Origin of the sequence: Candidatus Amarolinea aalborgensis (genome assembly GCF_900491745.1) — a bacterium.
Lineage (GTDB): Bacteria > Chloroflexota > Anaerolineae > SSC4 > Amarolineaceae > Amarolinea > Amarolinea aalborgensis.
Window position 1 is genome coordinate 1 of the sequence record NZ_UETR01000019.1, and the last position, 57,671, is coordinate 57,671.

Consider the following 57,671-nt stretch of genomic DNA (forward strand, 5'->3'; position numbering starts at 1 on the left):
TGATTGTGCCCGGAGATTACTTCGACGCGTTCAACACCTTGCGCGCCATCGAGCAGGAACGGTGCACCGCCCTCTATGGCGTGCCGGCTATGTTCATCGCCGAGTTGAGCGACGCGCGCCTGTCATCGTTTGACCTGACGTCCCTGCGCACCGGCATCATGGCCGGCAGTCCTTGCCCCATCGCGCTGACCCGACGGGTGGTGGCAGAGATGGGCGTGCGTGAGCTGACCATCGCGTACGGCTTGACCGAAGCCAGCCCGATTGTGACGCAGACGCGTGTGACCGATCCTCCGGTGCGGCGCATCACCACCGTGGGCAAACCCCTGCCCGGGGTCGAAGTCCGCCTGGTTGACCCGGTGAGCCGCCAGGATGTGGCGGTCGGCGGCTACGGTGAATTATGGACGCGCAGCCCGATGGTGATGCCGGGCTACTTTGCCATGCCAGACGCGACGGCCGACGCCATTGATGCCGACGGCTGGCTGCACACCGGCGACCTGGCGATGATAGATCGTGACGGGTACTATCACATCACCGGACGCATGCGCGACATGATCATTCGCGGCGGCGAGAACATCTACCCGCGCGAGATCGAAGACTTCCTCGACACCCATCCAAAAATCGCGCAGGTGCAGGTCATCGGCGTGCCAGATCTGAAATACGGAGAGGAAGTCATGGCGTGGATTCAACTGCGCGCGGGTGAATCGGCCACGGTCGAGGAGATTCGCAGCTTCTGCCGCGGCCAGATTGCCAACTACAAGATTCCGCGCTACATTCGTTTCGTGAGCGACTTCCCGTCCACGGCCACGGGTAAGGTTCGCAAGAACGTCATGCGCGAGATGGCCATCGCTGAGTTGGGGCTGCAGGCGCTGGAGGCCATCGAAACGGCCTGAGGAGGCGGCATCCCCTTGCGAAGGCTGGCTGCACGGCGCATCGCCGGGCAAGCCGAAATCTCCCACTGCGACGCAACAGCCTTACACGGCCGGCCTTCGCAAGGTTGGTTGGTTCTGTGGTGACCAACCCTCGCAGGGATGCGTGGACATCACGGCGCCAGCCGGAGCCGACGCTGCGTGACTTTGAGTGCGCTGACCGGTCGCAGCCCTGCGAGGGGGCGACGTCCCCTTGCGAAGGCTGGCTGCACGGCGCATCGCCGGGCAAGCCGAAATCTCGCCCCGCGGCGCAGCCGCGTTACCGGGCGCGCCTTCGCAAGGTTGGCCCCGCACGACCAACCCTCGCAGGGATACGTGGACATCACGACGCCAGCCGGAGACGGCGCTGCGTGACTTTGAGTGCGCTGACCGGTCGCAGCCCTGCGAGGGGGCGGCGTCCCCTTGCGAAGGCTGGCTGCACGGCGCATCGCCGGGCAAGCCGAAATCTCGCCTCGCGGCGCAGCCGCGTTACCGGGCGAGCCTTCGCAAGGTTGGCCCCGCGCGACCAACCCTCGCAGGGCTGCGTGGACATCACGACGCCAGCCGGAGACGGCGCTGCGTGACTTTGAGTGCGCTGACCGGTCGCAGCCCTGCGAGGGGGCGACGTCCCCTTGCGAAGGCTGGCTGCGCCGCACATCCCCGGGCAAGCCGAAATCTCGCCCCGCGGCGCAGCCGCGTTACCGGGCGAGCCTTCGCAAGGTTGGCCCCGCGCGACCAACCCTCGCAGGGCTGCGTGGACATCACGACGCCAGCCGGAGCCGACGCTGCGTGACTTTGAGTGCGCTGACCGGTCGCAGCCCTGCGAGGGGGCGGCGCCCCCTTGCGAAGGTTGGCTGCGCCGCACATCCCCGGGCAAGCCGAAATCTCGCCTCGCGGCGCAGCCGCGTTACCGGGCGAGCCTTCGCAAGGTTGGCCCCGCGCGACCAACCCTCGCAGGGATACGTGGACATCACGGCGCCAGCCGGAGACGGCGCTGCGTGACTTTGAGTGCGCTGACCGGTCGCAGCCGCGAGGCAACGGCTATGCTTGGAAGCACACTGGAATTTTCACCACATCTTGATGCGCTAACCGTTGCTACTGTATCCTTAGGTACTCGTTCGCCATCTCTGTTCCCCGTAACTATCCTATTCCTATCTTGGTTTTGGTAGGCCGCCCTTTTATCCAGGGCGTTTCCCAGCGAGAACCCTTGATTTAGACAAACATACGCATGTACGCGCCACGTGTCTTTCGTATGTTAGCGACTGGGGCCGCTCCTGTCAGCCGCGATTGCCGGCAGCTTGACGCTGGCTCAGACCGGCGGCGCGTCTCGGCTTGGAAACACGGTCAACCAAACGGAGAGGAGGTGACACTGCACATCGTTTTTCTCTGTCAAACCAATCAGCAGCCGTCGTAAGGTGATGGATAGGCAGCATCGAATCGCGTTTTCAGTAGACGGTCTCCGCCTGCGTCCACCACCGCCGCTCCTCGATAGATAGTCTGTCGTCCCATTACAATGTATGCGCAAGGAGTATCCGATCATGCAACGCAACAGATTCCCTGTGGTGCTCATCTTTCTGGTCATGCTCACTCTGCTGGCCGCGACCGTGGTTGCCCAGGCCCAGACCGCACAGAACAACTCGCCCTCGCGGTCTAGTCAACCTGCAGCTCCGGCGGGGCCTGAATCAGTCGCTTCGGCCATTCAACGGCTGACCCAGGGCGCCGACGGCGACGTCATCGTCAGCTATCGTGCAGCCACGGGCATGGCCAGCTTCATCCGCGTCTCCAAAGGCGGCGATTTGATGCCCACTGGCAGCGGCCAGGCGCCGGAGGCCAAGTCCATGGCTTTCCTCACCGATTTCGGCGCGGCCTTTGGCCTGACTGACATCTACGCTCAGTTGCTGCCCACGGGCCGCCAGACCGATGGGTATGGCGCCACGCACTTCTCCTACAATCAAGTGCAGAACGGCGTGCCAGTCTTCGGCAGCTTCCTCAAGACGCACCTGGACGCCAATGGCAAGCTGACCGCGGCCAACGGCGCCATCGTCCCCGGCATCAAGATCAGCACGACGCCAACGATCTCTGCCAGCAGCGCCGATGCGACCGCTGTCGCGGCCGTGACCGGAGACGTGCGGGTGCTGAACTCCCGTCTCCTGGTTTACCGCGAAGGGCTGCTGCAAGACACGCCTAACGGCGCCGACCACCTGGTTTACGAAGTCGAAGTCGGCAATGGCAGCACGATTCGCGAGTTCGTCTACGTTGACGCCCACACCGGCGCCATCGTAGATCGAATCAACGGCATCGAGAATGGCGACACATCTCCCACGGCTCTTTCCCGTCAGCTTTCCGAGACCAGCCTGGCCAACGTGGTGTGGACCAACCCGCCCGATCCGGATCCGATCCCGGGCGGATGGGCCGGCGGCACCGCGCAGCAGATCATTGACTGGAACAATGAGGCATCGGGCTCCAAGGAGAGCTACAACCTGTTCGGCAGCATGGCAGGCCGGGATTCCTACAACAACGCCGGCGCGATGATGCGCACGGTCAACAACGACCCCGGCATTTCCTGCCCCAACGCCAACTGGAACGGCACCAGCACCAACTACTGCACCGGCGTCACCTCCGACGACGTTGTCTCGCACGAGTGGGGCCACGCCTACACTGAATACACCAGCAACCTCATCTACGCCTGGCAGCCCGGCGCCATGAACGAGTCCTACTCCGACATCTGGGGTGAGACGGTGGACCTGATCAACGGCCGCGGCAGCGACACCCCCGGCGGCCCGCGCGCCTCTGACGGCAGCGCCTGTTCAACCTTGGGCGCCGGCACCCCCAGCACGGACGTGACCTATCGCTGGCTGATGGGCGAGGATTCGACAGCCTTCGGCGGCGCGATTCGCGACCTATGGCGGCCTGAGTGCTATGGCGACCCCGGCCGGGTATCTTCAGCCAGTTACACCTGCAGCACCGCCGACGGCGGCGGCGTGCATACCAACTCCGGTGTGCCCAACCATACGTATGCGTTGCTGGTTGACGGCGGCACCTATAACGCCCAGACCGTCACCGGCCTGGGCCTGACCAAGGCGGCGCATATCTTCTGGCGCGCGCAGTCCACCTACCTGGGGCCGGCCTCAGGCTTCCCTGACCTGGCGAGCGCGCTGGCGCAGTCGTGCACCGACCTGTTGGGCGTGAACCTGAACGCGCTCAGCACCAGCAATGCCACTCCGACGCCCTCCGGCCAGATCATCACGGCGGCCGACTGCATCGAGGTGGCTGATGCCACGGCGGCGACACAGCTCACTACGCCGCCTACTCAGTGCAACTTCCAGCCGTTGCTCAACCCCAACGCGCCCGCGCTGTGCAGCGGCGGTCCGGTCAACACGATCTGGAACGATCCCTTCACCAACGGCATCGGCGCCTGGACGCTCAGCCACAACTTCCCCTACATCACGCCGATTGACTGGACTGCTGCGACGCCGCCCACCCCCTCGCCGGGCAGCGGCGGACTGGCTGCTTTCGGCGCCGATCCCAACACCGGCAACTGCTCTGGCGCCGCCGGCGATAACTCGGGCGTCATGCAGATGACCAGCCCGGTCATTCAGATCCCGGCCGGCATCGTCACGCCGCGCTTGAGCTTCAACCATTGGGTCGCGACCGAGTTCCGCTATGATGGCGGCAACCTCAAGATCAGCGTCAACGGCGGAGCCTTCACGTTAGTTCCACAGGCTGCGTACACCTTCAATGTCCCCAACACAACCTTGTACACGGCGGGACAGGGCAACACGAACCCGCTGGCCAGTCAGCGCGCCTTCACCGGCAGCGACGGCGGCAGCGTCTCCGGCAGCTGGGGCCAGTCGCAGATCAACCTGCTGGCGGCCGGCGTTGCGCCCGGCAACACGATTCAACTGCGCTATGACATGGGCATGGACGGCTGCGGCGGCCTCTTCGGCTGGTACGTGGACGACGTCAATGTCTACGCGTGCGAGGGCGTGCCCACTGGCGTAACCTTAAGCAGTGTGGCCGCGCGCCCCGAGTCGCCAGCGCCGTTTGCCACGGCGATCCCGCTCGTCGCTCTACCGCTGGCGTCCGGCCTGGCGCTGGCTGCAGCGTATGTGGCGCGGCGGCGGAGACGGTAATTTCGTGAGATAGGGGCAGAAAGCAGAGAGCGTGACTGATCAAGAAGGAAGCTTGAGGCCCACTTACTCTATTTTCCACCTTGTCTGACCGCCGTGGACGCGGCGATCAATCAAAGAACCGGATGGGTCCCACGATCCATCCGGTTTTTTTGACCAATTGCCAACTGCGACCGCTGGGTCTTGTCGCAGCCCTGCGAGGGGCGGCACCCCCTTGCGAAGGCTGGCTGCACGGCGCATCGCAGGGCAAGCCGAAATCTCGCCCCGCGGCGCAGCAGCGTTACCGGGCGGGCCTTCGCAAGGTTGGCCCCGCACGACCAACCCTCGCAGGGCTGCGTGGACATCACGGCGCCAGCCGGAGCCGACGCTGCGTGACTTTGAGTGCGCTGACCAGTCGCAGCCCTGGGGGCGACCTCCCCTTGCGAAGGCTGGCTGGACGACAGATCATCGGGCAAGCCAAGATCACCCTTTTCGGCTTTTGCTCCTTACACGGCGGGCCTTCGCAAGGTTGGTTGGTTCTGTGGCGACCAACCCTCGCAGGGATTTGTGGACATCAGTCCGTCGGCGTGTGGCGACGTTGCGCGCCTCTGAGTGCGTCCTCCGGTCGCAGCCCTGCGAGGGGGCATCTTTCGGGGGTAGGTTTTTTTGAGAAGAGTGAGCGAAACAGCGTGACTTCGTGTAAGATAGAGTTTACCAAACAACCTATCATACTGGAGGTCACAGATGTCTCGCTCAGAATCATTGTTGCAGTGGACGACATGCGTGTCAAGTAATCTGCCTCAGTTATCAGTAAGTCAGGCCCGGGTGCTGGCGTGGTGGAGTTTTGGGATCGCGATGACGGGCAGTTGTGGGCGCTACACGGTGGCAACCTTTCTCGGTCTGCTGAGCGGACAGAAAGTGGCCACGGTGGAGCAACGGCTGTATGAATGGTGCCTGGATGCCAAAGACAAGGGCGGGAAGCAGCGGCAAGAACTGGTCCTCAGCACCTGCCAGTTGGCGCTGCTGCAGTGGATCATCCGCTTGTGGGTGGGCACGCAGTTGGCCTTGACCCTGGATGCCACGAGCCTGGGGGATCGATTTGTGGTTCTGGCCGTGAGCGTGGTCTACCGCGGGTGTGGGATTCCTGTGGCCTGGACGGTCTTGCCGGCTGGCGCCAAAGGCGCATGGCGCAAGGAATGGCTGCGCCTGCTGCGCTTGTTGCGCCCGGCCGTGCCCCCAGAGTGGACGGTGATTGTCCTGGCGGATCGGGGCTTGTATGCGGGCTGGCTCTATCGTCGGATTGTACGACTGCACTGGCATCCCTTCCTGCGCATCAACAATGGCTCGAAGTTTCGGCCCCAAGGCCGTGCGCACTGGTACTGGCTCAAAGACTTGATTGGTACTGTCGGCCACCAGTGGCAGGGCCGCGGTAGTTGCTTCAAACATCCCGCCAGCCGCCTGGAATGTACGCTGCTTGCCTGGTGGAGCGAAGCCAACGAGGACCCCTGGTTTGTTCTCACCGATCTCTCACCGACCCAGTCGTCCGTTACCTGGTATGGCCTGCGCTCCTGGTGTGAGCAAGGCTTCAAGTGCAACAAGCGCGGCGGCTGGCAATGGCAGTTGACCCGCATGCACCATCCCGAGCGTGCCGCACGCCTCTGGCTCGCCCTGGCGGTCGCCACCCTTTGGATGGTCAGTGTTGGCACCGAGCTCGAATGCCGGACCAACCTTGACGACCCAGACCTGCCCGACCTGCAGGCCTTGCTTGACCACAAACCTGTGCGTCGTATCCGCCTCCACCGCTTGGGTCGCCTCTGGCTCTTGGTCGAGGCCATCGCACGCCAAGCACTTCACCTGCCACGACAACTTTTACCGGAACCGTGGCCGGCGCCACTTTCACCGACACAAGCTGTACTGGCACCCTGTCCGGAGGTGCCGCCATGAAAAACCTACCCCCGAAAGCGAGGGGGCATCCCCTTGCGAAGGCTGGCTGCTCCACGCTACGTTGGGCAAGCCGAAATCGCCCTCTTTGGCTCTTGCTCCTTACACGTCGGGCCTTCGCAAGGTTGGTTGGTTCTGTGGCGACCAACCCTCGCAGGGATTTGTGGACATCAGTCCGTCGGCGTGTGGCGACGTCGCGTGCCTCTGAGTGCGTTGTCCGGCCGCAGCCCTGCGAGGGGCGGCGCCCCCTTGCGAAGGCTGGCTGCACGGCGCATCGCCGGGCAAGCCGAAATCTCGCCCCGCGGCGCAGCAGCGTTACCGGGCGGGCCTTCGCAAGGTTGGCCCCGCACGACCAACCCTCGCAGGGATACGTGGACATCACGACGCGAGCCGGCGACGGCGCTGCGTGACTTTGAGTGCGCTGACCGGTCGCAGCCCTGCGAGGGGGCGACCTCCCCTTGCGAAGGCTGGCTGGACGACAGATCATCGGGCAAGCCAAGATCACCCTTTTCGGCTTTTGCTCCTTACACGGCGGGCCTTCGCAAGGTTGGTTGGTTCTGTGGCGACCAACCCTCGCAGGGATTTGTGGACATCAGTCCGTCGGCGTGTGGCGACGTTGCGCGCCTCTGAGTGCGTCCTCCGGTCGCAGCCCTGCGCGGGGGCATCCCCTTGCGAAGGCTGGCTGCACGGCGCATCGCCGGGCAAGCCGAAATCTCGCCCCGCGGCGCAGCCGCGTTACCGGGCGGGCCTTCGCAAGGTTGGCCCCGCACGACCAACCCTCGCAGGGATACGTGGACATCACGACGCCAGCCGGAGCCGACGCTGCGTGACTTTGAGTGCGCTGACCGGCCGCAGCCCTGCGCGGGGGCATCCCCTTGCGAAGGCTGGCTGCACGGCGCATCGCAGGGCAAGCCGACATCTCGCCCCGCGGCGCAACAGCGTTACCGGGCGGGCCTTCGCAAGGTTGGCCCCGCACGACCAACCCTCGCAGGGCTGCGTGGACATCACGGCACCAGCCGGAGCCGACGCTGCGTGACTTTGAGTGCGCTGACCAGTCGCAGCCCTGCGAGGGGCGGCATCCCCTTGCGAAGGCTGCTTTGAAGTTGACGCATCGGCGTAATTGTCCTATACTGCGACCCACGATTGCCGCCCGATTTCCCCCACACCTCTCTGTTTCTTTTCAGGCTTGGAAGGAGTTCACATGCCAAACAGACGTCTTCTCAATGTGCTGGCTATCCTGGGGTTGCTCCTGGGAGTAGTCGTGTCTGGTGTGCAGGCGAGCGCACCGTCGCGCCCGGCTGCCTCTTCCCCCATTTATGGTCCGTTCACCAGCGAGGCTGTTTACCCCACCGTTTGGAATGGCGACATGCGCGACCTGCCCCAGGGCAACGCCGGCAAGACCGCGCCAAACCAACTGTTTCCCCTACGCTTGACGCCATCTGAGCGAGCGGCTGCCGGTTGGGCTTCGGTTCTCGATCCCAACGCGCAGACTACGCCTGGCGCCGGGCAGATGCCAAACCCGATCATGAACTTCGGTGCGATGAGCTATAGCGCGAACGGCGCCGGCTGGCCGCCCGACGTGAACGGCGCCATCGGCCCCAATCACTACGTCGAGGGCGTCAACACCTCGGTCGGCATCTATAACAAGACCACTGGCGCCTTGATCAGTGCGGTGACCTTCAACAACTTCTTCCCTGCGTCTGTGGGCGTACCCTGCGACGCCAACAACCAGGGCGATATCCAGATCTTGTACGATCAGACGGTTAGTCGCTGGGTCGTCACCGACTTTGCCTGGTCTGGCGCCACTGGCCCGTACTATCAGTGCATCGCCGTATCCCAAACCAGCGATCCGGTCGCAGGCGGCTGGTACTTCTACTCGCTGCGCGCGGATACCGGCATCTTCACGTCTTACCTCAATGACTATCCCAAGATGAGCGTCTGGTCCGACGGCTGGTACATGACCGCCAATATGTTCGACCAGATTGGCACCGGCTTTGGCGTACGTGTATGGGCCTTGAACCGCAGCCAGATGATCACCGGCGGCGCCCTGCAGGAAGTACACTTCGACACCTGCACCGACTCCACTTGTGATGCGCTGCTGCCGTCCAATTATCATGGCGCCACCGCGCCGCCGGCAGGCGCGCCGAACTACCTCCTTTCCGCCACGGCGCCTGACCTGCTCAAGATGTGGAAGTTCCATGTAGACTGGACCACACCAGCCAACTCCACCTTCACTGGGCCGACCCTGTTGCCGGTGACCGCCTTCGAACCGGTTACCTATCAGGTGCCGCAGCAAGGGACCGCGCGCCTGCTCGATACCCTCAGCTTCCGCCTGATGAACCTGTTGCAGTACCGCAACATGGGCTCTTACGAATCGTTGTGGGCTTCACACACGGTGGACGTGGCGGGCAAAGCCGCCGTACGCTGGTATGAAGTGCGCGCACCTGGCGGCGCAACTAACGTTTATCAGACCGGCACCTACGCCTTGAATGATGGCCGCCATCGCTGGATGCCCAGCATCGCGGTGGACAAGGATGGCAACGCCGCTGTGGGCTACAGCGTTTCCAGCAGCACGATGTACCCTGCGCTGCGTTACGCTGGCCGCCGCGTCGGCGAGTCCCTGGGGCAACTGCCGCAGAACGAAGCGGTCCTCATCAATGGCACCGGTTCACAAACCGGCATCAGCCGCTGGGGCGACTACTTCTCGCTGACCATGGACCCGGCCGATGATTGCACCTTCTGGTTCGCGGGCGAGTACCTGGCCGCCAACGGCAACAACTGGAACACGCGCATCGGCTCGTTCAAGTTCCCCTCTTGCGGACAGTCCCTGGGCACGCTCAGCGGTCGCGTCTATAACACCGTGACCAATGCCGGCATCCCCGGCGCACCGGTCAACCTGGTTGGCGCCGAGACGATGACCGTGGTCACCGACGGCGCAGGCAACTACAGCGCTAATGTGCTTCCTGGCACCTACGACATCACGGCTGGCCCGCTGCTGCCTGGTTATCCAACCGCGGTGACGGCCACGGGTCGCACGGTCGGGGCTGGCGGTACCACGGTGACTGACATCGGCCTCGTGCCGGTGCCAAACCTGGCCTACAATGCCTCCACCGTCAGCGGCGGCAATGGCAACAGCGTGCCGGAGCCGGGTGAAGTGAACCTGCAACTGCGCGTCAACCTGACGAACAACGGCGCCGCCACCAGCACCGGCATCAACGCCGTGCTTTCGACTTCGACGTCCGGCGTGACGATCTCGCAGAACACCTCGGCCTATCCGAACATCGCGGCCGGCGGCAATGCAAATAACACCACGGCGTACGTCATCTCGCTGGCAGATACGCTGGTCTGCGGCACCCTGCTCAACTTCCAGTTGGCGGTCACGTCCGACCAGGGCCCGTACACGATCAACTTCACCATGTTGGCTGGCAGCCTGCAGCCGCCCACGGCCCTCTTCTTCGATAATTTCGAGAACGGCGTCAACGGCTGGACCACAGGCGGCACCCTCAACACCTGGGCGCAGGTGACGAACCTGTCGTACAGCCCCACGCACTCCTGGACCGATAGCCCGGGCGGCGTTTACCCCAGCAACATGAATGCCTGGCTCAAGTCGCCGAACCTGAACCTGACCGGCAAGACGAACATCTCGGTCTCTGGCTGGTACACGTACGCCCTCGAAGCCGGTTATGACTATGCTTACCTGGAGTACTCAACCGACGGCGGCACGACCTGGAATCCGTCCTACCTGGCTCGCTTCAATGGCGTCTCCCAGAGCTGGATGCAAAGCTCGGTCAATGCACCCGTGCTGGACAATCAGGCTAACGCGGCCCTGCGCGTGCGTGTGACCTCAGATTCCGGCGTGGTGGCCGATGGCATCTATGTAGACGACTTCGCGGTCAACTACACGCCTATCGTCTGCGAGCCGCCGACGCCCACGGCTGTGCAGTTGAGCAGCGTCAACACGGCGACACCCACGCTGCCCTACGGCATGCTGGCGGCCGCGCTGACCCTGCTGCTGGCGGCTGGCGCGGTGGCCTGGCGCCGCCGCGCGGTCTGAGCGAATGAAATCGCGCCTGATGGGCGTACCGCCGGGCGTTCACCTGCGTGGACGCAATGCTGCTCGCCGAAGTCCTGGTGGCGGGACGCCCATTCGCCTCGAATTCATTCGACGGCTTGATGCAGGGCGCCCCCGTTACCTGACGTGACGAAAACAAAAGGCGGTCTGTCGCACTGATGGGCCGCTTTTTGTTGGGCGGATCTCGGAGATCAGAGACCAGAGATCGGGAGGGGAGTGCTGCGCCGGTCGTAGGCCATAGGCCCATGCCCACAAATTTCTCCCACCGCAATCTCCGGTCTCTGGTCTCCCATCTCCAATCTCTACTCTCCAATTGCACTTTTTCCGCTTTCTCGTGTAGAATCTACCACTATGGATCAATCGCTGATACGCAATTTCTGCATCGTGGCGCATGTGGACCACGGGAAGAGCACCCTGGCCGACCGCCTGCTGCAGCTGACCGGAACGGTCTCTGATCGCGACATGACCGATCAGATGCTGGATACGATGGACCTGGAACGCGAGAAGGGCGTCACCATCAAGGCCTCGGCGGTGCGCATGAGTTACACAGCCAGCAGCGGCCAAACGTACGAAATCAACCTGATTGACACGCCCGGCCATGTGGACTTCTCCTACGAGGTGTCGCGCGCGCTGACGGCCTGTGAGGGCGCGGTGCTCGTCGTGGACGCCAGCCAGGGCATCGAGGCGCAGACGCTGGCCAATCTGTACCTGGCGCTGGAGCATGACCTGGAGATCATCCCCGTGGTCAACAAGATTGACATGCTGGCGGCGCGACCGGACGAGGTGGCGCACGAAATCGGCGAGCTGATCGGCACGCCGATTGATGATGTCATTCGTATCTCGGCCAAAGAAGGCTTGAACGTGACTGCGGTGCTGGAATCGGTGGTCAAGCATGTGCCGCCGCCCAAAGGCAACGCCGCCGCGCCGCTGCGCGCCCTGGTATTCGACAGCCATTACGACGCGTACAAGGGCGTGGTGGCCTACGTGCGTGTCTTCGATGGTTCGTACAGCCTGGGGCCGAACCTCAAGGTGATGTCGAGTGGTCTGCGGGTGGAGCCGTTGGATGTGGGCATCTTTGGCCCCGGCATGATCCCAACCGGCGAACTGTCAGCCGGCGAAGTTGGCTACATTGCGACTGGCCTCAAGTCGGTGCGCGACTGCCGCGTGGGCGACACCTTGACCACCTGGCTGCACAGCGCGGAAGCGCCCCTGCCCGGCTATGAACCATCCAAGCCGATGGTGTTTGCCGGGCTGTACCCGACGCGGGGGGAGGACTATGCCCTGCTGCGCGATGCGCTAGAAAAACTGCAGCTCAATGACGCCTCGCTGATCTTCGAACCGGAGAGCAGCCAGGCCCTGGGTTTTGGTTTTCGCTGCGGCTTTCTCGGCCTCTTCCACATGGAAATCATCCAGGAGCGCCTGGAGCGTGAATATGACCTCGATGTGCTGTTTACTGCGCCGAGCGTAGAGTACCGGGTGACCAAGACGAACGGCGCCGAGCTTTTGGTGGACAACCCGGTGGAACTGCCGCCCGAAAGCGAAATCACAGAGATTCGCGAACCGTGGATGAAGATCACGGTTTTTACACCGGTGGAATACATCGGCCAGGTGATGGACCTGGCAACCAAGCGCCGCGGCGAGTTCGTGAATCAAGAATACCTGGACGAGCGCCGCGTGCTGCTCACCTACCACATCCCCCTGGTTGAAATTCTGGTGAACTTCTACAACGATCTCAAGGCGCGCACGCGTGGCTATGCCAGCATGGACTATGCCTTCGACGATTACCGGGTGGCCGATATGGTGCGCCTGGATGTGCTCATCAACGACATTCCGGTGGACGCGTTGTCAGTCATCGTGCACCGTGACCAGGCCTTCCAAAAAGGGCAGCGGCTGGTCAGCAAGATGAAGGAAGTCATCCCGCGCCAGCAGTACGAGGTGCCGATTCAGGCCGCGTTGGGCAAAAAGATCATCAGTCGGGCCAACGTGAAGGCCTATCGCAAGGACGTGCTCTCCAAATGCTACGGCGGCGACATCACGCGCAAGCGCAAGCTGCTCGAGAAGCAAAAGGAAGGCAAGCGCCGTATGAAGATGGTGGGGCAGGTTGAGATCCCGCAAGATGCTTTCATGTCCGTGTTGAAGCTGGATGAGGATTAGTCTCACTTGCACAAAAAGCAAGGATTGTCCTGCCACGAATGACACGAAAGCAGAAGGATCAATTCGTTTAATTCGTGCAATTCGTGGCTAAGATCGTCCTGTTTGGTTCCGGTGGGATCGTGGCAGGGAGCCATGATTGGAGAATAGATCATGCAAAGACTGGAAGACATGTCGGCGCCGTTCCTTGATGTGGCCTTGATGACCGACATCAAGGCCACGGTGGCTCGCAGTGTGCCAGGGGCACAAGTCATCCTGTTCGGCAGCCGCGCGCGTGGTGATGCAAAGCCGGAATCTGATTATGATTTGTTCATCCTTGCCCCGGCCGGACTGACGCGTGATGTCAGGGAATCTCTGCGCGATTGTTTATATGATGTTGAGTTAGACTATGATGTTGTTTTGTCGGTTTTTGTGTATGATCTAATCACATGGGACTTGCCGATCTACCGGGCCATGCCGTTGCACCAGCATGTTGATCAGCAAGGCATCGTGCTGTGATCGGTGACCTGGTAAAATTTGATAAGGCCAATCGGCATGAAAAGCCAAACATCCTGTAAATCCTGTCAATTTTCCCACAACGAGGAGTGACCGTTGTCTGCGACAACTTCAACCCAGGAAAACGGACGTCGAACTCGGAACACCCCCCGGATTTTTTTGCTGCTGGCCATTCTAGCCATCGCCCTGGCGTTGCGGCTGTACAACAACAACTGGGACGATTATCAGCACGCGCACCCCGACGAGCGTTGGATCGTGATGGTGGCCGGCGACATGCACATGCCGCACAGCCTCACGCAGGCGCTCGATCCGCGGCAGTCGCCTTTCAACCCGCTCTGGAACCCGCAGCAGAACGCGGTGCGCCACTTTGCCTACGGCCATCTGCCCTTATACATCCTGACGGTCATGGCGGCGTTGGCCCATGCCGTCGGCCAGGCGCTGGCTGGCCTCGGTTTACAGGGCGAGCTGCTGCGCTGGCTGGTGGCGGCCAATACCTACGATGGGTTGAATCTCCTGGGCCGTGTGCTGTCTGCGCTGTTCGACACCGGTTCGGTCTACCTGATCTACCTGATCGGCCGCCGCGTCTACAGCAGCCGCGTGGGCCTGTTGGGCGCATCCTTTGCCGCCCTCACCGTCACGGCCATTCAGCTCAGCCATTTCTACGCGTTCGATCCGGTGGCCGCGTTCTTCATCGTGGGCGCGGTCTACGGCGCGGTGCGCATGGCGCAGGATGGGAATCTGAGCGCGTCGCTGCTGGCCGGGGCCATGGCCGGCGCGGCTGTTTCCAGTAAGTTCAGTGCGATCCCCATCCTGGCCGCCCTCGTCGTGGGCGCGGCCGCGCGCTTCTGGTTGGTCACCGCGGCGCGCCGCCGGCATGCGTCCAGCCCGCGGGACGACGCGGAAGGCACAAGCACTTCCAATCAGCTCACCCAGGCGATCGGCCTGGCCTTGATTGCCCTCTCCATGGCGGTCATTGTTTTTGCCCTCACCTCGCCTTTTGCGGTGATTGACTGGACCAACTACCGCATTTCCGTGATTGACGAGCAGGGCGCGATGGTGCGTGGGGATGCCGATTTCCCGTATACGCGTCAGTATCGGGGCACCTTGCCCTTTATTTACAACATCGAACAGCAGGTGCGTTGGGGGATGGGCTGGCCGTTGGGCGTGCTCGCCTTCATTGGCCTGGCCTGGGTGATCGGCCGCGCGCTCCTGGGCCGCGCCAGCCCGGCCGAGTGGGTCATGTTGGCCTGGTGCGTACCCTACTTCGCGCTGACCGGCATGTTCATGGTGAAGTTCATGCGCTACATGCTGCCCCTGCTGCCCTTCTTCGGTTTGATGGGCGCGGCGCTGCTCGAACGCATCTGGCGCGGCCGGCAGCCCCGCGCCATGGCCCCACCCGCGGATTCCGACCTTGACTCCGCCGGCTTGCCAGCCGGTGAGTCGGCCCTCAGTGATTCCTCCAGCCTTCCGGCCCGCAGACGCCCCTGGTGGACTTGGGCCGCGCCGGCCCTGGCGCTGGTGGTGCTCATCGGGACAGCAGTCTGGGCGCTGGCGTTCGTCAACGGCGTTTACGGCCATGAACACAGCTGGATCACGGCTTCGCGTTGGATTTACGAGAACGTGCCGCACAACAGCGTCATCCTGGCGGAGCACTGGGACGACACGCTGCCGAAGGACTTGCAGAAGCCGGCCGGCTATTTCCGCGGCGCGTTTGGTTATCGCGTCAATGATCTGCCCAACTATGAGGAGGATACGCCGGCCAAATTCGAGACCATCAAGCGCATGGTCAACGAGGCCGATTACATCATCCTGGCGACGAACCGCCTCTACCGCTCCATCCCGCGCCTGCCGCAGCGCTATCCCATGACCACGCGCTACTACGATCTGCTCTTCAGCGGGCAGCTGGGCTTCGAATTGGTGCAGGAGTTTCCCTCGCGACCGCGGCTCGGCCCGCTGGAGTTCAACGACGACAACGCCGATGAAAGTTTCACGGTCTACGATCATCCCAAGCCGATCGTTTTCAAGAAGGTGGCGACCCTGAGCGACGCCGATTGGCAGGCCAGGTTGGGCAACAGTTGGGAAGGCGCCGTCCCCGGTTTCACGGGCGGCAAATCGGCGTTGACTCAGCTCTGGGATCGCCTGGCTGGTCGCGCCGCATCACAGCCGGCCGCGCCCAAGGCCGAAGGCGCCAGCGGCAAGACCCTGCTGCTCGATCGCCCGACCGAGGCCCTGCCTGCGCCCTATGATTTGCGCTGGAACAGCCTGGCGACGAATTCAACCCCCATCGCGATTGTCGTCTGGTGGCTGGCGCTGATGCTCATTCAGCTCATTTCCTGGCCGCTGGCTTTCGCCGTTTTTCGGCATTTGCGTGACCGCGGCTACTTGATGGCGCGCCTGCTTGGCTGGCTGCTGGCCGGCTGGTTGGTTTGGATCGTGGCCAGCCTACACCTGCCGGTCGTCGGCAATAATCTGCTAACCATCGGCGTCGCTTTTGTCCTGATTGCCCTGCTCTCCCTGGCCCTGTGGCGGCGCAACCGTGGTGAGATGGCCGCCTTTGCGCGCGCCCATCGCGGTTTGCTGCTGACCAGTGAGCTCGTGTTTGGGGCCGCGTTCCTGTTCTTCGTGGCGATTCGCCTGCTCAATCCGGATCTCTGGCAGCCGTGGCAAGGCGGCGAGAAATTCATGGAGTTCGCTTTCCTCAACGCTACTGCGCGCAGCGCCTGGATGCCGCCGCTCGATCCCTATTACGCCGGCGGTTACATCAACTACTACTACTACGGCTATTTCCTGGTTGGCATGCTGATCAAACTGACCGGCATCGCGCCGTCGGTCGCCTTCAACCTGGCCGTTCCCACGTTGTTTGCGGCCACGGCAGCCGGCGCCTTCTCGCTGGTGTACAATCTAGCGCCGGCCGCGGCGACGCCAGGCAGTCCGCGCGGGCCGTTCTGGCGGCAAGGCATTGGCGCTGGCTTGCTTGGCAGCCTCTTTGTCACCGTCCTCGGCAACCTGGATGCGCTGGGCCAGGTGCTGCGGCGCCTGGCGGATCAATCACAGACGCCGTTCCAAAGCCAGATTCCAGGCTTGCAGACCTTCGTGCGCGCCCTGTCTGGCGCGGCTCATGTCATCAGCGCCCGCACACCGCTGCCGGCCTTCGATTGGTGGGCGCCAAGCCGTATCCTGCCCGGCACCATCAACGAGTTTCCATTCTGGAGCTTCCTCTTCGCCGATCTGCACCCACACATGATGGGGATGCCGTTTACCATCCTCTTCCTGGCGCTGGCCTTGAACCTGGTGGCCGGTTACGGCGCGGGGCTGAGCGGCGATGTGGCCGGCTCCTTCCTGTCGTTCATCTTCATCCCGTTGACGATCGGCGCGCTGGCGGCCATCAATACGTGGGATCTGCCCACCTATCTCGGCGTCGCCATCCTGGCCTTCCTCATTCGTGATTTCCGCGCCACCGGGCGCATTCGCGTCTGGCTGGTGCTGGCGTTCGCGGCTGTGGTTGGCGTCCTGGCCTACGGCCTTTACCAGCCTTTCTTCCAGCACTACGAAGCCGTCGGCAGCAGCGGCATCGGCCTGGTCAAGGGCAAAACCGACTTAGGTAAGTGGCTGCAGATTTGGGGCTTCTTCGCCTTCCTCGCGGTCACCGCTTTGATTGTGGAGCTGCGCCGTCGCGAGCGCGAGCAGACCGGGCCCGCGGCGCGCTCGCCGGCGCTGGTGCGCTGGCTGCAGCTGATCGCCGATCAGTGGGACCTGGCGCCGCGCGTCGCCACACTGCACGCCGCCCTGGTCAAGCAGGCCGCGCCGGCGTACGTCGCTGGACGGCTCTTCGTTGCGCTGGTGATGGCGGCCGCGGTGCTCCTGGCGCTGCTCGGCTATTGGGTGCCGGCGCTGCTTCTGCTGCCCTTACTCGCCGCCGGCGTGCTCTTGTTCCGCCGTGATGCCACGCCAGAGCGCACCTTCACGGTTCTCTTGCTCTTTACCGGCTTGCTCGTCGCCATCGGCGTCGAATTCGTCTTCCTGAAGGACTTCCTGTGCGGCTGTTCGGCCGACGGCAGCACCGTGGGTGACTTCTACCGCATGAATACCCTGTTCAAATTCTACACCCAGGTGTGGGTCTTGCTCGGATTGGGCGCAGCGGCCGCGCTGCCGACGGTGTGGGCGGCCCTCAGCCAGCGCTTCAGCCGCGGCTGGCGCGTGGTCTGGACCAGCCTCTTTACGGTGCTGCTGTTTGCATCGCTGGTCTTTCCCCTGCTGGGCACCCCGCGGCGCGTGGATGACCGTTTTCCCGGCGCGCGTCCGGCCATTGGCACCTTGGACGGCATGGCCTTTATGACCGTCGGCGTCTACACCTGGCCCGACCAGAACAACCCGATCACCCTGCAGTACGATTACGATGCCATTCACTGGCTGCTAGACAATGTCAAGGGCAATCCCGTGGTGGCCGAGGGACGCATTGACTACTATCGCGAAGGCGGTATGCGCGTCGCCAGCTTTACTGGCCTGCCCAGTCTGCTTGGTGCGCACCAGGGCGAGCAGCGCTACAGCTTCCAGGTAGGTCAGCGCGAAGCCGATGCGCGCGAATTCTTCAGCACAGCCGACATCAGCCGCGCGCAGCAGCTCATGCAAAAAATGGCCGTGCGCTATATCTACATTGGCCAACTGGAGCGCACGGTCTACCCGCCGGAGGGAATTGCCAAGTTCGAGCAAATGGCCCAGCAGGGGCTGCTGAACGTGCCCTATCGCAACCAGGCTGTGACCATTTACATGGCGCCGACCCTCAATCCGTAATGTCAGCGGTCTGATCGCATCTATTAGACCGCGGGGAGCCACTGAGCACTGTCTGAACCATCCGGACCACTTGAGCGTGACCAGTTCGGGGCGCTGTACCAGGAATTCCTGCCGCGCGTGCTCAACTACCTCCGTGTGCGGGTAGGGGATGAGACGTTGGCCGAAGAACTGACTGCGGCTACCTTTGCACAGGCCTTTGCCAAGCGCCATCAACTGCGCAACGTGGCGGCGTTCCCAGGGTGGTTGTTTCGTATTGCCCATAACGAACTGGCGCAGCACTTCCGCCGCCGGGCCAATCGGGGCACGGTGGCAGTGGACTTTGATTTTTTGGCGGCTCTGCCGGCGCCTGGCCTTGAGCCTGATGAGGTGATTGTTCGGCAGCAGCAGGGACAGGTGATGCTGCAGGCGCTGCTGACGCTGCCGCTGCGAGAGCAAGAAATTCTAGACCTGAAGTTCGTGGCCGGGCTGAGCAACGTACAGGTGGCCGAAGCCACGGGCTTGACTCCCAGTAACGTTGGTGTTATTGTTTTCCGCGCCCTGCGTAAGCTGCGCGCCGCTATGCAATGATATGAGATATTCTACAGTACCGATCAGCGATGATGAATGGGATGCAGCCGAAGCGCTGGAAGCAGCGTGGGAGAATGGAGTCCCTGCGCCCCACGATGTTCCAGCCGCAGCCGGGGATGACCTGGAAGGCACGCAGGCGCTCCGCGACCGCCGCCCCGCCCCAGCGCCCGAAGGTGTTCCTCATGCGAGTGGCGACGACCTCGAGTCGCTGCTTTTCACGGCGGGTCAACTGCACGCCCTGGCAGCCTCGCTGCCGCCGCCGTCGCTTGCGCTCAGCCAGCGCGTGCGACGGCTCACGCTGGCGCCAAATTCGTCGCCATTCGGTCGGCCGATAGGTCCGCTGGCGCGTCTTTCCTGGCCGCGGATACCCTATCTCAGGATAGCCGGGGCGCTGGCGTTGGTCATGTTGGCGGTCATGCTTTTCACCACGCCAGGTCAGCGCGCGATGGCCGCGCTCATTGCCACCCTCAACCTGGGCGATGGGACTGCGCGCCAGGTGCAGGTCAATGTTTCGCCTGACAGTCAGCCGGCGGGTCAACAATCGGCCGGCGCGCGTGCAGAAACCCTGGCTAGTTTAGACGTTGCGCGCGGCCGCGTGCCCTATCCCTTGTTGGAACCAGGCTGGCTGCCGGCTAGCTACACGCTGCGCAGCATTGTGGCGGTGTCGTACGATGGGATGCCTGATTGGTTTCCAGAGCCATTGTACATCGAAACCGATTACCGGGCGGCCGCCGCGCAGTCGCTGGCGTTTGACCTGACCCTGCGCCAGTTTGGCGTCGCGCTAGGCGACGCGGGGCGCATTCGCACCCTGCGCTTCGACTCGGTGGATGTTGTGTCCACGCAGGAAGTCCAGGTCAATGGCCGCGCCGGTCTGCTGCTCACCCTGCGGCAGGAAAACAAAAGCCCGGTCGTGCGTGAACTTGTTTGGCAGCAGGGTGATGTGATGATCGAAATCCTGAGCCAGTCCCTCAGCCCGCAGGACATGCTGGCTGTGGCCGCCGCGCTGCGCTAAGATGAGCTGCAAACTTCCGAAGTCGGCGAGACTTCGGAAGTCTATGGTCGCAGGCTTCGGAAGCCCATAGTGGGGTATCATGGTTGCTGTATTTTCATTTTGGATGGTTCTACAACTGATCGCCCTGGCCGCGCTGCCGCTGACGTGGCATCTTTGCCGCCGGCTGCCGGATCGAGGCTACGCGCTGGCGAAGCCGTTCGGGTTGATGCTCGTCACCTACCTGGCGTGGTTGGGGGCCAGTTTCGGTTTCTTGCGCAACAGCCTGGGCGGCATTGCGCTGGCGCTCTTGATTGTCGCCGGGGCGTCGGCCTGGCTGCTGTGGCGTGATGGCAGTCACCTGGAATTGATGGATTGGCTGCGTCAGCACGGCCGCTTGATTCTCATCACGGAGGTGCTCTTTGCCGCGGCGCTCGCCATCCTGGCCTATTACCGCGCGTTCGATCCCGCCATCTCCGCGACCGAAAAGCCGATGGAGCTGATGTTCCTCAACAGCGTGCTGCGCAGTGAGCGCTTTCCCCCGCTGGACGCCTGGCTCTCCGGCTACAGCATCAGTTATTACTACTTTGGCTATGTCATGCTGGCCGTGCTGACACAGCTCAGCGGTCTGACGCCTGCTTTTAGCTTCAATGTCGGCCTGGCTACCTGGTTTGCCCTCGTGGCGTTGGCCGCGTTCAGCGTCGGCTTCAACCTCGTGGCGCTGTTGCCATCCACCAGCCCACGCTCGCTGCGCGCCAGCGTGCTCTCCGGCTTGCTGGCGGCCATCTTCGTCGTGGTCATGGGCAATCAGCAGGGCATCCTGGAGTTTGCCTACCATAACCGCGTGCTGCCTGCGGAGACGATCAGGGCGCTGGACATCAAAGAAATGACCGACAACGCGCCAACCGGCCAATGGTTCGTGGGCGAGTATTGGTGGTGGTGGCATGCCTCGCGCGTCATTCATGACCGTGACCTGGCCGGCAACACGATTGAAGTGATTGACGAATTCCCGAACTTCAGTTTCATCCTGGGCGACATGCACCCCCATGTGCTGGCGTTGCCCTTTGTCATTATGGCGGTTGCCTTTGCTCTCAACCTGATGCTCAGCGCCGCGCAGGCCGCTGGTCAAGAGAATGGCGAGACCGGCGAAACCGGCGGCGCGACGCCCGGCGCTCTTCGCGCTTCGATCTTCAATCTGCAATCTCTACAGGGCCTCTTTCCACTGGGCGGTCTGGGCATCTTCCTCTACGCGCTGGCATTGGGGGGTTTGAGCTTTCTCAACACCTGGGACTTTCCCATCTACCTTGGGTTGACTGTAATGGCATTCGGCGTCGCCCTCGCGCAGCGGCGCGGCGGGGCGACCGGCATGGTCATTGGGCGCAGCCTGGCGCTCGGCGTGCTGCTCGCCGTGGCCGGCGTCGTGCTCTACCTGCCCTTCTACCTCGGTTTTCAGTCGCAAGCCGGCGGCCTGTTACCCAATCTGCTCTTTCCCACGCGCTTGAGCCAATACGTGGTCATTTTTGCGCCTTTCCTGGTGGCCGCCCTGGCTTATGCTATCATCTTGACGGTGCAGGCTGCCGCATCCGTGGTGCTGCGCCGCAGCCTGGCCTGGCTGCCGTGGACGTTGGGTTTGCCCGCAGCTTTGGTGCTGCTCATGCTCCTCCTGGCTCGTATCGTCCCATCCTTTCAGGCGTTCGTGCAAGAGGTCCTGGCTAACCCGGCGGTGCAGGCGCAGACCGGCGGCGCCAGCGTCAGCAGCCTGCTCGGCTTGGTGCTGCGTCTGCGCCTGGCGAACCCGTGGACGTTCCTGTTCCTGGCTGCGTTCATCGCCTGGCTGGCTGGCCTGTTGGGCGTGCAGATCAGCGCGCGTCGTGAAGCGCCCGCCGCCGCGCCATCCCAGGATGCGGGGCGACCGTTGGCCTCCACCTTCGCGCTGCTCCTGGTCGGATTGGCTCTGCTGCTGACTTTTGCGCCGGAGTTCGTTTACCTCAAGGACAACTTTGGCACGCGCATGAACACGGTTTTCAAGTTCTATTACCAGGGCTGGACTTTGCTGGCGTTGGCGACCGCGTTCATCGTCGCCAGCCTGTGGCAGCAGCGGACTTTGACCCCGCTGCGCGGCGTTGCGCTGACGCTGATCGGTCTCTTGACCCTGACCGGCCTCTACTATCCCGTGGCCGCTGGTTACAGCAAGGCCGGACGTTTTGCGCACACCCCGACGCTGGATGGCCTGGCTTACTTGCGCCAGTACAACGCGGGCGACTACGCCGCGATTCAGTGGCTCAATCGTAACGCCACCGACGCGCGCGTGGTCTTGGAGGCCAGCGGCGGCTCTTATGATCGTGACGGCGCCGGGCGCTACTCCATGAGCACCGGCATCCCGACCCTGCTCGGCTGGGATGGACACGAGGCGCAGTGGCGCGGTCGCGCCTACGGCGACATGGCCCAGGGGCGAACTGAAGCCATCGAGGCGATCTATCGCACGGCTACCGCCAATGAACTCGACAGTCTGTTGAACCGCTGGGGCGTGGATTACATCGTGGTCGGCCAACTTGAGCGCAACAAGTACCGTTTGCAGCCGGCCGTGCTGACGCGACTGGACCGCGCGCTCGACCTGGTCTACGATCAGGAGGGCGTGCGCATCTACCGGCGGCGCGGCCCGGTTGTCGCCCAACCGCCGCCCATTGGCGCGGCCGTGGCGGCGCCTGTCGTGGGCGGTTTCAATCCATAGTGGCTTTTCCCTGCATGTTGATTTGTGTCAGATTTGTGGATGGCAAATGATTAAGCAATCACTGTTTATTTCCAGATCAGAGCCAACCTGGGTTGCCTGGTTGACCGTGGAGCGGGCGGCGTATGGGGGTGTGCTCCTGCTGGCCTTGGTGGTCAGGCTTTTCAATTTGGGCCTCTATCCGCTGACGCCGGTTGAAGCGCATCAAGCCCTTGCCGCCTGGCAGCTGGCGCAGGGCGAGCCAGTTGGCATGATCAGCGGCGTCAGTCCCCTTCTGCTGTCGCTGAACCATGTGCTTTTCTTGCTCACCCTGGGCGGCGACGCGTGGGCGCGGTTGCTGCCGGCGCTTGCCGGTGTGCTTCTTGTCTTGGCGCCCTATGGGCTGCGTCACGAAATGGGGCGCCGCGCCGCGCTCGGCAGCGCGCTCCTTCTGGCGCTGTCGCCCACGGCTGTCCTGTTCTCGCGTACGGTGGACGGACACAGCCTGGCGATGCTGGCCGCGCTGTTGGCCCTGGTGGCGGTGACGCGCACCCTGGCCGGCGATCAGACCTGGGGCGCGTGGGCCGGCGCGGGCGTCGCGGCAGCCGTGAGCAGCGCCAGCGGCGGCGTGACCGGCGTCCTGGCGCTTGCCCTAGGCCTGGCCTGGTTTGCGCCGGGCGAGACCCGCGATTTTTCTGCGTCTTTGCGTCGCCTGGCGCGATTGGCCGCTGTGCCTACCCTCCTCGTTTTCGTCCTCGGCTCGACGCTTCTCTTGACTTTTTGGCCGGGTCTGGGCGCCGCCGCGGATGTGATTGGCCAATGGCTGGCGCATCTCACGCCAGCGGCCGATGCGCCGCCGTTCTGGTGGCCCCTGCTGCGCCTGCTGCTTGACGAGCCGGTCATTCTTTTTGGCGCATTGCTGGCGCTTGCTTTTTGGGCCTCCAACGCCGACTTCAGACGCCAGCTGACCTGGCCCGTCAAGACCGCCGCCCTTTGGGGAGGATTGGCCCTGCTGCTGGCCCTGCTGGGCCGCCAGCCTGCGGATGGGATGGTCATGGCCGTGCCGCTGGCGCTCCTTGCCGCCCAGGCGTTTGATTGGCTGCTGATGGCCGTCAAAGCTGGGCCGCGCTGGGCTGAAGAATGGATCGTCCTGCTCTCCAGCCTGGTCCTTATCGTCACATTCACCCTGTACCTGGCGAGTTGGACGCAAGCCGGCCAGAATCAATACCTGATTGCCGCGTTGGTCCTCGTCGGACTGGTGCTGGTTCTGTATGTGTTGAGCGGATTCTGGATTGGCGTGCGCGCCACCGCCGGCATTGCCGCCGTCTTCTGGCTCATCGTGCTTGGCGCGGCGCAGGTGGGGCATTTGTGGGCGCTGAATCAGGCCGAGCTGCCGCGCCAGGTCGTGCTTGCTTACCAAACGGCCACCACGACTGACAGCCGCGCGCTGGCCGACACGCTGGTCAACCGTTCGGCTCATCGTTATGGCGACGAGTACCGTTTTCAGGTGGATGTGGTTGAGAGTCCGACCAGCGATGTGGCCCGCTGGTACGTACGCAACTTCCAGCGCGTGCGCCTGGTGACCTCGCCTACGACTGCGGTGGACACCGATGCTGTGATCCAACCGCTGGCTCAAACCCCGACGCCGCCGGCTCCCGACTTTGTCGGCGCATCGTACACCCTCGCGCGTCGTTGGACGCCCGACGGCTTGAGCGGCGCGCCGTTGGCGCGTTGGCTTCTGTTCAACGACGCCAAGACGCCAACGAAAGATGAGAAAGTCGTACTCTGGGTCAAGGGGACGGAATGATCGAATGGGGCATAATGACATGCTGAACACCGGGGTTGGATTTGTGTTTGGATGGCCGAACGCTGGCGACAGCCTGGATGCCTTATGGAACGAGAGTCGAGGGTGAGATGCAAAACATAGACATAACAGAACGCTTGGATACGCCATTTGTGAAGCGCTTTAACTGGAATTTCGAGAAGACCGTGTGGGTCTTGCTCCTGATCCTGGCCGTGGTGACGCACTTCTACATGCTGGGGGTGCGCGCGATGAGCCATGATGAAAGCCTGCACGTGCTTTACTCGTGGAAGCTGTTTGACGGCCAGGGCTATCAGCATCAGCCGATGATGCACGGCCCGTTTCGCTTTCATATCAACGCGTTGGCCTACGCCCTCTTCGGCGTCAACGATGCAGTTGGGCGCTTACCAGCCGCCGTCGCCGGTGTTTTGACCGTCTGGCTGCTTTGGTTCTTCCGCGCCTACCTGGGCCGCGTAGGCGCTTTCCTGGCCGCCACGATGTGCGCGATTTCCCCGGCGATTCTCTATTACACCCGCTATATCCGCGACGAGCCGTTTATGCTCTTGTTCCTGGTTTGGCTTGTGCTGATGATCTTCCGCTACTTCGACACACGCGAGCCGAAGTACCTGATCGTGATGATGGTTCCCTACGCGTTCATGTTCTCTTCGATGGAGATCTCCTATATCTTCGCCGGACTTTTCATCGGGTTTTTCCTGCTGTACGCCCTGTTGGACATTGCGCGTGACGCATGGTCACAGAATGGGCTGAAGATTCCCTTCTTTGTCGCCCTGGCCGCCAGCGCGGTCGCGGCCCTTTACAGTTTCTATACGGTGACCAAAGGCGAAGTTGGCGTCGTCGAGCCGACAGCCGCGATTGTCTTTTTCCTGGGCGTGGCGCTGTTAGCCACGGCGCTGTTTCTGGCCGGTCGCGGTGTCGGCGAACGCCTCCATTCGCACCCGGCCCTTGACGTGGTGATGTGGCTGTTGACAATCGCCGCGCCCCTTTTCTCGGCCTTTATCATTCGCATGTTTGGCTGGGATCCGCAGGATTACAGCCAAACCGGTTACATCCGCTCTTTGGGCGTTTTCGTGCTGATGTTGGTTGCGGCCGGTGTGGTTGGCTTTCTGTGGGGGCGCGTGCGTTGGCTCATCAGCGCGGGCCTGTTCTATGTGATCTACATCTTGCTCTTCACGACTTTCTTCACCAATGGTCAGGGTATTGCCACCGGCGCGATTGGCTCGCTCGGCTATTGGCTGGCGCAGCAAGAGGTCGCGCGCGGCGGCCAACCCTGGTACTATTATCTCCTGACAACCCCCATGTATGAATTTTTACCCCTTTTCCTCACCCTGGGGGGCATCGTGGCTTTCATCACGAGCCGCGGCTGGCGCTTCTTGCTGCGCAGAGTCACGGCAAATGCCAAAGCCCAAAGCCTGAAGTCGAAAGAGGAAGGCAAAGACCACGACGTAGAGAACAGAGACCAGAGATCGGCGCGTCGCGTCAAGGTCGCGCCTGAATCTCCGGCCTCCGAACTCCTGTCTCCACCCTCGGATGTCCAGTCTCCGGTCTCCAGTCTCCAGTCTCCGATCTCGAACTTCCAATCTCTCTTCACCCTCTTCAACATTTGGTGGTTCCTGGGAGCCTTTGCCGGGCTGACCTGGGCGGGCGAGAAGATGCCGTGGTTGACTGTGTACATTGCGTTGCCCATGACCCTGATGGGCGGTTGGTGGGCCGGCCGCGTGTTGGAGCGCATTGACTGGAGCGCCTGGCGCAGCCAGGGAGGACTGTGGCTGCTGCTTTCCATACCGGTGATCGGATTCGCCCTGGTTTCACTCGCCCAGACCAGTCCTTTCCAGAGCGTCAGCATCCCCGGCCTCAGCGCGACATTGCAATGGGTGGCTGCGCTGATCATGCTGCTTGTCCTGGCCTGGTTTGCCGTTGGCTGGATTCGCCGCCTGGGTCGTCAACGCGCCGGGCAGACGCTCTTCCTGGCAGTCGTGTTGGCGCTTGGCCTGTGGACTGTGCGCGTCAGCTACATGTTCAACTACATCACCTATGACGACGCGACGGAACTGCTGGTCTACGCGCACGGTACGCCGGACATCAAGCGCGCCATGAACGAGATCGCACAGATCTCTGAACGCACAGTGGGCGGTAAGCAGATCAAGGTCGCGTACGACGATGACTCGACCTGGCCGCTCGAATGGTATCTGCGCGAGTACCCCAATCGCACCTTCTACGGCGCTTCGCCTAACCGTGATGCGCTCGACGCGCCGGTTGTTCTGGTGGGCGACAAGAACGAGGACAAGGTCAAGCCGTACCTGGGCAGTCGCTATGTGCGCTACAATTACCGCCTGGTGTGGTGGCCCAAGCAGACCTACTTTGGCCTGACCTGGCAGCGTATTCGCGACGGTCTGCGCGATCCGGCGCAGGTCAAGGTCGTGTGGGACGTGCTTTGGTATCGCAAGTACACGCAGCCCCTTAGCCAATGGGATCCCGTGCATCGCTTCTCGATGTATGTGCGCAAAGATGTGGTGACCTCCATTTGGCAATACGGCGCCGTCGCCGCCAGCAGTAATATCACCGACACCACGACCGAGGTGGATCCCTACGAAAAGGGCGTGCGCCAGGTAACGTCGCTGCGACAGTTGGGCGGCGTCGAAGGTCAGGCTGACGGCCAATTCCGCTCTCCGCGCAATGTGGCCGTGGCGCCCGACGGTTCTCTGTATGTGGCCGACACCGGCAATCACCGCATCCAGCAGTTCGACGCCGGCGGCAACTTCGTGCGGCAGTGGGGCAGTCAGGGCGCAGGCAACGGCCAGTTCAATGAACCGTGGGGCGTGGCTGTGGCGCCTGACGGCCAGTTTGTCTACGTCTGCGACACCTGGAATCATCGCATTCAGAAGTTCACGGCCGATGGCAAGTTTGTCACCACCTGGGGAACCAACGGCGTCACCGACGGCCAGTTGGGTCAGCAGGGCGTCTTCTGGGGGCCGCGCGCGGTGGCCGTGGACAGTCAGGGTCGCGTCTATGTGACTGACACAGGCAACAAGCGTGTGCAAGTCTTTACGCCTGATGGCGCAGCCATTAACCAGTTCGGCGGCGCGGGGTTGGTGGACGGCGCCCTGGATGAGCCGGTTGGTCTGGCCATTGACAAGGACGGCAACATCTACGTCGCCGACACCTGGAACAAGAGGGTGCAGGTCTTCAGCAAGGACTTCAAGTATCTGCGGCAGTGGGCCGTGGCCGGCTGGCCTAGCCAATCTGTGGTCAACAAGCCGTACCTGGCCGTGGCGGAGACGCCGAACGGACGCCGCGTCTACGTGACCGACCCCGAATACTACCGGGTGATTGTGTTCGATGACCAGGGCAAGTTCATCGCCGTTTTCGGCCAATACGGCAATCAGGCCAACGAAATGACGCTGCCCACCGGCATTGCGGTTGACGCCCAGGGCCAATTGTTCGTAGCCGATCCCGATTCGCACCGGGTCATGCTCTTCCCGGCGGTCAATTGAATGATGAACGAGGTATAAGATTGTCCCAACTGCTTGCACTGCTGGCCGCAGCCGTTCTGGCCTGGCAAGGCTTACGTTCGTTTGCAACCCCGCCCTACACGGCCGATGGCTGGCTGTGGATGGCAGGGGCCGCCGTGCTGGCAGCATTTGCTTACTCGCGCACGGCCGGGCTTTCGCTGAAGATCGCCCGCGGGTTGTTCAGCGAACCAGCCCCGCGCCATACCTGGGGCTGGGCCGGGCGCTGGCCGCTGCTGATTGGCCTGGCGTTTTTGTTGGTTGGCATCGGCGCCAACGTCTGGGCCAATTTGACCCTGTATGAAAAGGTCTACGACATCCCCGCGACGGTCGCCTGGACTGCCAGCCTGCTCCTGGCCTTGCTCGGCATCGGCTTGATGCAGCGCCGCCAGCCGGACGCGCTGACCCACGGGCCGGGCGGCAGTGTTTCGCCGGACGCGCTGACCGATGAAACGGGCGTTCAGCGTTCAGCATTCAGCATTCAGCATTCAGCCTGGTATCGCCGCCTGCCCTATCTCGAGCTGGCGTTGGTCGCGCTCCTGGCCCTGGTGGCGATCTTCTTTCGCGTCTATCGCTTGACCACGATGCCGCCCGGCATCTTCATTGATCAGACCAACGGGGCCCTCGATGCCCTGGCGGTGCTGGAGGGCCGTCAGGCCTCGCCGTTTGGCACCAGTTGGTACGAAATCCCGACCATGTATGTCTATTTCATGCTGGGCATGTTCAAGCTGCTGGGCACCACCTGGTTGGCGCTGGTTCTTGCATCCATCGTGCCGGCTGTGCTGACCGTACTGGCGGTCTATCCGCTGGCGCGGACGCTCTTTGGCGTTCCATCAGCCCTCGCGGCGATGGCCTTCATGGCTTTCAATCGCTGGCACATCAACATGAGCCGCTGGGGCTGGATCGAAGTCTCCACGCCGCTTTTCCAGGTGCTTTGTGTTCTCTTCCTGGTGCGCGCGGCCAAGAATCGGCGCCTGCTCGACTTTGCCCTGGCCGGCCTCTTTCTCGGCCTCGGCATGTACAGCTACCTGGCGATTCGCATGGCCGTGGTCGCCGTGGCGCTCTATGTCCTTTACCGCCTGCTTGTGCAGCGCGGCTTTTGGCGCATGGGCGTGGGCCTGGCGCTGATGGCCTTGCTCTACCTGATGACCTTCTCGCCGCTGGCCGTCCACTACAGCCGCAACCCCTTCACGTTTCTCAACCGCTCGCAGCAGGTCAGCATCTTCAATGATGTCAAACAGGCTGGCTCCTACCAGCCGTTGTGGGAAAATCTGCGCCGCCATGCGGAGATGTTCACCGTGCGCGGGGATACCAATCCCCGCCACAATCTGCCGGGCGCGCCTATGGTGGACCCCGTCACGGGCGCGCTGCTGCTGATCGGCTTCGGCTATGGCCTTTGGCGCGTTTTCGATCACCGCTATGGCCTACTGCTGATCTGGATACCCGTTACGCTGGCCGGCGGCGTGCTCTCCTCGTTGATCGAAGGCCCGCAGGCTTTTCGCACCATCGGCGTCGTGCCGGCCGTCGCCATTCTGGCCGGCGACATGCTTGCGCGCGGTTGGGTCGTGCTGCGCAGCGCTTTGGATCGTGGCTGGGCGCGGTCTTCTGACCACGCGCCGGGCGCATCGCCGCTGACTCCATGGAGCCGGTGGGCGTGGCTGACTCTCCTGGCGCCCGCGGCGCTGCTCGCCTTCGCCGCCTATGCGAATTACACTGTCTTCTTCGACCGCCAGGCGCACGACGACACGGTGTGGCAGGCCTTCTCGCCGGTGGAGACCGCGGTGGCGCGTGAAGTGCAGAGCAAACTGTCTACGCACACGCTCTACCTGGCGCCGCGTCTTTTCTACTTTTCGCCGCTCATCTTCTTGACCTATCGTGCGCCCAGCGAGGGCGGAGGCGGTTTGAGCCAGAAGCCCTATCTGATGGCGCAGCCGGTGGATGACCTTCCGCTGCCTTCGCTGTCCGGTCAGGATGCGCTCTTCTTGCTTGACACGCACTACCAGGACTTGATGGAGTTGTTTACGGTGTACTACCCCGGCACAACGTCACACATGGTCACCGGCCCACGCGGACAACCCCTGTATCTCAGCGTCAACGTGCCAGGCGGTGAAATTGCGGCTCTGCATGGTCTCAACGGCGACTATGGCGGCGTGGCGCGGCGCGATAGCCAGATCAACTTTACGTGGCCGCAGGATTGGCCGGCCGGCGCGCCGGTCGCCCCCGTCACCTGGACAGGCAGCCTGCGCATGCCGCACACCGACCAGGTAGACTTTCGCAGCGACGGCAATCTGCAGATTGACGTGGACGGCCAGACCTGGACAGGCGCACGCCTGTTGGGCAAGGGCCTGCACGCGCTGCGCATTACCCAGGCCGATCCCGCCTCTGCTGGCCGCGCCGCGCTCTATTGGACGCAGGCCGGACAAGGCGAACAGCTCGTGCCCGCGGAGGTTCTGTTCGGCATTGGCCTGCCGCAGCATGGCCTGGTGGGCACATACTATAGCACGGAAAACTGGACTGGGCCGCCTGCCTTTACCGTCATCTCTCCGCTTGTACTGTTCGCCTGGGCCGAGAACGAGCCGTGGGCAGGGCCGTTCAGCGACAGCTTCAGCGGCGAATTGGAAGCGCCGGTGGATGGCAGTTACTTCTTCAGCGTCAACGGCGATGACGGCGTGCGTCTTTGGCTGGATGGCAAGGTGGTCGGCGAAGCCCTGCAGCCGGACACCGCCAACGAGTTCAATGCTACTGTTTCACTGACCGCGGGTCGCCATGCCATCCGCGTAGATCATTTTCAGCGTGGGGGCGGCAAGGCCCTGGAACTGTGGTGGCAGCCGCCCAACGGTCCGCGCCAGGTCGTGCCGCCAAGCGTGTTGTGGCCGTGATGGAGATCATAGATTAGGGATCAGAGATTGGAGATCAGAGATTGGGAGTGAGTCTGTGGTTTCAGCCGGTACAATCACGACGCGCCAACTCGGTCTCCGGTCTCCAACCTCCGGTCTCCGCTCTTATGTACGAGGAGAACCATGTCGCGGATTCTAGTCTCCGGCCTCATCAACATCGAGACCACGCTCAAGGTTGACGGCTTTCCATTGGCCTATGCGCCAGTCCGCTATCCCTTTTTTGGCGTCAACAGCAGCGTGTCCGGCGTTGGCTTCAATGTGAGCAAGGCGATCAAGACGCTCGGTCACGACGTGCGTTTCCTATCCCTGATTGGACAGGACCTGGCTGGGGCCATGGTGCGCGCGACCCTGGCGCAGGCAGGCATCTCCGCTGATTTGATTCTGAGCGCGCTGCCCACCACCGCGCAGTCGGTGATCTTGTCCGACCCCAGCGGCAAGCGCCAGATTCATGTGGATCTGAAGAATATCCAGGAGCAGGTCTATCCAGAGGAGAGTTTCGATGCCGCGCTGGCCGGCTGCGACGCGACGGTCCTGTGCAACATCAACTTCTCGCGCCAGTTCCTGCGCCGGGCGCGGGCGGCCGGACGCCTGGTTGCCACCGACGTGCACACCATCAGCCGGCTGGACGATGACTACAACCAGGATTTCATGGCCGCAGCCGATGTGCTGTTCATGAGCGATGAACTGCTGCCCATGCCGCCGGAAGCCTGGGCGGCCGAAATCATGGCGCGCTACGCGCCGCAGGTGTTGGTGATCGGCCTGGGCGCGCAGGGCGCGCTGCTGGCAGTCCAGCGCGATCGGTTTGTCGGCCGTTTTCCAGCGGCGTCCGTGCGGCCGGTGGTCAGCACCATTGGGGCCGGCGACGCGCTTTTTTCTGCCTTTGTGCACGGTTTCGTGCGCACCGGTGATCCGTACCACGCGCTGCGCCAGGCCGTCGTCTTCGCCGCTTACAAAATCGGCGTCACCTCCGCGGCCGACGGTTTCTTGGATCAAACCGCGCTCGATCGGCTGTGTCAGGATGCGCTCGACTGAGCTGAGAATAGGCCGCGGATGAACGCGGATCGCCGCGCATTGCTGCGCATTGCTTGCTTGTGTCCACGGTTGTGCGCGGCGCGCATGGGCAAGTGACCTGGTCCTGAGAACCGGCTGTTGACCGGCGCTGACCAGTAGTTCCAAATCTGGCCTGGTTTTTGACCACAGAGATCACAAAGAACGCAAAGGAGCCGCCCATTTGCACCTGAGCTGCCTTTTCTTTGTGTTCACCCACACCCGCATGTGTTCTTTGTGGTTGGATGTGTGCAACATTTGGAATTCCCAGGCGCTGACGGCGCCGGTGGTGGGCATTGTCAGGGCAGATGCACGATGGTGGGCTTGTGAAGCAGGCTCGAATCGTCTCCGATGATGAACATACCCGGAAATCGGCTGAAACCCGCATGTTCCACGACGAGGTTGAGTCGGCCGGACGCGCCAGATACGTCGAACGTCCGCGTCACCGTGACCGCTTCACCAGGCTGTAGCAAGACGCTGAACGGCGCTTCCTCGCGCGGCGCGGCCGCTTCAAACCGTTGCCCCTCCTCATCCAGCACGGCGACAACGACGCCGTTTTCGCGTTGCGGCGCTCTGCGCGCGCGATTGGACACACGCAAAGTGACCGTGAGCTCCGTCCCCTTTAACAACTCAACGCGCGCGATATCCTCCACGGCAACGCACCAATCATCGAAACACCGATCTTGCCCAAGCGCCATGACGCGCGGCGGTGAAGCCAGCGCAACCAGCGCGATGACGCCAAGATAGAGCGCCAGGCAAACGCCAAGCGCAGCCAGCAGCCTGACGGCTTGGCGGCCGCGGCCGCGCAGGGCGGTGGCGATCACCACGGCCAGCATGGCAAGGGATGCAACGACAATCACGATGAAAAGCAAGTCAAAGATCGTCATTGTTGTTGATCTGCGCTAGCGAGGCGCGCGTTCGATCTCCGATCTTCAACGACTGCTGAAGACGCCGAGTTTGTAGGGGTAATCCGCATGTTGGTCTATACGCATCAGCCAACTTTGCTCGGATATGTGAGAGGTGCAAGGCCCATACGTGAAGAGCCTGATCCTTCTGCTTTGTGATTCTCCCCGCAGCTTGGCCAACACGTCTTGCAGGATGCGACCCCGAAAGGGCGTGTACATGAAGAAAACCGTTCCTGCGGCGTAATCGGCGGCGCGTGCGTCGGCGTTGATGAACTCGACGCGTGGCAGGTTGAGGTCTGCCGCACACGCGCGCGCATAATCGCAATACGCTGGCTCGAATTCGATGCCTTTGGCCGTCGCGCCGCTGAGCAGGTTCAGCAGGATGGGAACGTGACCCAAGCCCGAACCCAAATCGTAGAAGGCATCGTCTTCCGTGAGCTGAGCTTTCTCCGCCAGCTCAAAAATGATTCGGGCTGGAGTCTGTTGATAATACACCATCTCTGGCTCCCTCGATTTTGTCTCGGACGGGAGAGCCTGCGTGAGCAGCAAGCCATTGATGAACAGATCCAGGCTATCATAGCCGCTCCCATCTTGTTGGCGGCGGCCGCTTGCGTCAGGCCTGACGTAGTCTTCAACCAGAGTCTTGAATGTTGTTCCGGTGCAACCACCCATGCGGATGTCTGCGCGCAGCCGTTGAAATAGGGCGTGATCAATGGCTTCCAGTCGGCGCTTGACGCTCTCCGCCGCCTCTTTCCATGCGGCCAGTTCTGCAGACGCATGGTTCGTTTGCAGCAGTCCCTCAATCCGATCAATGACGTTGAACTCGATGAAATCTATGGCTTCGACGCGGCTGACGAAGCGCTTTTCGTCGTAGAGAGCCGTGTTTTTTTCGACGGCCTCAATGTCTGAACGTATGTGGTTCATTTTGCATGGCTGATTTCTCTATCCACTTTACGGGCGGCTTCTTCTCCCAATAATAAACCGGCCAGCCGGCGGCGGATTTCGGCTCGGTATCGGTGAGCACTCCGCGCACGAGTTGCAGGTTCCGCCGCCACACACGACTCAATAGCTAGTTCGGCTCCCAGAGGCGACAAGGTCGCGGTCATATAGACTCGGGGGCTCGTGCGTTCGGCGTGACCGTAGTTGGAGCGGTATCCGGGACTGATCAGATCTCCCGGCTTCAGGTCGGCCTTCGTGCCGTGGTAGAATGGCCCCGAGATCACATTGTCTGGCGCTGCCAAGTCGCTCGCTTCCCTCATGCCACGCGACTCTGCCGGTCGAGCGTGCCCCCGTGCGTCTAACGGCACAGGGTTCAGCCGCCGCCTGATGGACGACATACCGCCCACGACCGCCCACGGTAGGCGGTCGGCTGGAACCACCTGTAGGCCCGTGCCCCCGAACCCTGGCCGCCCACAGCCCTACCTAATACAGTTGACTTTATGCGGGTATGGCGATGTACTCCGCAAATGAGTGCGACTGGGGTACCGGCTGTTTGTCTTCGAGCAACCCGCGCACATGCATATCAATGGCTTCATGCATATTGCGCGCGACTTGGTCGCGGGTCTTGCCGGTCGCCACGCAGCCAGGTAAATCGGGCGAATATGCCGAGTAGTTTCCGTGCGCTTTTTCGATCACAACCAAGAAGCGATGCATCTTTACTCACCTGTTTCCGTCCGTCCCTTCGCAAGCTGTGCCTGCTTCAGGACGCTATTAAGTGCGCCAGGGGCCAGATCATCACCGCTTTTCTGGCGCCACTTGAACCAAGCCGACTGGAAGTCATCGTGGCGCAACACATCGCCCAGGGAACGCCACCTCGCCCCATCAGCCGCGGGTAGGATCGTGACTCGATCATGGCCATGAGTCTACAGCCTGTCACCTGATTTGTCAAAGAGAAATGACCGCTGCACCCCGGCCTCGCCCACGCAGCGATTCACGCGGCCATTCCGGCGCTGAGCATGGAACGCGCATGACGCTTGATTTTGACCCCCCAAGCCTGATTGGCAGCAGACCTACTCTGTGCTAAAATAGGCGCACAGTTTGCCAAATAACCACCTTTTTCTTCCCCCAGCGATTGGTCATATGCGCAAAATCGGCATTATTCTACTGGCTTTTATCATCGCGCTGCTCGGCGTTTCCATGCTGCGCAGTCCACAGGCCGACCCGCGACGGGATGCCTTGCTCCTGTTCTTGCTGGCCGGCCTCATCATGGCGCTGGTCGCCCGCCCGCTCGCGCCGTGGCCTGACCTGAGCGCGCGACCGGGGCCGCGGGATTGGCCGCGCTGGGCTTTTGGCCTGACCATTCTCAGCGTCATCCTGGCCGCGGCCGCCATTGCCCTCTTCTGGCAGGCGCCGCCGGGCGATCTGCAGTTCACGGGGCTGCCGTTGACCTTGTGGCTCATCAGCATTCCTCTGTTCATCGTCGGCGCCTGGCCCAACGGACGCGACCTGCCTGCACCGGCTGTTGCGCCTGTGCTCGCTGAGGCAACACCAGCCGCTGCCGAGCCGCCAGACGCGCTCGAAGTAGCCCCGGCCCAGGAAGCGATCCCGACGCCGGTCGTGACCACGCCCAATCCGGCGCCGGGTGCGCGGCGGTCGTTCGCAGCCGCGCTGCGCACGTGGCTTGCCAGGCCGGAAATCATCGCGCTGATCATTCTGCTTGCGGTCGCATTTTTCTTGCGTGTCTACCAGATCAACACCTTCCCCAACGGCTGCCAATCGGACGAGTGCAACAACGGCATGGACGCGCTCAAGTGGCTGAATGGCCGGCCGTATACGCCCTACGCCGAGACGAACGAAGGCCAGGCCACGCTCTTCACGTACCTGATTGCCCTGATGTTCAAACTGGCCGGCGTAGGCGTAACGCAGATGCGCCTGGTGTCGGCGATCGTGGCTACCGCCAGCCTGCTGGCCTTCTATTTCCTGGCGCGCGAGCTGTTCGACTGGCGCATTGCCCTGCCGACCACGGCCCTTTTTGCCGTCAGCCGCTGGCACCTGACCTTCAGCCGCATCGTCTACGAGTTGATCATGGTGCCGCTGGTCGAGAGTCTTCTCTTCCTTTTCTTGATCCGCGCCGTGCGCTATGGTCGCCGCCGTGATTGGGCCTGGACCGGGCTGATGCTGGCCCTGGGCATGAACACCTACACCGCGTTCCGCGTCGTGCCCTTCGTGGTCGGCATCTTTCTCCTCTACTGGCTGGTGACGCATTGGCGGCAGTGGCGCGAGATCGTCGAAGGTGGATTGGTTATGGCCGCTGGCGGCATCGTCGGCGCGGCGCCGCTGGGCGTCTATATCATTCAGCACTGGTCCGTGTTCATCGGCCGCACGCGCCACATCTCGGTGTTCAACGACATCGAGAACGCCGGCGGTTCGCTCAAGCCGCTGTGGGACAACCTGGACAAGGTCCTGTGGTCGTTTCATTGGCGCGGCGACCTGGCCGCGCTCAACAATCTGCCGGGCGCACCGCTGCTCGACGCCGTCGTCGGCGCGCTGGTCATCCTGGGCCTGGCTTACATGCTGCGCCATCTGTGGCGGCCGCTGCCCTTCCTCAGCTTCACCTGGATTATCGTCGTGGGCAGCGTGGCCGTGCTCTCCGTGGCGCATGAGGCGCCCACTGCCCGTCGCCCCATTGGCCTTCTGCCCGTCATCTTCCTGCTCGTGGGCCTGGTGCTCGACCGCGCCTGGGATGCCTATCTGACCGCGTGGCGGCTGCCCAAGACCGAGCCGGCGCGCACCCGCACGCTGCAGCGGGCCGGCCAGCCTTTCCTGCTGGCCCTGCTGGCTCTCGTGCTGTATGTCGGCGCGGTCAACGCGGACACCTTCTTCAACAAGCAGGCCAAGGACCCGTCGGTTTGGCGCGCGTTCAGCGCGTCGGAGGCGGCCATCGGCCAATACCTGCGCGACCTGCCTCCCAACGCGCAGGTCTATCTGTCACCCGCCTTCGAGCGCCATTCCGCCGTGGAGTTGATTAGCCGGCGCCGGCCCTACACCCTGCTCAACCTGGCCGAACACCTGCCGCTGCGCGATATCCAGGCGGATCGCGATGTGGTCTATGTGATGGAGGCGCTCGATCAGCGCCTGGTGCCGCTCATGCAGCAGATCTACCCCGGCGGCGTCGCCGATTATCACCGCGATCCCTTTGGCGCCTCGCTTTTTGTCAGTTATCGCGTGCCGGCCGCGGCCGTGGCGCAGGGCCGCGGCCTGATTGCGCGCTTCTACCCTGGCGCCAGCACCGACGGCGCGCCCACGATTGAGCGCCGCGACGCGCCGATTGATTTTGACTGGCGGACCACCGCACCGCCGCTGCAGGCGCCCTTCAGCGTGCGCTGGCAAGGCGCCCTGTATACTGGCGGCGGTTACGGCGAGTATACTTATGAACTGACCGCCGACGGCGCGGCCGAGCTGTGGATCAACGACAAGCCGCTGCTGCAGATCAAAGAGGCCGACAGCCAGCGCACGCAGGCCATGACAGTCACCCTCCCCGGCGGTTTCCAGGGCATTGCGCTGACCTACAACAGCGGCAGCCAGCCGGGCCGTGTACGCCTGGCCTGGAGCGGGCCTGGCATTCAGCTGGGACTGGTGCCCGCGGACGCACTTTACGCCCTGGAGATTGCCAACAGCGGGCTGATCGGCTACTATTATCCCAACGGCGACGCCAGCGGTCAGCCGGCGCGGGTTCAGCACGACATCTTCGTCTTGGCGAACCCGGTGCTGCCGGAACCGTTCAGCATCGTCTGGCGCGGGAAAATCGCCGCGCCGCAGAGCGGCCAGTACATCTTTGGCACGCGTGCGGACGACGGCGCGCAGGTCTTCATCAACGGCGCGTTGGTCGCAGACAACGGCGGCTCCCACGGTTCGGAGTATCGCGAAGGCAGCATCTTCCTGGAGCAGGGTTTCCACGACATCGAGGTCAAGTATTGGCAGATTGGCGGCTCGCGCGATTTGCAACTCTGGTGGCAGCCGCCTGGCGGCGCCAAAGAGATTGTGCCATCCATCTATCTGTTCCCGATCCAGGATGCCATGCCGACCAACATCGTGCTGCCCGCACCGCCAGCCCCGAAACCGATCGAGCCGCCCAGCGTGGAGGAGCCGGCCGCCGGGGGCGAGCAGTCGGGCGTCGTAACGCAGCCGCCAGCCGCCGCAGCCGGCAAACTGGGCAATTTACCTGATCTGGCTGCCACGGTGCTGTGGCAAACGGGCGCATGCGGCGCGGGCAACGGGCAGTTCAACGAGCCGCGCGGCGTGGCCGTGGATGCCCAAGGCAATGTCTACGTGGCCGACGCAGGCAACCGCCGCATCGTCAAGCTCGATAAGGCTGGGAAGTTCATTACCGCCTGGGGTCGTGAGGGCGAGGGCGATGGACAGTTCCTGGAACCGTTCGACCTGGGCGTTTCACCCGACGGTACATTGGTTGTTCTCGACGCCGTGCAGCAGCGCATGCAGCGCTTCTCGCCTGACGGTCAGTTTGCAGCCGCGTTTGGGGTTGAGAACACCTTCTACCGCCCGCGCGGCCTGTGGGTTGACGGTCAGGGCGGCCTGTGGGTGGCCGACACCGGCGGCGTTCGCATCCTCAAACTCGATCAGGCCGGCAAGAAGCTGTCGCAGATTGGCGGCCGGGATGAACCGCCGATCGGCCAGGGGCAGCCCACCGATGTAGCCACCGGCCCAGGCGGCGATATCTGGGTGGCCGAAGCAACAAACGGCATCCTGTGGCACCTGGCGGCCGATGGAACCATCGTCAAGTCTGTTAGCTTGACCTCCGCTGGTACGCTTGAAGGTCCGCATCTGGCAACTGGCCGCGATGGCCGGCTGTACGCGACCGATCCAGAGAGCTTCCGCGTCGTCGTCCTTGCGCCGGACGGCGCGCCCGTGGGCCAATTTGGCGCAGAGGGTAATGGGCCGGGTCAATTCCGCAAACCGTTGGGCATTGCCGTCAGCGCAGAGGGCCAGGTCTTTGTCGTAGACACGCTGGCCTGCAAGGTCACCGCGTTTGCCGCCGTGCCCTGACGCATCTATAATCTATTCGTCTGCTGCCTGTTAGGTATGAATATCGTTGTCGAGGTGGAACTGTGCCAAAGAAGAAACTGCCGCTGGATCTTAAATTGGCGACCATGAGTGAGACTGCGCCTGAGAAAGCGGTTTCGCTGCGCGACTCCCTCTATCTCAACCGCGAGTTGAGCTGGATCGAGTTCAACCGGCGTGTACTCCAGGAAGCGCAAAATCAGAATGCCCCCTTGCTCGAGCGCGTCAAATTTCTGTCCATTTTCAGCTCCAACCTCGACGAGTTCTTCATGATCCGGGTCTCCGGCCTGCGAGAGCAGATTGCCGCCGGCGTGACGCAGCGTACGCCCGACGGTATGACGCCGGCCGAGCAGTTGGACGCGGTGCGCGCGGCCTTGCTGCCGCTGCTGGATGAACAGACGCGCGTCTTGACTGACGATTTGATACCGAAACTAGCCGGCCAGGGCATTCGCTTGCTCAACTATGATGAGCTGACTCCGGCCCAGCGCGCGGCGCTGCGCACCTACTACGAGCGCGAGATTTTTCCCGTCCTCACTCCGCTGGCCTTCGATGCCGCCCATCCCTTCCCGCGCATTTCCAATCTGAGCCTAAATCTGGCCGTGCTGATCAACGACCCCGAGTATGGTGAGCGGTTTGCCCGCGTCAAAGTGCCGTCCAACCTCGCGCGGCTGATTCCCCTGCACGAATTGGCGCCGCTGACGCGCGCGCAGGACGGCTCTGCACCCTTCCCATACAAGAGCATGGCCTTTGTCTGGATCGAGCAGGTGATTGCCGCCAACCTGGCTGACCTTTTCGTGGGGATGGAAATCATGGCGGCGTACCCGTTTCGGATCATTCGCGACACCGACATTGAAATTCAAGAAGATGAAGCGGACGATCTGCTCTTGACCATTGAGCAGGGGATTCGCCAACGCCGTTTTGGCAACTGCGTGCGCTTGGAAATTGGCGCGGGGATGCCGGATCGAGTGCGGCACACGCTGCTGGAAAAACTGCAGCTCGATTCCGGCGCGGTCTATGCCAGCAGCGGGCCTCTTGGCCTTTCCAGCCTGATGGAACTGCACAGCCTTGACCGCCCTGGTCTCAAAGATCGCCCCTTCCCCGCCGCAGTGCCATCCATCTTCAGCAGTGAGAGCGATATCTTCAGCGCCATTCGGCGGCAGGACATCTTGCTGCACCATCCCTATGACTCGTTTACGCCCGTGGTTGATCTCATTCGCACGGCCTCCGAAGATCCCAACGTGCTGGCAATCAAAATGACCCTCTACCGCGTTGGCAGCCGTTCGCCCATCGTTGATGCGTTGATGGAAGCCGGCGAAAACGGCAAACATGTTGCGGTGCTCGTCGAGCTCAAGGCGCGCTTCGACGAAGAAAACAACATCGTATGGGCGCGCGCGCTGGAACGTTCCGGCGTACACGTGGTGTACGGCGTCTTGGGATTGAAGACGCACTGCAAGCTGGCGCTGATCGTGCGTCGTGAGCGCGACGGCATCCACCGCTATGTCCATCTGGGCACCGGCAACTACAATGCGACCACGGCGCGCATTTACACCGATCTCGGCTTGATGACGTGCCGCGAGGACATCGCCTCGGATGTCTCCGACGTGTTCAATTTTCTAACTGGTTTTTCCAACCCCAAAACCTACCGCAAGTTGGGGGTGGCGCCCGTGTCCCTGCGAGAAACCATCCGCGACCTGATTCGCAACGAGATCAAGTACGGCAAGGATGGACATCTCATTTTCAAGGTCAATGCACTGCTGGACCCGGCCATGATCGAAGACCTCTACAAAGCTTCGCAAGCCGGCGTGCGCGTGGATCTGATTGTGCGCGGCATTTGCTGCATTCGGCCCGGCTTACCCGGCGTCAGTGAAACCATTCGCGTCATTAGCATTGTGGGTCGTTTTCTGGAACACAGCCGCATCTACTACGCTCGCAACAACGGCGATGAGCAGGTTTACTTGAGCAGCGCGGATCTGATGCAGCGCAACCTCGATCGTCGGGTGGAGGCGCTCTTCCCCGTGGAGGACCCGGCGCTGAAGACGGTCGTCAGGCAGCAGATTCTTGATCTCTGCCTGGCTGATACGGTCAAGGCGCGCCAGCTCAATTCAGACGGCTCCTACACCTGGGTCAAGCCCGACGCCGACCATCCGCCGCTTGACAGCCAGCATTCGCTGCGCTACAACCGCACCCCGCTCGGCGCCTTTTGAACTGTCCCCTCAGCGAATCTCGATGCCCATGCGCTGCATGTCGTGCAGAAGTCGCTGCGGCTCGACGATAGAGGCCTGGAACCACAATCCAGGCCGTCGCGCGCTGCCGTCGAGCACCTGCAGCAGGCTGGCGACCACCGGAATGGCCGTGAACCAATAGCCGTCCGCATGGGATAGTGTGAGATCGAAGCGCTTGGGCTGGCCCTGCACCTTGCCGCTGGCTTCCAACCGGAGCACCGTGCCGTAGGGCGGCCGCGAGAAGCGCTGTAGGCCCCAGAGCATCCAGCGGGCCATGGGACCGAGCGCCTGCGTGGGCGCAATGCGCATGGCAACCATCGCCAGCGGCAGCACCAGCATATCCACGAACCAATTAAAACCGCCGACATTGAAACTGACGGCTTCCAGGTCAGGATACAGACCGGGCAAGCCGCGCATTTCCTCCAGGAACATCGGCACGGCGTATTGGCGGCCAAAGGGCGGGCCGAAATCCATCATCTGCGGCAGCCACAGGCTCGTCCAGCGCGCCTGGCGCCAGGCCCCATCTCGATACTCCAGCGCCTGATACCCCGCCAGCTCGCGCACCATCTCTTCGGCCGTGCTGATCCCGATTTCCACGCGTTTCCAGTCTTCCTTGATGACGCTCGCCACGACCGCGCGTTGTAGATGATCGAACTGCGCGGCCGCGTGGCGCACGAGCGCCGCGGGCAGGCCAGGGTGAAAACCGCCGTCGGTGATGAAACAGCAGCCGGCCGCCTCGATTTCAGACGCGAGGCGCTGCAACGCGTGCACCTTGGCCGTCGCGAACTGCACGTCCAGGTAGTCGGTTCTGGTGTCCAGGGCCGCCCGCGCCACCTCGGCCACATGATCGGCCGTGCTCGACGCGATCACCGCCAAGCTGCAGCCGGCCATCGCGCGGCGCAGACTGCTGACATCCGCGGCATCGGCGGCCGCCGCGGTGACGCGCGGGCTGCCGGCCTGCGCATTGAGGGTCGCCGCCGCGGCCTCCGCCTTCACCAGCGAGCGCCCGGCAACCACCAGCCGGCAGTCGGTCTCTTGCAGCAGCAGGCTGGCAATCAAGCGGCCGGTGTTACCGTAGCCGCCAAGAATGAGGATTGAATTAGTAGGCATCGCAAGCTCCTCCTGTTCAATTATACACCTGAAGCTCGCTGACGGGTATGCCCAGGTCGGAGATTGGAGATCAAAGATCATAGACCAGAAACTACAGGGGCGTCATGCGCTGAACGGCTTCGACACCTTCGACGGCGGCGGCGGCTCGCCCCCTTCCAGTCCGCTGCTCGGATTGTACCGTTTGCAGAATGGCCGCCTGTCCCGTCAGGCCGTGCCTGGCGTGATCCGCGTGCTCAAGGTCGCGCCGGATGGCGACCTCTATCTGGGCGCGGGCTGCGGAGTCTGGCGGCGGCGCGCAGAACAATGGGAAACGCTGGCGCCGTTGGACTGTGCACAAACCACCTTTCGGGGCGCTTTTTTCCCGTTTGATTTTGCCTTCGCCCCCGATGATGTGTGGGTGGGTGGGATTTACGCGCTGGCGCATTGGGACGGCGTAGCGTGGGCGCAGGTCAACGTGCCGGCGCGGCGTTTGCTCGTCGCGCCCGATGACTCGGTCTGGACCGACGGCTGGGACGGCCGCGCGGATTCCAACTGCTGCTTCTGGCGTGTCACCGGCAGCGCCTGGGTTACCTACACGGCCAGCGCCGCGCTGCCCGTCTCGCCGGATTTGCAGGCGGACATCCGTGCTCTGCGCCGCTGAAATCCCCGTCGCAGCCCTGCGGCGAGATGACGACCTCAGAGGCGCGCGAAGCACTCGCAAGTCAACGCTGCGATGTCCACGTTCCCCTGCGAGGGTTGGGCGCCTGGTAGGCGACCAACCTTGCGCAGGCTCGTCGGGTAAGGAGCACGCGCCGCGCCGGGCGATCTCGCGCTTGCCCGGCGCGGCGTGGAGCAGCCAGCCTGCGCAAGGGGATGACGCCATCCCCTCGCAGGGCTGCGGCGAGATGACGACCTCAGAGGCGCCGACGCACTCACAAGTCAACGCTGCGATGTCCACTGGCCCCTGCGAGGGTTGGCAGGGGAGAAATCGGTCAACCTTGCGCAGGCTCGCCGGGTAAGGGGCACGCGCCGCGCCGGGCGATCTCGCGCTTGCCCGGCGCGGCGTGGAGCAGCAAGCCTGCGCAAGGGGATGACTCCACCCCCTCGCAGGGTTGCGGTGAGATGACGACCTCAGAGCGCGCGACGCACTCACAAGTCAACGCTGCGATGTCCACTGGCCCTGCGAAAGTTGGCAGGGAGAAATCGGTCAGCCTGCGCAGGCTCGTCGGGTAGAGCACGCCGCCGGACGATCTCGCGCTTGCGGCGCGGCGTGCGGCAGCCAGCCTGCGCAAGGGATGACGCCACCCTCGCAGGGCTGCGGCGAGATGACGACCTCAGAGGGCGCAACGTGCTCACAAGTCAACACGGCGATGTCCATTGACCCCTGCGAGGGTTGGCAGGGAGAAATCGGTCAACCTTGCGCAGGCTCGTCGGGTAAGGAGCACGCGCCGCTGGACGATCTCGCGCTTGCCCGGCGCGGCGTGGAACAACCAGCCTGCGCAAGGGATGATGCCACCCTCGCAGGGCTGCGGCGAGATGACGACCTCAGAGGCGCGCGACGCACTCACAAGTCAACGCTGCGATGTCCACTGGCCCCTGCGAAATCGTTGGCAGGAGAAATCGGTCAACCTTGCGCAGGCTCGTCGGGTAGGAACGCGCCGCGCCGGACGATCTCGCGCTTGCGGCGCGGCGTGCGGCAGCCAGCCTGCGCAGGGATGACGCCACCCTCGCAGGGCTGCGGCGAGATGACGACCTCAGAGGCGCGCGACGTGCTCACAAGTCAACACGGCGATGTCCATTGACTTCCTCGCCGGCCGCGGCGGACAACGCAGTCAGAGGAGCGCAACGCAGCCACAGGCAATGCGCTGATGTTCCGTGACCCTGCGCGCATGGCATCAGGATGATGCGTGTCATGGCGCGCGGTGGGCGGATCAAGCAGAATAGTGATAGTTTCCTGGTTTGTTTCTTTTGTCCATGCTGTGACCCTGACAGCGGTGAAAGAGTCCGGAGGTCGCTGCAAATGCTGGTCGTTCACCTGGCATTGAAGCGGCTTTTGTTTCCGCACAGATTGGACACACAGGATTCCCACCGTGTTGATTTCGCTTTCCCACTCCCGCTTGCGTTCATCGAGTAATAGAATCAATCGCAATTGAGAGGTCATGGAGGCCGATGATGACAGATACGAACAACACGGAGCAAGGGCGATTCGCGATCAAGATCATCGCGGTCGCGATCTCATACCTGGCGGTGCTCCTGGTCACGTAGGGCTTGCCCATGCGGTGATGTACCTTCTGAGGCAACGCCGCATGATTTCTCCTGCAAGGAGGTGACCGATTCCGCTTGCCGATTGTCAGGCGCTCGTGGCTTTGTACAACAGCACGAACGGGGCGCAGTGGGGCCTTGCTGCAGGTTGGCAACAGACGAACACTCCTTGTGCCTGGGGTGGAGTAACCTGTGTCAATGGAAGCGTCGGCTTGCTCAATCTAGCGGGAAGGGCCTACAAGGTTTTATTGCGCCAGAATTGGGCAATCTGAGCGGATTGTATGTGCTCGACTTGAGCTACAACAACATCACTGGCAGCATATGCGCCCACCCTGGGCAACTTGACGAATCTCAATCGCCTGAGAATATTTAGTAGTCATTTGGGCGGGACAATTCCGCCTGAATTAGGCAACCTATCGAACTTGCAGTTGCTTCAGCTATCCGAGAACGAGCTGGCGGTCCGCTACCGCCGACCCTGGGCAACCTGTCTCTCCTTGAGGACATGGCCATCGAGTTGTGCTTTCTGAGCGGAGAGATTCCCCGAACTGGGCAATCTGCATAACCTGCGCCAACTTTCGCTCTATCGTAACCGAGCAGGAAGCCATTCCGGCCACATTCGAAATCTGACCAACCTGGAATACCTCTCCTGGGCACCAATCACTGAGCAGGCCGATCTCACCAGAACTGGGCAAGCTGACGCAGGTTCAATACCTGGATTTATCCAGTAATCACTTGAGCGGCTCGATCCCGTCCGAACTGGGCAACATGAGCAGTCTGCTCGGACTCGAACTAAGCGACAATCAGTTGTCGGGCGAGGTTCCGGCTGAACTGATGCAGCCGCCGTACTTGTACTCGGTCAGTGTGGACTACAACATGGTGACGCCCACCGATCCAACGGTGGTTGCGTGGCTCGACATGGTGGATCCGGGTGGGAGTACACCCAGACGGTGCCGCCGAGCCATGTACAGGCCACCCTGGTCGCCAGCCAAAGCGTAACCTGACCTGGACGCCGATTCCACACCTGTGGTGGGAAGAAGGCTTTATGAGGTCAGTTATGCGATCAGGCCAGGCGGGCCTTATGTGGTGCATGGCACGACGCCTGACAGGGCGACCGACCACTATGCGGCCGCTGATCTACCGCCCGCCAATCTCTATTGTTTCGTTGTGCGCACCTTCACGGCGGCCCATTTCTATTTTGCCAACGAATGGTGGAGCGCCTACAGCCCCGAAGTCTGCGTGGAGCGCCGACCGCGTGCGCTGCACAGTTTTCGGCCACGGCGACCTTTAGGGCCGTTCGCTCTGCACCTCTGGTCGCTGGTCGCTCCTATGTCGGGCGCTTCCAGTCAGGTAACTACCTGGGACTTCCGTGAATTGATGTAGCGCTCTCACCCCTGGTTTCTCGCAGAAACCAGGGGTGTGTCTTCGAGTCGCGGCCGAGCAAGCGGTCAACGCGGGCGCAGGCTCGCCGGGTAAGGGGCACGCGCTGTGGCGAGCGATCTCGGCTGGCCCGGCGATTCGTGGAGCAGCCAGCCTGCGCCAGGGGATGACGCCATCCCCTCGCAGGGTTGCGGTGAGATGACGACCTCAGAGGCGCGCGACGCACTCACAAGTCAACGCCGCGATGTCCCCTGACCCCTGCGAGGGTTGGCAGGGGAGAAATCGGTCAACCTTGCGCAGGCTCGCCGGGTAAGGGGCACGCGCTGTGGCGAGCGATCTCGGCTGGCCCGGCGATTCGTGGAGCAGCCAGCCTGCGCAAGGGGAGCCGCGCAGGCTGGCTGCATGGTCAGTTCACAGCCGGGCTTCCATGAAGGCTTGCCACAGGTTGGCGGCCAGGACTTGCGCATCGGCCTGAATGTCATAGCGCGCGAAGTACTGGCACAGGCGTTCGATGTCGCGCTGCAGCAAATCGAACGCGTGCGGATTCTTGAGCGCGACGACCGCCTGTGGGAAGTCAATTACCACCGCCCTGCCCTCCCAGTACAGAATGTTATAGGCCGACAGGTCGCTATGGATGCGGTTGTGCTTCAGCATCAACTCCACGTGCCACAGCAGGCGCTTGAACATGGCGCGCGCCGCGCGCTGACTCAACACCACGCTGTTCAGGTTAGGCGCGGGGTCGTTGATATCGCCCAGGTATTCCATCAGAATGGCATTGCTGACGTGGCCGACCGGCCGAGGCACATCCGCGCCCGCCGCGTGCAGCAGCTGCAGCATGTCATACTCGTGTTCGATCCACGAGAAGGTGGTTACCTCGCGGCCGAACTCCGTCTTCTTGGCGATCGCACGCTTGATTCTGGCCCCGCGCACGATACCCTTGCCCTCATCGTCCAGCATCAGGCGCCCCTCTTTGTAGATGGCGTCATTGCGCATGGTGCGGTGCGCCTGCGGCCGGTAGATTTTGGCCGCGATCAGCTCCAGTCCGGTGCCTGGGTGGGCCTGGCAGCAGTAGACATTAGCCTCCTTGCCGCCCTTGACGCGCGCCAAGACATCGGTGATGACATGGTCGCGATAGAAACCGCCGAGCGCGGCCTGCAGCAGCGCTTCCTCACTGGCGCCCGCGCCGAAGGTCATGGTCATCTGGTTCTCATCGCCAAGCAAGGCCGCCGTTTCTGGCATGACCACCCGCGGCCGCTGCGGCGTGGGCAGTGCACGCGGCCCTTTCTCTGCCCGATGCGTGCGCCGATCGGGCACGAGGTAGGGGATAAATTCCTCATTGTCTTCGTAAGAACGCAAATTCATCGTTCTGGTGCTCCATCGTAACGGTACTCATTTTTGTCTTGTGTCGCTGACACGCGTCGTTGGATTAAGCCAGAGGTCGCGGCCAGGGCCCGGCCTCTGTGGACAAACCACCCTTTCGTTGCCCTGCGGCGGTGAACAAAAAACGGCCACAGGAACCAGGTCCCGTGGCCGCGCCGATTCGTTGGCGGATGCCGTTGTCTGTGTCCAAAGCAGTTCGTGCCAGCAGGTGCGTTGAGACGACCATGCAGGCGTAGGCGGTGGCTGGAGCAGAGAAACAAAACGGCCACGGGTTGAACGTGCACCCGCGGCCGTGAGAGGTCAGGCTAATGCTGTGAACAGAAGCCGGTTAGGACTCCCGCAGACACAGGGCGCACGCATCGAAGCAGACAGGGAAGGAAAGTTCTTGAGTTGTCATGCCTGACGGCGCCCCCTTTCAGATAAGTTGGCGAGAGTTTAACACACGTAGCCGGATAGGGCAAATTTCGTCCGGCGATCATCAGCCTGGTCGCTGGCCGATCCTACCGGCCCTGGCGTTGCAGCGCCATGAATGAGCCAACCGTTGCCGCCAACGCCGCGCTGCCAATGATTAACGGCAGGAGGGAGGATTCGCCGCCGAGGAGCGCCAGCACGGCGAGGATGAACGACAGGCCGTTGAAAACCAGGGCCATCACGGATGGCAGGTGCCACTGCGACCACGTGCGGCTGCGCAGTTGATAGAAGCCCATGATGCCGTAGCCCAGGGTCGCGGCGCCGCCTTGACGATACAGGAAGGTATCCGTGCCGGCATAGCCAAAGATACGCGCCACCGTCGTCGGGACGAAGAGACCCAGGGCGCCGACCAGCGTGGCCACAATGGCCAGGAACCAGACGAGCGCCACCAACCAGGCCGCGATATCAGGCGCGGGCTGCGGCGCCGCGCGGTGGCGCTGAAGCAGCGAGGCGGTGATGGCGGTGATGCTGATGGATGCGACCAGGATCGCGTAGACGATCCACGTGGCGTTGCCGTCGAGGATCGCCAGCGCAATGGCGTAAAGCGAGCCGAGGTTAAAGGTTAACGTCGCAATCACCACGATGCGCACAGGGAGCCAGGCCTCCTGGCGCAGCGCCAGGAGGAGCGCGACCGCGTAACCGAGGGTCGCCGCGCCGGCCAGCCGATAGATAAAGGGATCATTACCAGTCGCGCCGGCCAGGCGGGCCAACAGCCCTGGCGCCAGCAACGGCAGAAAGCCGAAGACCAGTCCGCCGACAAGGGGAACGGCAAGCAGTAGTTTTTCTTGGGGCGTCAAGCGCTCCAAGGGTGCGACGCCTGCGCGGCCGCCGGACACGCGCCCGGTGTTCGAAGCGGTTCGTGTTGACATGACTGAATTCCTCCTCACCTGATGTCTCTTGCTGCATGATTTCCAGAGGCGCTGTGTTGCGCCGCCGTCTTGAACTGATGATGCACCCGGCGGCTGCTTAGGGAACAGGTCAACTGCTGTTCACTTGTTGTTCAACGCCACGGGATACGTGCTTGACCGAACAACACGCCAAAGGGTGCATTTCAATTTCGGGGCGTTGCCCCAGAGGGGCTTGCAACCTCGTAGCCGGATGGCCTTTGGCCTCCGGCGGGGGTGCTGAAATGCACCCCACGCCAAATGGCGTATTGACATCTGGCGGTGACCGTGTTACAATGACGCCACATCCCCCCCGGTGGGGGGTGGGGTGAGAGCAGGAGTAAACGATGAACGCGCAAATGAAAGAGCAGGTTTTGAGTCGGCTGAAGAGCATCGAAGGGCATGTGCGTGGAATTCAGCGCATGGTGAACGACGATAACTACTGCATTGATGTCATCAGCCAGGTGCAGGCCGTGCAGAAGGCGCTGGACCGCGTCAACAGCCTGCTGCTGGACAACCATCTCAACTCCTGCGTGATTACGGCCGTGCGCAGCGACGACTCGCAGGAGCGTGAACGTGTCCTGGGAGAGCTGCTGCACGTGTTCGAGACCGGCAGCAAGTTGTGATTTCGCCGCCGCGGCCGAGCCGCAAGGGTGTTTTTTGCGAAAGCAGCGTGTCAACGAAAGGATCTAAGCAATGACAGTCAAAACGTATTCTGTGCCGAACATCTCGTGCCATCACTGTGTCAACACCATTGAGCGCGAGCTGAAGGATGTCGCCGGCGTAACGTCGGTGAAGGCCAATGTCAGCACCAAGGCCGTCATGGTTGAAGTGGCAGATGCCAGCCGCCTGACCGCCGTGGAAGCGATGCTGGACGAGATCGGTTATCCGGTCGAGAAGTAGCCGTCCGCCGGTGACCCTGAAGGACGAAGGACCCGCCGAGCTGCCATTCGTCCTTAATCTTGTCAACCCTCGCCAATCCCCCAATCGGAAGGTGCCATGTCAACCAAAGAGTTGAGCCTGCCGGTGACCGGCATGACCTGCGCGAACTGCGCCAATACGATCACGCGCACCTTGAAGAAGACCGCGGGCGTGACCGAAGCCAGTGTCAACTATGCCAGTGAACGCGCGCAGGTGATTTTCGATCCGGCGTTGGTCAAAGAAGGCCAACTGGTGCAGCGGATTCGCGATGCCGGCTATGACGTGCCGCAGGCGCGCGTAGAGCTGCCCATCACGGGGATGACCTGCACCAACTGCGCCAACACGGTGCAGCGCGCCTTGCGCAAGGTGGACGGTGTGGTCGAGGCCAATGTCAACTACGCCAGCGAGAAAGCCAGCATTACCTACATCCCCGGCGCAGCTAACCGTCAGGATTTGATCCAGGCCGTGGAGAAAGCCGGCTACGGCGTGGTGCAGGCGACGGGCGACGAAGCGCTGGAGGATGCGGAAGCGGCCGCGCGTGAGGCTGAAATCGCCGATCAAACGCGCAAGTTCTGGGTCGGTGTGGCTTTCGCCGCGCCCTTGTTCCTCTTCAGCATGGCGCGTGATGCCGGCTTGCTCGGCATGTGGGCGCACGAAGCATGGGCAAACTGGCTGATGCTGGCGCTGGCGACGCCGGTGCAGTTCTACGTCGGCGGCGACTACTACGTTGGCGGCTGGAAGTCTATCCGCAATGGCTCGGCCAACATGGATGTGTTGGTGGCGATGGGCTCCTCGGCCGCGTACTTCTACAGCCTGGCGATTTTGATCGGCGGTCTGTTCGGCTGGCATGGCCTGGGCGATCACGTCTACTTCGAGACCGCCGCGGTTATCATCACGCTGATCAAACTGGGTAAGCTGCTGGAAGTGCGCGCCAAAGGCCGCACCTCGGCCGCGATCAAGGCGCTGATGGGTCTGCGCGCGCGGACCGCGCATGTCGTGCGCGACGGCCAAGAGATCGAAATCCTGGTCGAGCAGGTGCGCAGCGGCGATTATGTGATCGTGCGCCCTGGCGAAAAGATTCCCGTGGATGGCCTGGTGGTTGAAGGCCGTTCCGCGGTGGATGAATCCATGCTGACCGGCGAAAGCCTGCCCGTGGACAAGAAGCCGGGCGATGCCGTGATTGGCGCCACGCTCAACAACCAGGGCATGCTCAAGTTCGAGGCGACGAAGGTGGGGCGTGAGACTGCGCTGGCGCAGATCATCCGCCTGGTGCAGGAAGCGCAAGGCTCCAAAGCCCCGATCCAGCGCCTGGCCGATCAGGTCTCGGCCATTTTCGTGCCCGTCGTGCTGGGGCTGGCCGCGCTGACGTTCCTGGGCTGGTATTTCCTCGGCCAGGTCGGGTTTACCCAAGCGCTGGTTTACACCATCGCCGTGCTGGTGATTGCCTGCCCCTGCGCGCTAGGCCTTGCTACGCCGACGGCGATCATGGTTGGCACTGGGAAGGGCGCGGAGAGCGGCGTCTTGTTCAAGAGCAGCGAGGCGCTGGAGCGCAGTCACAAGCTGACCACGGTGGTGCTGGACAAGACCGGCACGATCACGAATGGCAAGCCGGCGATGACCGACCTGGCGCTCGTTGGCCAGGACCAGGTCTCCAGGGCAGATGTTCTATTCCTCGTAGCGTCGGCGGAAAAAGGCTCTGAGCATCCTTTGGGGCAGGCGATTGTCAAAGCCGCGGAGGCTGAGGGCATGCGCTTAGCCACGCCGGAGCGCTTCGAGGCCCTCGCGGGCATGGGCGTGCGCGCCACGATCAACGGCCGGGCCGTCCTGGTGGGCAATGTGCGCCTGTTCGAGCAAGAGAAAATTGACATAACTGAAATGGCTGCCACGGTGACACGGCTGCAGGACGCGGGCAAGACCGCGATGCTGGCCGCGGTAGATGGTCAAGCGGCCGCGGTCATCGCCGTGGCCGACACCGTCAAAGAAGGATCGGCCGCGGCCATAGCCCAACTGCACGCCCAGGGCTTGCGGGTGGCGATGATTACGGGCGACAATCAGCGCACCGCCGACGCCATCGCCCGGCAAGTCGGGATTGACCAGGCGCTGGCGGAGGTGCTGCCCGGCGACAAGGCCGCGCAGGTGAAATTACTCCAGCAGCAGGGCGAAGTGGTCGGTATGGTGGGGGATGGCATCAACGACGCGCCCGCCCTGGCGCAGGCCGATGTCGGCATCGCGATTGGCACCGGCACGGATGTCGCGATGGAGGCCGCAGGTGTCACGCTGATGAGCGGCGACCTGCGCGGCGTGCCGCGTGCGTTGGCGCTCAGTCGCGGCACCATGCGCGTCATCAAGCAGAATCTGTTTTGGGCTTTCTTCTACAACGTGATCCTGATCCCGGTCGCGGCCGGCGCCTTCTACCCGCTTTTCGGACTGCGCCTGCACCCGGTGCTCGCCGCGGGCGCCATGGCCTTCAGCAGCATCTTCGTGGTCACGAACTCCCTGCGCCTCAAGGCGTTCGATGCCAGGCGAGATCGTCTGCCGCGCGCAGGCAATCCTGCGTTGTCGCCTTCGGCCGCCTAGCGAACCAGCCCCATGCCTGCCGCGCCGCTGGGCCAATCGCGTGTGCCATAAACGCATGCGGATTGGCCCAGCGGCTGCCTTGCCTCGATGAGTTGCTCCACGAACTTCTCGTTGATTTGAGGCATTGCCGCTCACGAGATGGTTTCAATCGCTTGACGTATTGCCTGTTTTGCAGAAATATGGTATAGTCAACGTGTGAAACATCTACGCAATCCGTGGGTCATTCTGTCGCTGATGATCTCGTTGCTTGCCTCGGCCGCGTTAGGGCCAGCAGCCGTACGCGTCGTGAGCCGCAGCCTGGCCAACGGGGCGATGGACGCAGGACAACCGGCGCGCGCTGCGGCCGTCCTGAGGGCTGCGCTCGTGGTACAACCGCAGTCCGCGCCGCTGCACGATGCGCTCGGCCTGGCTCTTCATGCGCAGGGTGGTGTAGCCCAGGCCCTGGCCGAATTTCAGCGGGCCGTGCAGTTGGACCCCGCGCTGGCTTCGGCGCAGAACAACCTTGGTGTGACCTTGCTGGCCGTGGGGCGGCCCACGGCGGCCGCCGAGGCGTTGACGCAGGCTGCACGCATGAACCCGGGGCTGGCGCGGGCTTTCCTCAACCTGGGCTATGCACAGCGGGCGGCTGGCCAACGTGAGGCAGCCTTGACCGCATTCCGGCGCGCGGCTGATCTCGACCCCCGGCAGATTGATGCTCGTTTGCAGTGGGCGGCGTTGATGTTCGCAGATGAGGCCGTGGCTGAGGCGCAGCAGGCCTGGCAGGAAGCGCTGGCGGTCGAGCCGCAGCAGCCCCAAGCGCTGGCTGGACTGGGCGCCGCGGCCGTACGCCGGGGTCATTTTGCCGATGCCCTGCAGCCATTGCAAGCCTCACTGGCGCAGGCGCCACAAACCGCCACGACGAGCTATTACCTGGGGCTGGCCTGGCAAGGTTTGGGACGCCTGGACAACGCCCGTCTGGCGTTCGATCAGGCGCAGCAGTTCAGCTCCGATCCGACCTTGCGGCGCCTGGCGCACATGCAGTTGTTGGTCTTACTGCCCTCGGCGCGCAGCGACGAGTCGCTGCCGTCACGCTCAAATGGCAGCGTTCAATAGAAAGCGGCCTTTCGGTTTATTTATCGCAGAGAGAACTCACCCATGCCTCTTGAATCACCGTCACATACTCATTTTCCCTATCGTGCGGGCGATTTGCTGCGCAAACGCCTGATTGTTCTGGCATTGCTTGCCGCTTCCGTGGCGTCGCTCGTACTGTGGGCCGCGCCGGTCGCGCAAGCCGGCGTTTTAGAGAAAACGCCAGGCCCCTTCTTCTGCGCCAGCGCCGAGGTCAGCGACGGCGACGGCTCCATCAGTCATCCGTGGAGCTGCCAGACTCCCGACCAGTTCCAACTCGCCGTTGCGAAGGTCTGCCGTGTCGGCGGCGGCGCACTGTATTTCATCTTTTCTGATGGCTACATCCAGTACACCGTCGCGGCCGACTGCACCGTGAAGGCTGGCGCGCCGCAAAACGGCCAACCACCTGATACCGGCGTCGCTGTGCCCGCGCCCTGGCTGTTGACTGCCGGCGCGGCGCTCGGCCTGGTTCTCCTGGCCGCGGGCGCGCTGCGCGCTTCACGTTAGCGCCGCCGTGTTAGGGGAAGGGTGTATGACGAAATCTCCTGGCTGGAGACGACGCGGCGCGAAGCTAAGCGCCGGGCTGTTGATGGGCGCAGCCCTCCTCTTTCTCTTGGCCGGCTGCACCCTCTTCAGCCAGCCGAAGCCAGACCCCTGGGCGGCTTACCGCAAGGGGCTTGCGCCGTTGAGCCAGAACATCCTGGACAGTCGCCGCGATTGGCCCCGCTACAACCTGGAGTTGCAGATTGATCCCACCGCGCGGACGATCTTCGGCAGCCAGGAAGTCATCATCACCAATGACTCGCAGGTGACCTGGGGCGACCTCTATTTTCGCCTCTTCCCTAATCTGCCGCAGTTCGACGGCGCCATGGAGATTCGCAGCGTACAGCAGGCTGACCGGCCGGTCCCGTTCAGCTACGCGGCTGACCGCACTGCAATTCGAGTCGCCCTGCCGCAGCCGCTGGGACCTGGCGCTTCTATCACCCTAGACCTGGTCTTTTCTGTGGACGCGCCCGCGCCGACCGCGCCCTACGTTTTGTTTGGCGCCAGCCAGGGCATTCTCAACCTTCCATTGGCCTATCCGGTGTTAGCGGTGTTCGATGAAGCGGCGGCCGCGGCTGGCTCGTCTATTCCCTGGCGCCTGGATATGCCGGCGCCCTACGGCGATACGGCGTTCACTCAGGCTGCGCTTTACCAGGTTACGGCGACGGTGCCCAGCACGTTCACGGTTGTGGCCACCGGCGCGCTGCTTGCGCGCACGTCATCCACGGACGGCGAGGATACCTGGCGCTGGACGAGCGGTCCGATTCGTGAATGGATGATGACCCTCAGCCCCGATTTTCGAGTCGCATCTACCAGCGCGTACAGCACGACGGTCAACTCGTATTTCCTGCCGGGCGATGAGTCCACCGGGAACGAAGCCCTGCAGGTAGCCGCCGCTGCCCTGCGCGTGTACCAGGATCACTACGGCCGCTATCCGTATCCCACGATGGATATCGTTGCCTCGCCTCTGCAATACCGGGGCATGGAGTTTCCAGGCCTGGATTTGATCGGGCTTGATCTCTATCGCCAACGACCGCAAGACCTGGAGTTTCTCATCGTGCATGAGGTGGCCCACCAATGGTGGTACAACATGGTTGGCAATGACCCGGTGCGCACGCCGTGGCTGGACGAGGGGCTGGCGGAGTATTCGACCTATGTGTACTGGGAGTCGGTGCACGGGCAGGCGGCCGCGGACAGCCTGTTGGCGAACCGTTGGCAGGTGCCTGTTGATTATGCGCGTAACAATGGCCTGGATGCCATAGTCAATCAACCGGCCAGCGCGTTTGGCGCGGGGCGCTACGAAACCATCGTCTATGCCAAGGCGGCGCTCTTCTTCCATGCGGTGCGCCAGGCCGTGGGCGACGATATGTTCTTTCGCATCTTGAAGGCCTATGTGCAGCGCTACCGTTTTCGTGAAGTGCAGCCGTCCGATTTTATCAGTCTGGCCGAGCGCATGAGCGGGAAGCCTCTGCAAGACTTGTTCCAGGAATGGGTGCTGAGCAGCGTCCCGTGAGATTCTACATGCCGCAAAAATCTCATCGTCATGGCTTGCTGCGCATACTGATCGCAGCGATGATGGCGTTTGTTCTCGGCGCCTGCACGCCGCAGCGCACACCAACGCCGCCCCCGGCCACTCCGATCACCGCCCTGATGACGCCGACATCGGCGCCAGCGACGCCGACATCGGCGCCAGCGACGCCGACATCGGCGCCAGCGCCGACTGTCGCGCCGCGTACGGGCGACCGGGCAGGGTCGCCCCCGCTGGCGCCCGCCTCTTGGAGCGACTTGACCCGCTTTACGCAGGCGCTGCGCCCGTCCACGCAGGCTGACTTGATGGCAGCCCAGCCGCCCCTGCACTACCAGATTGAGATCCGCCTCGATCTTGAGCAGCGTCGAATCACAGGCCAGGAATGGATTCATTTTACGAACAACAGCCCAGGACCGCTGACGGAGCTCCCGCTGCGGCTCTATCCAAACCTGGGGTACAGCGAGCCCGTGCTCAGCATCAAGCGGCTGATGATCGCCGGCGCTGCCTCGCAGCCGCGCCTTCTAGCCGAGAATTCGGCGGCTGTGGCAACGCTGACGCAGCCGCTGGCGCCGGGGGCCAGCCTTGACCTCTACGTGGAATTCGAGGCGCGCCTGCCCAATGAAGGCGGAGGCAACTACAGCACCTTTGGCTATGCGGCCGGCGTGCTGGCCCTGGCGCAGTTCTACCCAACCGTGCCCCGAATTGGGTCTGCGGGGTGGGGTTTGGAAACGCCGCCCCTCTTTGGCGACATGACGACAGCCGATCCGGGGCTGTACGATGTGTGGGTCACCGCGCCGACTGGGATGATCCTGGTTGCGACCGGCATCACGGCGGCTGTCACGGACAACGCGGATGGCACGACCACGCGCTATTTCGTGGGCGGGCCGCAGCGCGAGTTCAACCTGGTGGGCAGCCGCGACTTCGAGGTCAAGAGCCGCCAGGTGGGCGACGTCACGATCAATTCCTACTACGCGCCAGGGCATGCGTCGGGTGGGCAAGCGGCCCTGGACTGGGCCAGCGAGGCGTTTGGCATCTACCAGGCAGCCTTTGGCGCTTACCCGTACACCGAACTGGACGTCGAGGCGACGCCGACCGACGCCGGGGGCGTGGAGTATCCGGGCCTGGTGGTGATCGCCGACCGCATGTACGACCAGGCGGGCGCGCGCGGCTCCTTTTTTGAGATTGCAGTCGTGCACGAGGTGGCGCATCAGTGGTGGTATAACCTGGTGGGCGATGACCAGGTGCGTGAGCCGTGGCTGGACGAGGCGCTGACGCAGTACGCGACGGTGCTCTACTATGACGCCCGTTATGGCGCGGATGGCCGCGCGGGCATTGTGAAGTCGTTCAACGACCGCTGGAACCGCGTCAAGAGCAGCAACGATCAGCCGATTGGGCTGCCGGTTGCCAGCTACGAGGGGGGCGCTTATGGCGCCATCGTTTACGGCAAAGGCCCGCTCTTCCTGCTGGCGTTGCGTGAGCAGCTCGGCGCTGACGTCTTCGCCCGGTTCCTCAAGGACTACAGCGCCGCCTATCGCTGGCGCACCGCCACCACCCAGGATTTTTGGGACGCAGCCGAAACATCGTGCGCATGCCAGCTCGATGACCTCTTCGCCCAGTGGGTGACGCCGCCCTGATCTGCGAGCAAACGCCTTGAATTAAAGTTCAGATTGGTATTACGGCCGCAGCGCGCTCGCCAACAGATCAATCTGCCCGATGTGGTGCGCGGCATGGAGCAGGTTCCGTAGAATGGCTCGGACTACGCTGTGCGCCTCGCCGCGAATGTAAACGATTTTGGCGAAATCTTCTTCTTGGAGCGATTCAAGCGCAGCAAACAGGACGCGCCAGCCGTCCTCCCAGCGCTGCATGATCTGGGCGCGGCTTTCGTCCGCTTCGTGCAGGAATTCGGCCGGGCGCTGGCGGGTCGGCTTTTCACCATCAGTCGTCAAGAAGTCAGTCCAGCGTGAGATGAAATTGCCGCTGATGTGTTTGACTAAGATCGCAAGGCTGTTGGTATGATTGTCCCCATCTTCCCTCAGATGCGCAAAGAAGTGCGCATCCGTGACCGTCGCCAACGCGGCATCGGCCATCTGCTTCTGCGCTTGATATTGCGCAATGGCCTCTTGCTTGAATCCCATCCACGAGCTGTCCATAACTTCAATCTCCTTGTGCTCTGGTGCAGCAACAGCCGCTATCGTTCGAGTTCGTCGAAATACGACCAGCCATCCAACTCCGGCGGCTGAATTCCCAGCTGCGTCAAGATTGTCATGACCTGCGCACGGTGCTCAGTCGCGTGGTTGATGGCCTGTGTCAGCAGGATCGTCTTTGGCACGTGACGGGGCGCGCCTTCCCAGGCAACTTCAACGGTGTCGTCGGCCTGGACCTTGCCGGC

At 62.8% G+C, this 57,671-nt stretch carries 35 protein-coding genes (1 of these 35 running past the window's edge); 26 read left to right on the plus strand and 9 right to left on the minus strand.

All coding sequences use genetic code 11. The features are described 5' to 3' along the window. The 14 genes from ACPQ6D_RS17845 to ACPQ6D_RS17910 all read left to right on the plus strand — a co-directional run. Positions 1-890, plus strand: an 890-nt coding sequence (locus ACPQ6D_RS17845) for an AMP-binding protein (protein ID WP_423225708.1), incomplete at its 5' end; no start/stop codon positions are given. A gap of 1,553 nt (positions 891-2,443) precedes the next feature. After that, positions 2,444-5,038: a M4 family metallopeptidase gene (locus ACPQ6D_RS17850; protein ID WP_423225709.1), complete on the plus strand. Its 2,595-nt coding sequence runs from the start codon at positions 2,444-2,446 to the stop codon at positions 5,036-5,038. 831 nt (positions 5,039-5,869) lie between these two features. Next, positions 5,870-6,958: a transposase gene (locus tag ACPQ6D_RS17855; protein WP_423222339.1), complete on the plus strand. Its 1,089-nt coding sequence runs from the start codon at positions 5,870-5,872 to the stop codon at positions 6,956-6,958. A 1,198-nt stretch (positions 6,959-8,156) separates the two neighbouring features. After that, a complete protein-coding gene (locus ACPQ6D_RS17860) occupies positions 8,157-11,009 on the plus strand; it encodes a hypothetical protein (RefSeq protein WP_423225710.1) in 2,853 nt (950 codons plus the stop codon). Between the two features lie 369 nt (positions 11,010-11,378). Further along, entirely contained in the window at positions 11,379-13,181 is a 1,803-nt protein-coding gene (lepA, locus tag ACPQ6D_RS17865) for a translation elongation factor 4 (protein WP_423225711.1), read from the plus strand. 150 nt (positions 13,182-13,331) lie between these two features. Continuing rightward, entirely contained in the window at positions 13,332-13,676 is a 345-nt protein-coding gene (locus ACPQ6D_RS17870; RefSeq protein WP_423225712.1) for a nucleotidyltransferase domain-containing protein, read from the plus strand. Between the two features lie 93 nt (positions 13,677-13,769). Beyond that, positions 13,770-18,464 (plus strand): DUF2298 domain-containing protein, encoded by a 4,695-nt coding sequence (locus ACPQ6D_RS17875; RefSeq protein WP_423225713.1) that lies wholly within the window; start codon positions 13,770-13,772, stop codon positions 18,462-18,464. Between the two features lie 93 nt (positions 18,465-18,557). After that, a complete protein-coding gene (locus ACPQ6D_RS17880) occupies positions 18,558-19,031 on the plus strand; it encodes an RNA polymerase sigma factor (RefSeq protein WP_423225741.1) in 474 nt (157 codons plus the stop codon). 1 nt (position 19,032) lies between these two features. Then, positions 19,033-20,043, plus strand: a complete 1,011-nt coding sequence (locus tag ACPQ6D_RS17885; RefSeq protein WP_423225714.1) for a hypothetical protein — start codon at positions 19,033-19,035, stop codon at positions 20,041-20,043. Positions 20,044-20,122: 79 nt separating this feature from the next. After that, a complete protein-coding gene (locus ACPQ6D_RS17890) occupies positions 20,123-22,750 on the plus strand; it encodes a DUF2298 domain-containing protein (protein WP_423225715.1) in 2,628 nt (875 codons plus the stop codon). 46 nt (positions 22,751-22,796) lie between these two features. Then, the gene (locus ACPQ6D_RS17895; protein ID WP_423225716.1) at positions 22,797-24,533 is read left to right on the plus strand and encodes a hypothetical protein; all 1,737 of its coding nucleotides are present in this window, start codon (positions 22,797-22,799) and stop codon (positions 24,531-24,533) included. A 107-nt stretch (positions 24,534-24,640) separates the two neighbouring features. Further along, positions 24,641-28,039, plus strand: a complete 3,399-nt coding sequence (locus tag ACPQ6D_RS17900) for a flippase activity-associated protein Agl23 (RefSeq protein ID WP_423225717.1) — start codon at positions 24,641-24,643, stop codon at positions 28,037-28,039. 20 nt (positions 28,040-28,059) lie between these two features. Continuing rightward, positions 28,060-30,933, plus strand: coding sequence for a PA14 domain-containing protein (locus ACPQ6D_RS17905; protein WP_423225718.1), 2,874 nt, complete (start codon positions 28,060-28,062; stop codon positions 30,931-30,933). Positions 30,934-31,074: 141 nt separating this feature from the next. After that, positions 31,075-31,983 (plus strand): carbohydrate kinase family protein, encoded by a 909-nt coding sequence (locus ACPQ6D_RS17910; protein ID WP_423225719.1) that lies wholly within the window; start codon positions 31,075-31,077, stop codon positions 31,981-31,983. A 314-nt stretch (positions 31,984-32,297) separates the two neighbouring features. Here the strand turns inward: ACPQ6D_RS17910 and ACPQ6D_RS17915 are convergent, their stop codons facing one another. The 4 genes from ACPQ6D_RS17915 to ACPQ6D_RS17930 all read right to left on the minus strand — a co-directional run bounded on the left by ACPQ6D_RS17915 (position 32,298) and on the right by ACPQ6D_RS17930 (position 34,556). Beyond that, a complete protein-coding gene (locus ACPQ6D_RS17915) occupies positions 32,298-32,885 on the minus strand; it encodes a hypothetical protein (RefSeq protein WP_423225720.1) in 588 nt (195 codons plus the stop codon). 45 nt (positions 32,886-32,930) lie between these two features. Continuing rightward, the gene (locus ACPQ6D_RS17920; protein WP_423225721.1) at positions 32,931-33,827 is read right to left on the minus strand and encodes a hypothetical protein; all 897 of its coding nucleotides are present in this window, start codon (positions 33,825-33,827) and stop codon (positions 32,931-32,933) included. Continuing rightward, positions 33,824-34,240, minus strand: coding sequence for an NAD(+)--rifampin ADP-ribosyltransferase (locus ACPQ6D_RS17925; RefSeq protein ID WP_423225722.1), 417 nt, complete (start codon positions 34,238-34,240; stop codon positions 33,824-33,826). Before ACPQ6D_RS17925 ends, ACPQ6D_RS17920 begins: the two co-directional genes overlap by 4 nt. Before the next feature lie 100 nt (positions 34,241-34,340). Next, positions 34,341-34,556: a type II toxin-antitoxin system HicB family antitoxin gene (locus ACPQ6D_RS17930; protein WP_423225723.1), complete on the minus strand. Its 216-nt coding sequence runs from the start codon at positions 34,554-34,556 to the stop codon at positions 34,341-34,343. A 384-nt stretch (positions 34,557-34,940) separates the two neighbouring features. Here ACPQ6D_RS17930 and ACPQ6D_RS17935 point away from each other — a divergent pair, with 384 nt between their 5' ends. Together ACPQ6D_RS17935 and ppk1 are read left to right on the plus strand one after the other, a co-directional pair. Beyond that, entirely contained in the window at positions 34,941-38,906 is a 3,966-nt protein-coding gene (locus tag ACPQ6D_RS17935) for a PA14 domain-containing protein (RefSeq protein ID WP_423225724.1), read from the plus strand. 104 nt (positions 38,907-39,010) lie between these two features. Further along, positions 39,011-41,125, plus strand: coding sequence for a polyphosphate kinase 1 (gene ppk1 / locus ACPQ6D_RS17940; protein ID WP_423225742.1), 2,115 nt, complete (start codon positions 39,011-39,013; stop codon positions 41,123-41,125). 9 nt (positions 41,126-41,134) lie between these two features. On the opposite strand, the gene ACPQ6D_RS17945 is transcribed toward ppk1, so the two are convergent. Beyond that, positions 41,135-42,253 (minus strand): saccharopine dehydrogenase NADP-binding domain-containing protein, encoded by a 1,119-nt coding sequence (locus ACPQ6D_RS17945; protein ID WP_423225725.1) that lies wholly within the window; start codon positions 42,251-42,253, stop codon positions 41,135-41,137. On the opposite strand from ACPQ6D_RS17945, the gene ACPQ6D_RS17950 reads away from it, so the two are divergent. The 3 genes from ACPQ6D_RS17950 to ACPQ6D_RS17960 all read left to right on the plus strand — a co-directional run bounded on the left by ACPQ6D_RS17950 (position 42,231) and on the right by ACPQ6D_RS17960 (position 45,874). After that, on the plus strand, positions 42,231-42,893 hold the full coding sequence (locus tag ACPQ6D_RS17950) for a hypothetical protein (RefSeq protein ID WP_423225726.1): 663 nt from the start codon (positions 42,231-42,233) through the stop codon (positions 42,891-42,893). The genes ACPQ6D_RS17945 and ACPQ6D_RS17950 overlap by 23 nt on opposite strands. Before the next feature lie 2,333 nt (positions 42,894-45,226). Beyond that, positions 45,227-45,490 carry a hypothetical protein gene (locus tag ACPQ6D_RS17955; RefSeq protein ID WP_423225727.1) on the plus strand — a complete coding sequence of 88 codons (264 nt, stop codon included), beginning with the start codon at positions 45,227-45,229 and terminating at the stop codon, positions 45,488-45,490. A 30-nt stretch (positions 45,491-45,520) separates the two neighbouring features. Next, positions 45,521-45,874, plus strand: a complete 354-nt coding sequence (locus ACPQ6D_RS17960) for a hypothetical protein (RefSeq protein ID WP_423225728.1) — start codon at positions 45,521-45,523, stop codon at positions 45,872-45,874. 408 nt (positions 45,875-46,282) lie between these two features. On the opposite strand, the gene ACPQ6D_RS17965 is transcribed toward ACPQ6D_RS17960, so the two are convergent. Then, on the minus strand, positions 46,283-47,233 hold the full coding sequence (locus ACPQ6D_RS17965) for an RIO1 family regulatory kinase/ATPase domain-containing protein (protein WP_423225729.1): 951 nt from the start codon (positions 47,231-47,233) through the stop codon (positions 46,283-46,285). 518 nt (positions 47,234-47,751) lie between these two features. Then, positions 47,752-48,591 carry a hypothetical protein gene (locus tag ACPQ6D_RS17970; protein WP_423225730.1) on the minus strand — a complete coding sequence of 280 codons (840 nt, stop codon included), beginning with the start codon at positions 48,589-48,591 and terminating at the stop codon, positions 47,752-47,754. 362 nt (positions 48,592-48,953) lie between these two features. On the opposite strand from ACPQ6D_RS17970, the gene ACPQ6D_RS17975 reads away from it, so the two are divergent. The 7 genes from ACPQ6D_RS17975 to ACPQ6D_RS18005 all read left to right on the plus strand — a co-directional run bounded on the left by ACPQ6D_RS17975 (position 48,954) and on the right by ACPQ6D_RS18005 (position 56,916). Beyond that, complete coding sequence (locus ACPQ6D_RS17975) at positions 48,954-49,232, plus strand: metal-sensitive transcriptional regulator (protein ID WP_423225731.1); 279 nt, start codon at positions 48,954-48,956, stop codon at positions 49,230-49,232. Positions 49,233-49,302: 70 nt separating this feature from the next. Next, positions 49,303-49,509, plus strand: coding sequence for a heavy-metal-associated domain-containing protein (locus tag ACPQ6D_RS17980; protein ID WP_423225732.1), 207 nt, complete (start codon positions 49,303-49,305; stop codon positions 49,507-49,509). A gap of 96 nt (positions 49,510-49,605) precedes the next feature. Further along, the gene (locus ACPQ6D_RS17985) at positions 49,606-52,104 is read left to right on the plus strand and encodes a heavy metal translocating P-type ATPase (RefSeq protein ID WP_423225733.1); all 2,499 of its coding nucleotides are present in this window, start codon (positions 49,606-49,608) and stop codon (positions 52,102-52,104) included. Between the two features lie 195 nt (positions 52,105-52,299). Then, positions 52,300-53,196, plus strand: a complete 897-nt coding sequence (locus tag ACPQ6D_RS17990; RefSeq protein WP_423225734.1) for a tetratricopeptide repeat protein — start codon at positions 52,300-52,302, stop codon at positions 53,194-53,196. A 42-nt stretch (positions 53,197-53,238) separates the two neighbouring features. Continuing rightward, positions 53,239-53,718: a hypothetical protein gene (locus ACPQ6D_RS17995; protein WP_423225735.1), complete on the plus strand. Its 480-nt coding sequence runs from the start codon at positions 53,239-53,241 to the stop codon at positions 53,716-53,718. Between the two features lie 25 nt (positions 53,719-53,743). After that, on the plus strand, positions 53,744-55,267 hold the full coding sequence (locus ACPQ6D_RS18000; protein ID WP_423225736.1) for a M1 family metallopeptidase: 1,524 nt from the start codon (positions 53,744-53,746) through the stop codon (positions 55,265-55,267). An 8-nt stretch (positions 55,268-55,275) separates the two neighbouring features. After that, positions 55,276-56,916, plus strand: a complete 1,641-nt coding sequence (locus ACPQ6D_RS18005) for a M1 family metallopeptidase (protein ID WP_423225737.1) — start codon at positions 55,276-55,278, stop codon at positions 56,914-56,916. Between the two features lie 39 nt (positions 56,917-56,955). Here ACPQ6D_RS18005 and ACPQ6D_RS18010 read toward each other — a convergent pair whose 3' ends face one another. Beyond that, positions 56,956-57,432 (minus strand): DUF1572 family protein, encoded by a 477-nt coding sequence (locus ACPQ6D_RS18010; protein ID WP_423225738.1) that lies wholly within the window; start codon positions 57,430-57,432, stop codon positions 56,956-56,958. A gap of 38 nt (positions 57,433-57,470) precedes the next feature. Beyond that, a protein-coding gene (locus ACPQ6D_RS18015; protein WP_423225739.1) for a DinB family protein crosses the window boundary here: on the minus strand, positions 57,471-57,671 show its final stretch. The gene runs 288 nt beyond the window's last position; only the last 201 of its 489 coding nucleotides appear in the window; its start codon lies beyond the right edge, outside the window — the gene reads right to left on this strand; its stop codon occupies positions 57,471-57,473.

Coding starts and splice junctions, on each gene's coding strand:
- ACPQ6D_RS17850 (WP_423225709.1), top strand. CDS start 2,444: ATGCAACGCAACAGATTCCCTGTGGTGCTCATCTTTCTGGTCATGCTC.
- ACPQ6D_RS17855 (WP_423222339.1), top strand. CDS start 5,870: ATGACGGGCAGTTGTGGGCGCTACACGGTGGCAACCTTTCTCGGTCTG.
- ACPQ6D_RS17860 (WP_423225710.1), top strand. CDS start 8,157: ATGCCAAACAGACGTCTTCTCAATGTGCTGGCTATCCTGGGGTTGCTC.
- lepA (WP_423225711.1), top strand. CDS start 11,379: ATGGATCAATCGCTGATACGCAATTTCTGCATCGTGGCGCATGTGGAC.
- ACPQ6D_RS17870 (WP_423225712.1), top strand. CDS start 13,332: ATGCAAAGACTGGAAGACATGTCGGCGCCGTTCCTTGATGTGGCCTTG.
- ACPQ6D_RS17885 (WP_423225714.1), top strand. CDS start 19,033: ATGAGATATTCTACAGTACCGATCAGCGATGATGAATGGGATGCAGCC.
- ACPQ6D_RS17890 (WP_423225715.1), top strand. CDS start 20,123: ATGGTTGCTGTATTTTCATTTTGGATGGTTCTACAACTGATCGCCCTG.
- ACPQ6D_RS17895 (WP_423225716.1), top strand. CDS start 22,797: ATGATTAAGCAATCACTGTTTATTTCCAGATCAGAGCCAACCTGGGTT.
- ACPQ6D_RS17900 (WP_423225717.1), top strand. CDS start 24,641: ATGCAAAACATAGACATAACAGAACGCTTGGATACGCCATTTGTGAAG.
- ACPQ6D_RS17910 (WP_423225719.1), top strand. CDS start 31,075: ATGTCGCGGATTCTAGTCTCCGGCCTCATCAACATCGAGACCACGCTC.
- ACPQ6D_RS17915 (WP_423225720.1), bottom strand. CDS start 32,885: ATGACGATCTTTGACTTGCTTTTCATCGTGATTGTCGTTGCATCCCTT.
- ACPQ6D_RS17920 (WP_423225721.1), bottom strand. CDS start 33,827: ATGAACCACATACGTTCAGACATTGAGGCCGTCGAAAAAAACACGGCT.
- ACPQ6D_RS17925 (WP_423225722.1), bottom strand. CDS start 34,240: ATGTCGTCCATCAGGCGGCGGCTGAACCCTGTGCCGTTAGACGCACGG.
- ACPQ6D_RS17930 (WP_423225723.1), bottom strand. CDS start 34,556: ATGCATCGCTTCTTGGTTGTGATCGAAAAAGCGCACGGAAACTACTCG.
- ppk1 (WP_423225742.1), top strand. CDS start 39,011: ATGAGTGAGACTGCGCCTGAGAAAGCGGTTTCGCTGCGCGACTCCCTC.
- ACPQ6D_RS17950 (WP_423225726.1), top strand. CDS start 42,231: ATGAGGATTGAATTAGTAGGCATCGCAAGCTCCTCCTGTTCAATTATA.
- ACPQ6D_RS17945 (WP_423225725.1), bottom strand. CDS start 42,253: ATGCCTACTAATTCAATCCTCATTCTTGGCGGCTACGGTAACACCGGC.
- ACPQ6D_RS17965 (WP_423225729.1), bottom strand. CDS start 47,233: ATGAATTTGCGTTCTTACGAAGACAATGAGGAATTTATCCCCTACCTC.
- ACPQ6D_RS17970 (WP_423225730.1), bottom strand. CDS start 48,591: ATGTCAACACGAACCGCTTCGAACACCGGGCGCGTGTCCGGCGGCCGC.
- ACPQ6D_RS17975 (WP_423225731.1), top strand. CDS start 48,954: ATGAACGCGCAAATGAAAGAGCAGGTTTTGAGTCGGCTGAAGAGCATC.
- ACPQ6D_RS17980 (WP_423225732.1), top strand. CDS start 49,303: ATGACAGTCAAAACGTATTCTGTGCCGAACATCTCGTGCCATCACTGT.
- ACPQ6D_RS17985 (WP_423225733.1), top strand. CDS start 49,606: ATGTCAACCAAAGAGTTGAGCCTGCCGGTGACCGGCATGACCTGCGCG.
- ACPQ6D_RS17995 (WP_423225735.1), top strand. CDS start 53,239: ATGCCTCTTGAATCACCGTCACATACTCATTTTCCCTATCGTGCGGGC.
- ACPQ6D_RS18000 (WP_423225736.1), top strand. CDS start 53,744: ATGACGAAATCTCCTGGCTGGAGACGACGCGGCGCGAAGCTAAGCGCC.
- ACPQ6D_RS18005 (WP_423225737.1), top strand. CDS start 55,276: ATGCCGCAAAAATCTCATCGTCATGGCTTGCTGCGCATACTGATCGCA.
- ACPQ6D_RS18010 (WP_423225738.1), bottom strand. CDS start 57,432: ATGGACAGCTCGTGGATGGGATTCAAGCAAGAGGCCATTGCGCAATAT.